The organism is Bacillus cereus group sp. BfR-BA-01523 (assembly GCF_022662615.1).
In the GTDB taxonomy this organism is placed as follows: Bacteria; Bacillota; Bacilli; order Bacillales; family Bacillaceae_G; genus Bacillus_A; species Bacillus_A mycoides.
In genome coordinates this window covers 115,343-173,013 of record NZ_JAKUDX010000009.1, presented here as the reverse complement: position 1 = coordinate 173,013, position 57,671 = coordinate 115,343, and the positions used below count along the sequence as shown (strand labels likewise).

The following is a 57,671-nucleotide window of genomic DNA, read 5'->3' as shown; positions in this document are numbered from 1 at the left end:
TTTGTATCCGATAAATTCTTATCGCTGGTAGTATGACCAGAATAAGGTAAAATATGTATATTTACATACCGGACTTCTTTCTACACTCAATAGGATAACAACTTGTACTCAAAAACTCAACTGTATTCACCTGCTCAATAGTCCATGTAAACGCTTTTTTCCATATTTTTTATAAAAAATTCACTTTTTACGCCTCTACAGCAAGCTGATCTCTCACTGCTTGACGAATCTCATCAATATCAAACGGTTTAGCAAAGTGCATTAAAGCTCCTAAATCTTTCGCTTCTTGAATCATATCCAATTCTCCATAAGCAGTCATTAAAATCACTTTAATACTCTCATCAATTTCTTTTACATGTTTTAAAATCTCTATACCATCCATACCTGGGATTTTCATATCTAACACTACTAAATCTGGATTATCTTTTTTCACGATATCTAAAGCTTGAAATCCATTCGCTGCTTGGAACGTCTGATAACCTTCTTTTTGGAACACTTCATGCAATAAAACACGAATGCCATATTGATCATCAACGATTAAAATTTTCCCTTCCATAACTCCCAACCTTTCTGTGTAAGTACAAGATTTAAAGCTTCTTATATCTTATCGGTTTATTTTCGCTACTCTTTGCCAAATCCCTTCCTATTCTTTCTTATTTTATCGTTTACTATTTCGTTATGCTACCCTACGATTTCCCCTTTCTAAAAAAAATGAGCTATAATGGGAACCGGCTAGCACGAAAGAAAGGAGCAACAACATGTTAAAAATTTTCTCGACTCAATTAAGTGGATATTTCTCCAGAATTTCTCAAAAAGAGGAAATGAATATAGAAGATAGCGCTCGTCTACTTGCCCAGGCGTTAGTGGGAGACGGCTTCATTTACTTGCACGGTACAAACGAAATGGAGGGTATTGTTTCAGAAGCATTATTTGGCGCCGAACCAATGAAACAAGCAAAACGTTTAATAGAAAACGGTGAACCGGCGGCAGTGACTTCTGCGGACCGCGTACTTCTTATTAGTCGTTTTTCGACAGATGAAGAAATTATAAAAACCGCGAAAAAACTTCATGAAGAAGGCCAATCTATCGTTGGAATCTCGGCTATTCAAGAAGGTGTTGAATCACTGGAACAATATACAGATGTACATATTGATACAAAGCTGTTAAAAGGTCTTATTCCAGATGATGAAGGTAACCGCTATGGGTTCCCAAGTTTAATTATAGCTTTATTTGCTTATCACGGATTGAAATTTACAATTGATGAAATGTTAAACGAATATTAAAAAAAGCGCCCTATTTCAGGCGCTTTTTTTTATTACTTGCTCTCTTTATTCGTAATAGAAGCACTTACGAAGTCATGGAACAATGGTTGTGGACGGTTTGGACGAGATACAAGTTCTGGATGGAACTGTGCTGCCACGAACCAAGGGTGATCTTGTAATTCAATAATTTCCACTAGACGACCGTCTGGGCTTGTACCAGAGAATACAAATCCTGCTTTTTCCATATCTGGACGGAATTGATTGTTGAACTCATAACGATGACGATGACGCTCATATACAACCGGCTCATTGTAAGCATTGTAAGCATTTGTTTCTTCAGCAAGCTTACATGGGTATAGACCAAGGCGAAGTGTACCACCTAAATCTTCTACATCTTTTTGTTCTGGTAATAAATCGATAATTGCATAAGGTGTGTCAGGATTAATTTCAGAAGAGTTAGCTCCTTCTAATCCTAATACGTTACGTGCAAATTCGATTGATGCAAGTTGCATACCTAGGCAAATTCCTAAGAATGGAACTTTGTTTTCACGAGCATATTGAATTGCAACGATTTTACCTTCTACACCACGATCGCCGAAGCCACCTGGTACAAGGATACCATCTGTATCGCCAACTAATTCTTTTACGTTCTCTGCTGTTACGTGCTCAGCATTTACCCATTTCACTTCTACATCTGTGTCGAATGAATAACCTGCATGACGAAGCGCTTCTACAACAGAAATGTATGCATCTTGAAGCTCTACGTATTTACCAACAAGAGCGATTTTTGTTTTCTTAGAAAGGTTACGTACTTTATTAACTAGCGCAGTCCAATCTGTCATATCTGCAGCTGGATTGTCTAACTTCAAGTGATCACAAACGATTTGGTCCATGTTTTGTTCTTGAAGAGATAATGGAACCGCATATAAAGTATCTGCATCGCGTGCTTCGATAACTGCTTTTGTATCGATGTCACAGAATAATGCAAGCTTATCTTTCATGTCCTGAGAAACAGGTAGTTCTGTACGAACAACGATAATATTTGGTTGAATACCTAAGCTGCGAAGCTCTTTAACGCTATGTTGCGTTGGTTTTGTTTTCATTTCACCCGCTGCTTTTAAGTACGGGATTAACGTACAGTGAATGTACATTACATTGTCACGACCGATGTCGCTCTTAATTTGACGAATTGCTTCTAAGAATGGTAGAGACTCGATATCACCAACAGTTCCACCGATTTCTGTAATAACAACGTCGGCATTTGTTTCGCGACCAGAACGATATACACGTTCTTTAATTTCGTTAGTAATGTGAGGAATAACTTGAACTGTTCCTCCTAAATATTCACCACGACGCTCTTTTTGAAGAACTGAAGAGTAAATTTTACCTGTTGTTACGTTGCTGTATTTATTTAAGTTGATGTCGATAAAACGCTCATAGTGACCTAGGTCTAAGTCCGTTTCTGCACCATCATCTGTTACGAATACCTCACCGTGTTGGTAGGGGCTCATAGTCCCTGGGTCTACGTTAATGTATGGATCAAACTTTTGAATAGTTACGTTTAAACCACGATTCTTTAAAAGTCTTCCAAGAGATGCTGCTGTAATACCTTTACCTAAAGACGATACTACACCGCCTGTTACAAAAATATACTTAGTCATGAAAAAGCTCCCTCCTATTTTGCTGTTATATAATCACCGTTGCAAAGCGCAACGTATGTAGATAACACTGTATCCATCTTATTGTTAGACTCTTTTTATTTTCTAAACAAAAAACAAAAAAGAAAATTGCTCCCCTCATCACATAAAGTAATAAGTAGGGAGCAATTTTCTTTTATATTTACACTTTAAAAGTATTATCGTCTTTTTTTAAAGAGCCCAAAAATGATTCTACATGGACGATAATGAAAAGTCAAGAACTACCGCTCTTCCTCTTCTTCTTCTTCAGTTTCATCATACTCAAGTTCTTCTTCTGCGAAGTCTTCATTATCTTCTTCTAAATCATCAAGATCATCATCTTCATCGTCTGCGTCTTCGTCTTCAAGAACTTTGTCCAAATCTACTACATCTTCTTCTACTTCTTCTGCTTCTTCTTCTACATCATCTTCTTCAATGTAGTCGTCAAAACCGTCTTCTTCAACTTTGCGTTTCTTCTTCGGTTTTGGCTGAGGCAGAATTTCTTCATCAATTTGCTCATATGGGTACCAGCTACGTAGCCCCCAACGATTTTCTCCTAAATTAATGAAACGTCCATCGATGTTTAAATCTGTATAAAATTGTGCGAGTTTCGTATTAACTTGCCCTTGAGATAGTCCCAGCACTTGAGCGATTTCTTGAACCAACTCGTTGAATGTCGTTGCTTGTCTTTTATTCCCTAAAACACTATGTACAACTTCAATCATTGAACATTCTTTTAGCTCTTCTGGTGAATATTGCTTAAAACCCACTTATGCGGCACTTCCTTTCTTCAAATATAAGCTTATATATAACGGTCTGCTTAAAAAAATCCATACTATTCATTATAAACAAAAGTCGCACAAATATGCTACAAAAAAAACGGGAAACTTTTATCGCGCTATTTACGGGCAATAAAATTATAATTTGTCCATTCTTTATTTCGGAGACATATGTGCTCCTTGCAGTACATACCTAATTTGCATTTCTGTATATTCTTCGAGAGTATACAGTTTTTGCAGGGCCCAACGTCTAAATCCCCACATTTGTCCTTGTATGAAAATATTATGTGCAAGAAGCTGTATTTCCTTTTTATTTAGTGTAAATGTCCCATTTTCCGTACACTGCTCTAAAATATCCTCAAACATCCCGACCATTTGAAACTCTTTTTCTAATACATATGGGAGTGATTCCTTCGGTAAAAAACGTACCTCTTGATACATAATTAATACTTCTTCTTGCAATTCATCCATCACTTTAAAATAATTCATTATCGCTATCTTTAAGCTTTCTATACTTCCCTTCTCTGTACACACTACTTCCTCTAACCGCTCTTTTACATGTTCATAAATACTATCACAAACTAAATATAATACATCATCTTTTGTGCGAATATACTCATAAAGTGTTCCGATACTAAATCCAGCCGCTTTCGCAATTTCTCTCGTTGTTGTACGCGGGAATCCTTTTTGCTTAAACAGCTGCACCGCACCTTTAATCATTTGTTCACGTCTTAACGCAACTAATTTTTCATCTTTCACTGACGCATGTACATTATGTTTAACCATCCCTTCACCTCTCTCTATTATTTTTGGAAGTAAAAAGCGTAGGAAAATACCTACGCTTTCGTTCCTACTTCGTTAACATACGAGAAATTACAAGCCTTTGAATCTCTTGTGTTCCCTCATATATTTGTGTAATCTTTGCATCGCGCATATAACGCTCTACTGGATAATCTTTCGTATAACCATAACCACCAAATACTTGTACCGCTTCAGTCGTTACCTTCATCGCTGTATCACCTGCAAATACTTTTGACATCGCTGACTCTTTCCCATACGGAAGCCCTTCAGATTCAAGCCAAGCCGCTTGATATGTTAAAAGACGCGCTGCCTCTACATCCGTTGCCATATCCGCAAGTTTAAAGCCAATTCCTTGTTGCGCCGCAATTGGCTTCCCAAACTGATGACGTTCTCTTGCATATTCTACAGAAGCATCTAAAGCGGATTGTGCAATACCGACTGCTTGTGCCGCAATACCATTACGGCCGCCATCTAATGTCTGCATCGCAACTTTAAATCCTTGGCCCTCTTCCCCTAGTAAATTCTCTACAGGAATACGGCAGTCTTCAAATATAATTTCAGTTGTTGGCGAAGAACGAATCCCTAGCTTACTTTCCTTCTTCCCAACCGAAAATCCTAGCGTATCACTCTCCACAATAAATGCACTCGTGCCGCGCTGCTTCGAATCAGGATCTGTTAATGCAAAAACAACATAAATATCAGCAATACCGCCATTTGTAATGAAAATTTTCGAACCATTTAAAATGTAATGGTCTCCATCTCGTTTTGCAGTCGTCCTCATTCCACCAGCATCTGATCCAGAGCTTGGTTCTGTTAAGCCATATGCACCAATTTTCTTCCCTTCAGCCATTGGGCGCAAAAACTTTTGTTTTTGCTCTTCCGTTCCAAATTTAAAAATTGGCCATCCAGCAAGTGAAGTATGTGCAGACAACGTTACACCTGTAGAAGCACAAACGCGGGATAATTCTTCAACGGCAATTACATACGCCAAGTAATCGCTTCCAATTCCGCCGTATTCTTCAGGCCACGGAATACCGGTTAAACCAAGCTCTGCCATTTGATCAAATAAAGCGCGATCAAATCGCTCTTCCTCATCACGCTCTGCTGCTGTCGGTGCTACTTCATTCCTCGCAAAATCCCGAACCATTTTTCTTATCATTTCATGTTCTTCTGATAATTTAAAATGCATTCCCGTCTCCCCCTCTGCCTTTTTATAAAGCTCGACTAATTACAAGCTTTTGTATTTCGCTCGTTCCTTCATATATTTGCGTGATCTTCGCATCACGGAAAAATCTTTCTACTGGATAATCTTTCGTATAACCGTAACCGCCAAATACTTGCACCGCTTCAATCGCAACTTCAACGGCCGTCTTAGAAGCAAATAATTTTGCAATAGAAGCTTCTTTACCGCATGGTAACCCTTGTGCTCTTAGCGATGCCGCTCTGTATACAAGTAATCGCGCTGCTTCTACGCTAGTCGCCATATCTGCAAGTTTGAATCCGATTCCTTGCTGTGCCGCAATTGGCTTTCCGAATTGCTCACGCTCTTTCGCATAATCAATCGCACATGCAAGCGCCGCTTCCGCGATTCCTAATGCTTGCGCTCCGATTCCAATTCGCCCAACATCTAAATTCGCCATTGCCACCTTAAATCCTTGTCCTTCTTCACCAAGTAAATTCTCGGCCGGCACTTTCATATCTTCAAACGTAAGTTGCACTGTACGAGAACCAAGAAGACCCATCTTATGCTCATCTTTTCCAATGATTAAGCCTGGTGTATCTTTCTCTACTATAAATGCTGAAATCCCGCTTTTCCCCGCATCTGGATTTGTAGACGCGAAGACGATATATGTATTTGCTTCACCACCATTTGTAATAAAGACTTTCGATCCATTAATGATGTAGTGATCGTCTTTCTTTACAGCTCTTGATTTCAAACTACCTGCATCTGATCCTGCATTCGGTTCTGTTAGAGCAAATGCGCCTAAATATTCACCAGTCGCCAATTTAGAAACATATTTCTGCTTCTGTTCTTCTGTTCCGAAGTATAAAATCGGATTCATTCCAACTGACGTATGTACAGCTAAAATTACACCAACTGTTGCACTTACCTTTGAAATTTCCTCAATTGCTAGAATGTAAGAAATAAAATCCATTTCTGCCCCGCCATATTTTGCAGGCGCTGGAATACCCATTAGTCCAAGCTCACCCATCTTTTGCAAAATCTCTTTCGGGAACACCCCTTGTTCCATACTAGGAACAAAGGGAGCTATTTCCTTCTGTGCAAAATCTCGAACCATTTTCCTCATCATTTGTTGCTCTTCAGTAAAGTGAAAATTCATGTACTTCGCCTCCGTTTGCTATATATCTTTTTAACAATCTGGTAAGACCACTACTTCAATAAAGGGAGGCCTTTATTCGTAAACGTAGAAACCACGACCCGTTTTACGTCCTAACCATCCTGCATTCACATACTTACGTAATAATGGACATGGGCGATATTTACTATCTCCTAATCCTTCATGCAACACTTCCATAATGTATAAACACGTATCTAAACCGATAAAGTCAGCTAACGTAAGAGGTCCCATCGGATGATTCATACCAAGTTTCATTACTTCATCAATCGCTTCTTTCGTCGCTACTCCTTCGTATAACGTATAAATCGCTTCGTTAATCATCGGTAATAAAATACGGTTCGATACAAACCCTGGGAAATCATTTACTTCAACTGGCACTTTCCCGATTTTTTTCGTAATATCCTCAATCGTTTCGTACACTGCATCATCTGTAGCTAAACCACGAATAATTTCAACGAGTTTCATAACTGGAACTGGATTCATAAAGTGCATGCCGATTACTTTCTCAGGACGTTTCGTTACCGCTGCAATTTCCGTAATTGGTAACGATGACGTATTCGTCGCTAAAATTGCGTGTTCTGGAGCGATTTCATCTAAATTCGCAAAAATTTTCTTTTTAATATCCATTTTTTCAACAGCTGCTTCAATAATAAGATCAGCTTCTTTGACACTATTTAAATCGAGCGTCCATGTAAGACGATTTAAAGTCGCATCTTTCTCTTCTTCCTTCATACGGCCTTTTTCTACTTGGCGGGCTAAATTTTTTGAAATAACAGCTAGCCCTCTATCTAATTGCTCTTGCTTTAAATCTTGCACTTTCACATCATAGCCTGCCATTGCACACACTTGTGCGATACCTGAACCCATTTGCCCTGCACCAATTACAACAATCTTTTGTACACTCATTTTTTCTTCCCCCTTAATTGTTAATAAACTATATATCTTCTAATCTTAATTAGTGAACTTCAATCATCACTGCATCACCTTGACCGCCACCGCTACAAATAGAAGCAATTCCAATTCCGCCGCCGCGCTGCTTCAGTGCATGGATAAGTGTAACGATAATACGTGCTCCGCTCGCTCCAATTGGATGCCCCATTGCTACAGCACCGCCATTTACATTCAATTTTTCCGGATCAATCCCTGCGATTTCTGTACTTGCAATTGCTACAGCCGCAAATGCCTCATTGATTTCAAATAGATCTATGTCTTCAATTGTCTTACCTGTCTTTTTCAGCAATTCATTAATTGCATAACCTGGCGTTCTTGGGAAATCCTTTGATTCTACCGCAATCGCTGTATGCGCCAAAATTGTCGCTAATGGTTTTCTTCCTTCTTGCTTCGCTCTGTCCTCGCTCATTAATACAAGTGCAGCACCGCCATCATTTAGTCCCGGAGCATTACCTGCTGTCACCGCTGACGTCTTATCAAATACAGGCTTTAATTTCGCTAATTTTTCAATCGTTGTATCCGCGCGTGGCGCCTCATCCTTAGCCACGACGATAGGATCGCCTTTTCTTTGCTGAATTGTTACTGGTACAATCTCCTCTTCAAAACGCCCTTCTTTATGTGCCGAAACCGCACGTTGATGGCTACGATATGCCCATTCATCTTGTGCTTCGCGAGAGATTCCATCTTCCTTCGCAACTTCTCCGCCATAAACACCCATGTGTATACCTGAAAATGCGCATGTTAAACCGTCTGCAACGTTTAAATCGATAACTTCGTTGTTACCCATTCTGTATCCCCATCTTGCGCCTCGTAAAATGTAAGGGCTGTTACTCATCGATTCCATTCCACCAGCTACAATCAGTGATTGATCACCAGTACGAATAATTTGATCTGCTAACGTAACTGCGCGAAGCCCTGATGCACAAACTTTATTTATTGTTTCTGTCTGCACTTCCCAAGGAATGCCGGCCGCTCTTGCTGCTTGGCGTGATGGAATTTGTCCTTGCCCTCCTTGGATAACCGTTCCAAATATAACTTCTTCAACATCACTAGCGGAAACATTCGCCCTTTCAAGCGCTGCCTTAATTGCGATTCCTCCAAGCTCTGTTGCTTTCACGTCTTTTAAAGTTCCTCCAAATTTTCCAACCGGTGTTCTTGCAGCACTTAAAATAACTGTTTTACTCATGTTTCTTTCCCCCATTTCTTTTTTTAGCACCGAGCGCTCGCTCGGTATCCTTGCGCCTAGAAGAGGTGCAATTATTGCACCTCTTTCTAATTTTGAATGCATTCCTACAAACTACATTGCTTCTTTCTTCTGTCCGATAACTGAGCGTTCTAAAATCTCTGTTACGTCCAAAGTTTGAACTGTTTCTTCAACTTCTTTCGCTTTCGTGCCATCACTAATCATCGTTAAGCAATACGGGCATCCTGTACCGATAATTGACGGCTGTACAGCTAGCGCTTGTTCTGTACGAGCAACGTTAATACGAGAACCTGTCGTTTCTTCCATCCACATTAGGCCGCCACCCGCACCACAGCACATTCCCGTTTCACGGTTACGCGCCATTTCTACAAGGTTTACACCTGGAATTGCTTTTAGAATATCGCGCGGTGCTTCGTATACTTCGTTGTATCTTCCTAAGTAACAGGAATCATGGTACGTAACTGTCTCTTCAATAGAATGGACAGGTTTTAAACGACCTTCCTTCACCCACTGGGCTAGTAATTCTGTATGATGATAGACTTCTGCTTGTAAGCCAAAGTCCGGGTACTCATTTTTAAAAGTGTTATAAGCATGAGGGTCAATCGTAACGATTTTCTTCACTCCTGCTTTTTCAAATTCTTCAATATTTTTAGTCGCCATTTCCTGGAATACAAATTCATTTCCAAGGCGGCGCGGTGTATCACCAGAGTTCTTTTCCTTATTACCAAGAATTGCGAATGAAATGCCTGCTTCGTTCATTAGCTTCGCAAATGATATCGCAATCTTCTGACTGCGATTGTCATACGAACCCATTGATCCAACCCAGAATAAGTATTCAAACTCTTCGCCAGCTTTTGATTTCTCCTTTACAGTTGGAACTGTTACTTCATCGTCACCTTGGCGCCATGTTTCACGCTCTTTACGGTTCAGTCCCCACGGATTACCTTGACGCTCAATGTTTGTCATTGCACGCTGCGCTTCCGCGTCCATTTTTCCTTCTGTTAAAACGAGATAGCGGCGTAAATCAATAATTTTGTCAACATGCTCATTCATAACTGGGCACTGGTCCTCACAGTTACGACACGTTGTACATGCCCAAATCTCTTCTTCTGTAATAACGTCTCCGATTAAACTTGGGTCGTACGCTAGCGCTGTAGCCGCTGATTCTTGTTGTCCTTTTCCAGCTGCCATCATCGCTAACTGATTTCCTTGTGTATTATTAAAAGCAACAACTGGAACCCACGGTGCTTTTGATGTTACCGCTGCTCCTTTATCAGTTAAATGATCACGAAGTTTTAAAATTAAATCCATCGGTGATAACATTTTCCCTGTTCCTGTTGCCGGACACATATTTGTACAACGACCACATTCGACGCAGGAATATAAGTCGATAAGTTGATTTTGTCTAAAGTCTTCAATTTTACCAACACCGAATGTTTCTTGCGTTTCATCTTCAAAATCGATTTTTTCAAGTTTTCCTGGATTTGAAAGACGACCAAAAAATACGTTAACTGGTCCAGCAATTAAATGCGCATGTTTTGATTGTGGAACATAAACTAAAAACGTTAACAAAATTAGTAAATGCACCCACCAAGAGAAATAGAACACTGAAATGGCTACGGTTTCATTTAATCCCGAGAAAACGTAAGCGATTGCAGAAGCGATAGGTTCACTCCATGAAAGCTCCTCGCCGTGCCATATAATTCCCATCCCATTACCAAGTAGCACAGAAATCATTAAGCCACCAATAAAGATAAGAACAAGACCTGATTTGAAATTACGTTTTAAACGAACAAGCTTTTCAACATAGCGTCTATGAAAAGCCCAAAAGACTGCAATTAAAATAACGAGTGTGACAATTTCCTGGAAGAATGTAAATGCAGGGTATAGTGGTCCAAGTGGAAGATGCGATCCTGGTGCAAGTCCTTTCCAAACGAAGTCAATTGCTCCAAATTGGACAAGAATAAATCCGTAAAAGAACATAACGTGAATGATGCCGCTCTTTTTATCTTTCAGCAGCTTTTTCTGACCGAAAACATTGACCTTAAGAAGATCCCAACGCTCTTTAAAACGACGGTCAAATTCGATCTTTTTTCCTAATTGTATGTAGGCCATCCTTGTTCGTATAAGATATACAAACAAATACCCCGCATAAGCAATAACAGCAATGGCAGCCAGCCAATTAATGATTAGTAAGCTATTCATTTTATGCTACCCCTCTCTTTGTAAGCTCTCTTTCTTTTTTAGAATCTTCGAAAATATATAATTTTCTGAATTATATCCCCTATTCCCATTATATAATGAGTGAGCATTCAGTCAACAGTTTTTTGTTATACAACAACACATTTTTTAATAAAGCTGTTTATTTCGGTGAAACTATAAAGTGAAACTTTAATCAGTAGGAAGCTGTTTATTCCCTACTGATTATTAGCCCTCACCAATCGGGCTTTTACGGGCGGCCCGAATCCCAACCAACTTCTTTGCTTTAACCCAATTTTGAGGTGGGAGTCTTACTGCCCGCAAATAGCGGGATACAATGAAATTTTGATTTGTAAAAAATTGATGGTGAAAAGACCGTGAAGGAGGGAATTTACTTATGTTTTTCTTATCTCTCTTGTTATTAGGCAGCGCTCTCTGGATTACAATCGACCTTTCATATGGGAGAATTGTTCATTTAAAGCGTGTACGTTCTCGTTCTTTCCCTTTACGTCAAAGTGATTTTCGCCTTTATACATATGGAAATGATCTATACGATGCTCTCTTTACTGATATAAAACAAGCTAAACACCATGTGCACGTTTTATTTTTTATTGTAAAAAACGATGATATAAGTCGTACGTTTTTAAAGTTACTTATCGATAAAGCACAAGAAGGAATTGAAGTAAGACTTTTACTCGACCGGTTTGGAAGTCATTATTTATCAAAAGAAGCGATTTACTCCCTACAAAAACATGGTGTCTCTTTTTCATTTTGTCATAAAGTGAAATTTCCTTTTCCTTTCTTTTCTGCAAATCAAAGAAACCATAGAAAAATTACAGTTATTGACGGGAAAATTGGTTATATTGGTGGATTTAACATTGGCGAAGAATATTTAGGGCATAATCAAAGGTTAGGGTTATGGCGAGATTATCATTTACGTCTTACAGGAGAAGGGATACAAGATTTACAAAAACAATTTTTACATGATTGGCTCGACGATACAGAGCAAAATTTATTAGATTCATCTCTTTATTTTCCTACGCAACAACCAGGGACCATTCTACATCGTTTCATTCCTACTGATGGTGCCTATTTACAAAATACATTTTTACATTTAATCGAAAGCGCGAAAAAAGAACTCTTTATCGGTACACCATATTTTATTCCTGGAAAAAAAATTATGAATGCATTATTAAAAGCGCGAAAACGTGGGGTTCAAATAACTATTCTCGTTCCACAAAAAGCTGATCATGCCCTCGTTCGAGAAGCAAAATTCCCATATTGCCGAAAGTTAATACAAGCTGGTTGTAATATTTACGCTTTTCAGCAAGGATTTTTCCACGCAAAAATTATTATAGTAGACGATCATACTTGTGATATCGGAACTGCTAATTTCGATATGAGAAGTATATATATTAACCATGAAATCAATTGCCTTTTATACGATAAACATTTCATACAAGAAGTAAAACGTAAATTCGAGGAAGATTTGGGACGCTCCTCATTACTTTCCTTTGAAGATGTCAGCCCCCTCTCCATTATCGATAGAGGAAAAGAATGGATAGGAACGATACTCGCGTTCTTTTTATAGAGAAATTTCAAGAGCCAAGGAGGTGCATCACATATGATAATTCGATTTGGATATGTCTCACATGCTACGGCATTATGGGAATGTTCGCCTGCCAAAACAATGACATTTACAAGCTGGAAAAAGCTAAAAAAACAAGAGCGTGAAGATAAATTATATAATGTTACACTGCAAAATCTAGAACACACAATACGCATCCTTCATTACAATATTGCACACGAAATTCCATTATATCGTTTATCATCTTCTATCGTCCCGCTTGCAACACATCCTGAAGTTGAATTTGATTACATTCAAATATTTGCTCCACTATGGCGTAAAATAGGAGCATTAATTCAAGAACACAATTTACGCGTAAGTTTTCACCCAAACCAATTCACACTATTTACAAGCGACAAACCACATATTACAACTAATGCAATTACAGATATGACCTATCATTATAATGTGTTAAATGCTATGGGAATTGCAGATTCTTCCTACATTAATATACATGTAGGTGGTGCGTATGGAAATAAGGAGAAGGCAATCGAACGTTTTCATGAAAACATACAAAAGCTCCCTTACCATATAAAAAGACAAATGACTCTTGAAAATGACGATAAAACGTATACAACTTCTGAAACTTTGGCTATTTGTCAAAAAGAAAAAATCCCTTTCGTGTTCGATTATCATCATCACATAGCGAACCTTTGTAATGAACCGCTAGAAGAATTGCTTCCTATGATATTTAAAACTTGGTCACATACAAATGTCCTTCCTAAAGTTCATATTTCTTCTCCTAGATCAGAAAAAGAATTTAGGGCCCACGCAGATTATATTGATTTAGAATTTATTAAACCCTTTTTACACATTACAAAAAAAATTAATCATAATTTTGATATTATGATTGAAAGTAAACAGAAAGATTTAGCAATGCTACAATTAATATGTGAACTATCCTCTATAAGAGGAATAAAAAGAATAAATAGCGCAACATTGCAATGGTAAATTGTAATGTTGCGCTATTTTTTTCAAAAAAAGTAATTTTTCTAGTAAAAAACACCCTATTTTATATGCTATGATTGGAATTAGCATTTTCCACCTGCGATTCAACTTTATTGAAACGGAGTCATAATATGATTAATCAAAAAAAATATGTACACTTTGTCATGATGTATATAATTATATTTTTTCTTTGGATATTCCTTATTCCTAAGAGCTTGAATATAAAAGAAATTGGCATTCTCTTCTTATTTTGTTTTGCTACACTCTTTTCTTGCTATTGCTTATATAAAGCAATTAAGAAGATGAAGCACGGTGACAAACTATTTTGGGTTCTAGTACTATGCACTTGTATATGTGGATTAGCTATGGAGATAACTTTATTTCTTCATTCACTTTCTATATATGATCAAGTCATATTCTCATATAAGGCATTGCCTTTTTTCATCGTACAATATATTTTACTCTTCTCTGGCTTTGCTATAAAGTTTATAAAACATTACTCTATTAGAGGCCTTGCTCAATTTTCATTCGACAGCATCTTTATTGTTATTATGAATATTTATTTTACCTTAACCTTTATTTTAGATATTTCAAGCTTTCGTATGTTAACGAAGGAAGCGTGGATTTTGATTGGGTATTTTATTGCACAATCATTAGTAATTTACGCCGTTATTAGCCTATATAGAAGAGAACAATATTCTTCTAGCAGAATTTCATTAATTATCGGCTTTACTATCATACTTGTGTACGGATATATACATCTGTTTCAATTAAACGCAGGGATGGAAACTTCTTCTGAAGTCTCTTACTTAATACATACTGCTTCAATTTTATTAATTGGTTTGTCTTCCATACTGTACATTTTGGATAAACCAATGCAACATGAAACGAAAACGAAATATTATCGATTCGATTATGTACGCTTTATATTACCTTATTTTAGTATAATCATTACTTTTTCCTTTGCTGTTATTCAGCCTTGGGATGATAAGTTCATGCTAATCGGTCTAGTATTATCACTAGTATTATTATTCCTACGACAACTTTACATGTGGAAAGATAATCAAGTATTAATCGATACGTATGAACAGTTGACTACACAACTAGAAGATGAAGTTGAAGAAGGCGTATCTGCCCTATCAAAAAGTGAACAACGTTATAAATCTTTATTCGAAGATCATCCTGATGCTGTTTTTTCTTTAAATATGAACGGGATTTTTCAACAATCTAATAAGGCTTGTGAAAGTTTATTTACAGCCTATTATTGTGAAGTAACAAGCTATTCTCTTCAACACTTCATTGATCCACAAGATCATGAATTATTGAAGAAATCTTTACAAATTACAAAAGAAGGTAGACCACAAACTCTAGAAATTCGTACAAAAGAAAAAGAAGGCTATTATTATCACCTTCACATTACATTCATCCCTATTTTTATAAATAAAGAAGTTGTTGGGATGTTTGGTATCGCACGTGATATTACAACTTTATATGAAAAACAAAAGCAAGTAGAGCATATGGCTTTCCATGATGCACTTACAGGACTACCGAATCGACGGAAATTCGAAAAAGATTTAAAAACGATTTTAAATCTAGCTCAAAACAACACTAATGACGTTGCGGTTATGTTCCTCGACCTAGATCGATTTAAAAAAATTAACGATCGACTCGGCCATGATGTCGGGGATTTATTATTAATTGAAGTAGCAAAAAGATTACGTGGATGTTTACGTTCAAAAGATATCGTTGCCCGCCAAGGCGGAGATGAATTTACGATTCTATTACCAGATATGTACTCTGAAAAAAGTGCTTCTTTTATAGCTGAACAAATTTTAACTATCTTAAATAAGCCTTACTTTATTAAAGATGAAGAACTTTCTGTTACACCGAGTATCGGAATTGCGATGTACCCTGACTACGGAACCGATGTAACCGAATTAATGAAAAATGCAGATATGGCTATGTATCGAGCAAAAGCTAATGGGAAAAATAGATTCATTTTCTTCTCAAAAGAAATGAGTATTGCGCAAAATGAAATACACTTCCTAGAAGGTGAACTTTCAAAAGCTCTACAACAAAATGAATTTTTCCTTGAATATCAACCACAAGTAAATACAAAAACAAAACAAATTATCGGTTTTGAGGCATTAATTCGCTGGAAACATCCAAAACTCGGAATTGTATCGCCTGCCCAATTCATTCCTCTAGCAGAGGAAACAGGATTTATTATTGAACTTGGTAATTGGATTTTACGTACCGCCTGCTTAGAAGCAAAAAAGTGGCATAACCAAGGATTTTCTCACTTAAAGGTTGGTGTAAATTTATCTGTTGTTCAATTCAATCACGCAGATTTAATATCAACTATTTCAAAAGTCTTGGAAGAAACCGAACTAAAGCCGGAAGCGCTAGATATTGAGATTACAGAAAGTATCGCGATTAATCAAAATCATTCTGTAATTGCTAAACTAGAAGAACTTCAAAATCTTGGTATTCAAATTTCAATTGATGATTTTGGAACTGGTTATAGTTCTTTAGCTTATTTAACGAAATATCCAATCAATACATTAAAAATTGCTCGAGAATTTATTTGTGGAATTACAAATAGCCCTTTAGAAGAAGCCATTATCGCTTCCATTATTACGCTATCAAAAGAATTAAATTTAGAGGTTATTGCGGAAGGTGTAGAAACAGAAGAACAATGGAAGTTTTTACACGAGCAAAACTGTGACCACATTCAAGGATTCCTCTTTAGCAAACCTGTTTCTAGTAAAGATGTTTGGATGTTACTCCATAAAAAAACAACCGTCTAAGTAAGACGGTTGCTTTTTAATACTCAAAAGGCATATCTGAAGCTAATTGTACCTCTTGATCATTATGAGAAATTACTTGGCTTTTCTCTAAAGCTGTATCTGCTAATGAAATACCCCATGCCATCGCTAACGTTAATAGACTACCAATAAGTAGTTTTTTCATATTCCATCACCCACATTTTTCTTTTAATATATCATGAAAATTTATCCATATCGTATGCAATTATGCATATCTATTTTTTAGGTCGTTTTTATTTCTTCATTTTTTTTATAAGCGTTTCTTTATACGCATGCATTTCTAATATATCGAAAAAGAAGCAAGCTTTTTCATAAGCATCTTCAATCTCTGCCCCATCATACTCTAGCTTTTCTAAGCATTCACCTTTTTGATAGTATAACTGTCCAATCAATGCCATACTATTAATTCGACATGATATTTCAATGGCTTTATTTATTTGATAAAGTGCTTCTTCATATTGATTATCTAAGTATAATGTTTTTGCATGATTATGTCTTACCTTCACATCAAACTCTTTATTTTCAGGCAATGCCTCTAATTGCTTTAATATACCTTCAAATAACTCCATACCCTTCTTAAAATAACCATTTTCAGCATAAATATTTGCAATTGCATTTTCTATATAAAGTTTTTGATACACGTCTATTCCAGTTAACTGTTGATTTAGTAGCTTTTTTAGCTCCAGAATACAATATTCATAATCAATCTTCTTTAGCACATACGCGGATACATGATATTGCCATTGAAGAAACTGCTGAAACTCAGGATGATATTCTTCCTTTTTCAGTTCATTCCATACTTTATTATATATTTCTTTATATTTCTTTTGCTTACAAAGCATAATGATTTGATCTTTTAACTGCTTTTTCCTCTCGATATCAGAATAAATGAGTACCTCATAAAAATGAATAATGGGAACTTGTAACTTTGCTGCAATACCTTGCAATATATCCATACTTGGGTATACCGCGCCCGACTCAATTCTGCTCACCTCCGATTGATGACATACATTATCGGAGAGTTGTTTCTGTGTTAATCCTCTCATTCCCCTAATTTTCTTTATTTCGCTTCCTAGTTTTTCTGCGTGCATACTTGCTCACCGTCCCATTATAACAATCTAATTTTTTCAAGTTGTCATACCACTACAATAATGTGAATTCGACAATTTTTGATATGAAATAATGCATAATATATATAAAATTCCGCAAATTCTTCATATAATTCATCTCACATACAATAATAGATTAGAAGTTTTATAGATAAATTATAGAAAACTTGCTCGTGCTTTTCGTTACATTCGGTCTTCTTTATCCTTTATCAGCAGAAGCTGTTCACACCCAAGAATTAGACAAAAATGAAGTAAAAGTTGAAATTGCTCAGCCTAGTTTAACAATAAAAAAATTAACACAACCTCAAAATAATACGAAAAAAATATGGTGAAAAAGTATTTAAAAGATGAGATAAACGAGGCTAAAGCTCAACAAGAGTGAGTGACAACTGAAATGAATGTAGATTCCCAACCTACAAATAAAGAAACAAAAGAAAGTCAAACCGAAGTTCGCCTTGCACAAACTTACGAAAATTATAAAGTATATGGCCAAGATCTTATTGTAAAAGTAGATAAAAATGGAGTAATTACAACTGTTAGTGGTAAAGTTGTCCAAAATTTAGACCAACAACTTAATCTTACTATAACAAATTTTTTGTCGAAAAATGAAGTAAAATCTAAATTACGCGATATACTTCAAATTCTGAGCGATGCGACTGCGACGAAACTTTCTATTGAAATACTTGTTTATAAGAAAAAAGAAGTTTACCACTCGTAGGTAAACTTCTTTTCATATCCATCCCTTTTCTTCCGCAATTGTAATTGCCTCAATTCTATTTTTCGCTTCCAGTTTTGCTAATACTTCCGAAATATAATTACGCACTGTACCAGGCGAAAGATAGAGCATCTTAGCAATTTCATTTGTAGTCTTTCCTTCTTTCGCAAGTACCAGCACTTCTTTTTCACGATCTGATAGCGGATTTTGTTCCTGCCATAAGCCAAACATTAGCTCCTGCGAAATTTCTCGCTTCCCTTTCATGACATTTCGAATTGCTGAAGCTAAATCTTCACTCGGGCTATCCTTTAATAAATACCCGTGAACACCAGTTTTCATTGCCCTTTCAAAATAACCAGGACGCGCAAATGTTGTTAAAATCATTACTTTACAAGATGATTGTTCTTTCTTTAAAATTTCAGCAACATCTAAACCACTTTGGATCGGCATTTCAATATCCATAATACTTATATCTGGCTTTAACGATTCGATTAATTTTAACGCTTCTTCACCATTCGCAGCTTGCCCAACTACTTCAATATCATCTTCCAGATCAAGCAGGGCTCCTAATGCACCACGAAGCATCCGCTGATCTTCTGCAATAATAATTCGAATCATGCCCTCACCTCATCTTTTCCTGTTCTAATTACAATTGGAACTTTCACCGTTAACAGTGTCCCTGGATTGATCGTATCCAGTTCAACTATTCCATCAATAAGGGAAATCCGCTCCTTCATACCTCGAATACCGTTTCCATCATGACTTTGATTTTCCAAACCTATGCCATTATCTTCTACTTTCAAAATCAACTCACCTTGTGATTCTAATATAGAAACTGCACATGACTTTGCCTTACTATGCTTCACGACATTCGTAACAGCTTCACGTAAACACATACCTAAAATATTTTGTTCAATTGGTGATAATGAGCTAGAATTAGCCTCCTGCTTTACTTCTAATTCAATATTGGCAGCTTGCAAAATCGCTTTTATTTGCTCAATTTCTTCTTCCACTGTAATCATACGCATATCAGAAATTAACTCGCGCAGTTGTTTTAAAGCAGTACGAGATGTTTGTGTAATCTCCTTCGCCTCTATACTTGCGCGTTCTGGATTCTTCACAATCAATTTCTCCACAAGCTGACTCTTTAAAGTAATAAGAGATAACGTATGCCCTAACGTATCATGAAGATCTCTTGCGATTCGCTGACGTTCTTCACGTTTTACTAAGTCTTTAATTTGTTCGTTTGCTTCGTTTAGTTGATTTTTTAACATCTTTTTCTGATTAAAATTACGCATTCCAAATGGCGTAAGTAGCATTAAAATAAACATCGGAACGATATTCACTAAACTCGGGATTGTTAGTTGTTTAACATTTATAAATATAAAAGCTCCAAGCATTACAACTAATAAACATAACAACACACGAAATGCCTTCTTACTTGGCGCAAATCCCATCGCACTTGCCGTAAAAAAGCCAAAGAATATCATGAAAGGATTATAAAATACGGCAAATAAACAGGTTAGTATCATTTGAATACACGCCCACAACACGAACGTCCTCTGAACAAAATAAAGTTGACGGTATGTGATAATGAAAACTATCAACATACCGATCCCTATTACAAGCTTCCATCCCGATACTTGTGTTAAATTATAAATTGGAAATAATAAATACACTAACCACATATATGGGAAGAAACCCATATGTTTCGGAAAAAACTCAAACCTCTTCTTCTCTATCATTTATACCGCTTCCTGTCTTTTTCTTATATATATTGATACTACAACAAATATAAGGAAATAACCTCCTAGTACCGCGATATTTTCCCACCCAATCGATTTTCCAGCTACAATGTCCCATGCACCGCTTCCAAAGTGGTATGTTGGTGTCCATTCACCGATAGATCTTAATATTTTCGGGAACACTTCAATTGGCATCCATAACCCGCCAATTACAGCTAGACTCATATTTAAAATATTGGCTAAACCAGCTGCTGCATCCGCCTTCTTAATTGAACCTATTACTGTTCCAAGGGCTAAAAATGGTGTCACGCCTAGTAATAGCCATAATCCGGCACCAATCCATTGGCCTATCGTTAACTCAACATTATTAATTAATATTCCTGCCATAAAAATAACTAAGATTGAAAAAGCATTCACTACTGTTTGAGCAATAATTTTAGCTGCTAAATATGCCCCCTCTGGAAGCGGTGTAATTTTTAACAAATGTGTCCATCCTTGCCCTTTTTCCTGAGAAAGTCTCACACCGAAACTAAAAAGGGCAGTCCCTACAATACTGAAAGTCGCCATTGAAATTAAATAATGTGCTTTCCATGCATCTCCGTTTTGCGGGACTTGAACAACATTTGTAAAGATGTAATAAAACATAACTGGCATTAATAATGAGAAAAAGATGAATAATTTATTGCGGAACGTACGTAAAACCTCTATTTTACATTGCATCCATAATGCTCTCATGCGATTCCCTCCTTCTGATTTGCAACAAACTGTTCAAATGCTTCATCGAGGCTTCCACGTTCAACTGAAACGTCTGTTACAGGTAGATTCCTCTGATAAATTGCTTGTAAAGTGGCATCTGTATCTTCCGTCGTTAAAGTGAAGCGCCCTTCATTTGACTGTACTTCTGTTACATGCGGTAATTCCTTTAGTAAACTCTTAGGAATTTTCTCTTTCGAATAAAACGAGATTGTTTTTCGAGAAATCGTCGCTTTCATCTCATCTGGTGTGCCATCTGCGATAATCTTTCCGTTCGCAAATAATAAAATTCGATCTGCTAGCGCATCCGCTTCTTCTAAATAATGTGTTGTTAAAATAATCGTTTTCCCTTCACTTGCTAATTTTCTAATCGTTTCCCAAAACGTTTTTCGAGATGTTATGTCCATCCCTACAGTTGGTTCATCTAAAAATAACAACTCTGGATTCCCTGCAAGTGCCAGCGCAAAATTTAACCTTCTCTTTTGGCCACCCGATAATTTCTCACATCTTTGCTTTCTTTCTGGTTCTAAGTTTGACAACTGCAGTAATATTTCTTTCTCTACAGGATTCGTATAATAACTACGGAATAACTCAATTGCCTCTTCTACCGTGATACTATCAATTACACTTACTTCTTGTAGCATCGCACCAAGGCTATTACGAACATCTCTATGCTTCGGACTCTTTCCAAATATAGAGACATTCCCCTCTGTCGGATCTTTTAATCCGAGCATCATTGAAATTGTCGTTGTTTTCCCCGCACCATTTGGACCGAGTAATGCTACTATTTGCCCTTTATTTACATGAAATGAAACGTTATTTACTGCTTTTTTATGTTTAAATGTTTTAGAAACACCATTTACTTCAATAATCTTTTCCATCTCTCCACCCCCGCCGTTTCTTATATTTACATTGTATGTTCTGGAAAAGTTAGGAAACAGTATGATGCGTCATGACATCAATATGACAATTGTCATGTATTCTTTATGAGAGGAATCAACCCGCATACCGCACGCGAGTAGCAGTACAAAAATAAACATGATACAATCGGATAAGACATATATTCGAGGAAGGACAGTGGTTTTCATGATTATTCGTAATGAACAAGATTTAGAAGGTTTACGAAAAATCGGCCGCATCGTTGCACTTGCACGCGAAGAAATGAAAAAGCAAGCGAAGCCAGGTATGACAACGAAAGAGCTTGATTTAATTGGTAAAAAAGTATTAGATGAGCACGGTGCTATTTCAGCGCCTGAAAAAGAATATAAATTCCCAGGTGTAACTTGCATTAGTGTAAACGAAGAAGTTGCTCACGGCATTCCAAGCGATCGCGTATTAAAAGAAGGCGATTTAGTAAACGTAGACGTATCGGCCGCACTTGACGGATATTATGCAGATACAGGTATCTCATTTGTTCTTGGCGACGATGAAGAAAAAGAAAAACTTTGCCAAGCAGCAGTAGACTCATTTTGGGAAGCAATGAAAAAAGTAAAAGCTGGCTCAAAACAAAATCAAATTGGTCGTGCTGTTTCTAACTTTGCACATAAAAATGGATATAATGTAATCCAAAACTTAACTGGTCACGGCATTGGTCTTAGCTTACACGAAGCCCCAAATCACATCTTAAGCTACTATGATCCAATGGATAATGCACTTCTAAAAGACGGCCTTGTTATCGCTGTAGAACCATTCATCTCTATGAAAGCTGATCATATTATTGAGCGCGGTGATGATGGTTGGACATTCGTTACACCAGACAAAAGCCTTGTTGCACAATGTGAACATACAGTTGTCGTAACACGCGGTGAACCGATTATTCTAACAGAAATCTAAAATAAAAAACGATCGATTTGTAGATTTCTTCTACTAAAACGGTCGTTTTTTTCACTTTTGGAAAATATATGAAATGTTATTGAACTCTTTATCATTTAAGTATATAATCTTTAGCGGAGGTTATTCATCATTATCTTTAACAAAAGATGATATCACTATAGTTTGAAATACCTTCTTTTTTATTATGTAAAATAACTTCAAAAATGACCGGAAAAATGATTTAGTCGAATATTCTAAACACCTTATATTCGTCTAATATGTAAGGAACAATAATACCTAAGCTTCGGTCCACTAAGCGTACAACTCTCTTTTGACAAAACAGATAACTATGTTCAAAGTACATATTGTCTTCATCCTGACCAAAATCAACCCTATCTAGATTTTTATTTCCACATAACTTTAAGGCGAAAAACTGGCCTTCACAATGGGATACATTACTTTGGTTAGCATGTATCGTAAAACTTACCTTTATAACCATTCTTTTTTACCAACTTTACATGAAAATCATCTCACATATAAAGGGCTGATATCGTTCCTTTTATCAGTGTTTTTTCGACATTTTTTGTCGAATTATGCATATTTCATTCCATATAACTGTTTGAATATGCATTTTGTTTTACGTTATACATAATATTACTTTGAACATAATTTGTTTTTATCAGAGAACGTGTATAGAAACGGAGGGATAGTAAAAACAAATAGCTTATAACAAATAACTTTTTTATATTCCATTTGTTCATATGGAATAAGTCCCCAATGGACAAATGAATGTTCAAGGGAGGAAAAATGAAAAAACTTTTAAATATATGTTTAATTGTATTTGTACTATTTTCACAGTTTATTAGTTTCCCATACAATCAAGCAAAAGCTGAAACGTTAAAGGAAACTTCTTTATTTGACACTGTTGAAATGAAAGATGCAACTGGTCATATTATTGACGAAGCATTAAATCCTAAAAACTTAATAAAGTTAGGATCCACCATTCAGTTAGAATATGCTTGGTCAATAAAAGATTCTCAAGTTTTACATGCAAACGATACAGCAGTGCTTCAAATACCACTTGCATTAAAAGTATCTAAAGATACGCAAGGAGATTTGGTGGTTGATCAAAAACATATTGGTCAATATTTTGTGACAGCTAAAGATAACAAACTGAAACTAATATTTAATGATCAAGTAGAAACTTCAAAAGATGCTAAAGGTAAAATTAAACTTGAAACTGTATTTAATCCAACTTTAAAATCCGATACAAAATCAGTTCAAATTGCTTTCCCTTTAGGTACGATGATTCATTCTATATCCGTTCCTGTTCAATTGGAAGATACTAAAGATAAAGAACAACCGGTTAAAGAAGCTGAAAAAGATGTAGCTAAACCTGCTACCGGGAAGCAAGAACAAGATCCAGCTAAGCCTGCTACTGAGAATCCGGAACAAAATGCAGCTAACAAACCTGCTGAGAATCCAGAACAAAACACAGCTAGCAAACCTGCTGGAAATCCAGAACAAAACGCAGCTAACAAACCTGCTAAGAATCTAGAACAAGACCCAACTAACAAAACTGCTGAGAATCCGGAACAAAATACAGCTAACAAGCCTGCTGAGAATCCGGAACAAGAGTCAGTTAACAACCCTACTGAGAATCCAGATCCATCTCCCAAACAAATAACGGAGAAAATTTTAACAAGTGTAAAATTGACGGACAAGGATGGGAAACCATTTAATAACGATGATAATCGTCCGAGCACAGATTCCCCTGCCAACATTGAGTTTGAATGGGAGCTGTTAAAATCAATGAATGTAAAAAGTGGAGATTACTATATTTTTGATCTTCCGAAACATTTTAAGATTTACAATACAATTAAAAGCCCCTTATATGATGATAAAAATAATGTGATTGGGGAATTTATCGTTACAAAAGATGGGAAAGTCACCATGACATTTAACGAATATGTTGAAACCCATCCAGATGTTGTTGGTAATCTTAAATTAAAAACAGAGTTCAATAAAGACGAAATCAAAGGGACAACAACACAGGAAATTCCTTTCCCAATTAAGGATAAAGATGTTTCTATTACAATTGATTTCAAACCAAATATAGAAACAGCTACGAACAAAAAAGGATTGCCTGATAGACCAATTAATACAAATGAAATTAATTGGACAGTAGAAATGAATAAAACGAAGGATACCCTTACAAACGCTGTTTTCAAAGATAATATTCCACAAGATACAAGCCTAAATAAAGACTCTATTAAAGTTTATCATTTAGATGTGGATATTAACGGGAACGTAAAACGTGGTGCGGAAGCTGACCCAAGTGAGTACAAAATCGTTTCATCCGATGGTTCAAAGTTAGAGATTGCTTTTAAGGATAAAATCAATCAAGCGTATCAAATTGAATATGCAACAAAAATAACCGATGAAAATGCAACGAATTTCAGAAATGATGTCACGATAACAAGCGATAATCAGTCCCAACAAAAAGCAAATGCCACTGTAACTGTATCTCGTGGTACACATTTAGATAAAACAAGTAAATATGATCCCAAGACACAAACAATCGAATGGACAATTACTTACAATGGCGATCAAAGAGATATCAAAAAAACAGATGCGCTTTTAAAAGATATTTTTGACAATACACATGAACTTGATGAAAATTCTATTGTCGTAAAAAATGCTGCTTATGATGATAAAGGAAAACTTGTGACTGGTGATACTGCTAATAATTACACTGTAAACAAAAAGAACAATGGGTTCGATTTACAATTTAATGAAGATATTAACAGTGCTTATGTAATCACCTATAAAACAAAGCCAACTGATAAAGTCATAAAAGATGGAAAAGTCAAAAATACAGTTACCGCAGATAATGGTTCAAGTAAAGAAAATGAGGCTAGCTTCAAGCAGCAAAACATTATTAAATCTAATAATAAAGCTGACACAAACTACAAAGACAAAACAACAACTTGGACAATTATAGTAAATAATAACAACTATCCATTAAACAACGCGACCATTACGGATACCTTTGATCATGGTGGATTGCAATTAAAAGATAAGCAACTAGAAATTAAAGACGGAGATTATACTCTTCAAGCTGGGACTGACTATGTTTTAGATGTGACGGATAAAGGTTTCAATATTACTCTTATAGGTACATATCAGTCTAATATGACAAAGACATTAGTCGTAAAATATACTACAGACTTTGATTATACAAAATTAGAAAGTGGCCAAACTTCATTTAAAAATACAGGTAACTTATCTTGGATAGATACCGATTCTAAGCCACAATCAAATAAAGATGCAGCGAATTTTGATCCTGATACTTTCACAAAGGCGAATGGGTATAAATACGGTTCTTATAACGCCCAAACAAAGGAAATTACTTGGATAATAGGCTTCAATTATAATAATGTTGAGATTAAAGATCCTTATGTTATAGACGTAATAAAAGATAAACAAAAGTTAGTACCAGGATCCATTGAAGTACGTGACATGATTTTAAATGGAAGCCCGGATAATGCAAGACCTGGTAATGCTGTACCAACTGAGCAATATGAACTTGAAGAACCTACAGATAAAAATAACAACACCCTAAAGGTTCATTTCAAACAATCAATTAATTCACCTTATTATATTATCTTTAAAACAAGCCTTGATGGTGAGCTTATCCAAGCTACCTACAACAACGAGGCCGATTTAAAAGATGGCTCTAAAATTGTTAACACTCTTAAAGGTGATACTCAAGTAAATAAAGGTGGCAGCTTCGTCACAAAAAAAGCTGTACAAGACGACAACTATATTAATTGGAGTATCGCAATTAATGAAAGCCAATCAACCATCGCAGACGCGGTTGTAACAGACGATCCAACAGATAATCAAGTGCTTGTGGAAGATTCATTCCACTTATACCCGACTACTGTTGATCCATATGGAAATTTAACAAAAGATACAGCAAATGAATTAAAAAAAGGAACAGACTATAAGTTAACGATCACAACAGACAATAAGACCGGAAAGCAACATTTCGAAATTGCCTTCTTGAAAAAAATTGATCGAGCTTATATTTTAGAATACCGCTCATTTATTAATGCAGACGATAAAGAAAAAGTAAGTAATAAAGCAAAAATCGCAGGTAATAGTTTAACAGTAAAAAATACTGAAACTACTGAAACGATTGAAGTTCGAATGTCTTCCGGTTCCGGTGGGGGCTCTGCTACTAAAGGCCGCGGAAACCTTGAAATTATAAAGGTAGATAACGACAATAAGAACGCACCATTGGCCGGAGCAGAATTTACTTTATACGATCGTACAGGGAAAACCGTTATCCGTAAAATAACAACAGACAAAGACGGTATCGCTAAGTTTAATAACTTAAAACGCGATAAATATTTATTAAAAGAAACGAAGGCCCCAGCAGGCTATGTAATTAGCTGGGATCTAAAGCAAGGCAGACTTGTTGAACTTGGTTCACAAGAAACGACAACATACAAACTTAGCAATAAGAAATTCGTTGGTAAAGCTGTGCTTACAAAGGTTGATGACCTGAATAATAACGAAACACTTAAAGGTGCAGTTTTCGCCTTACTAGATAGAAATAACAAAGTAATTCCTGGCTACGAAAAATTAACAACTAATGAAAATGGACAAATTACTGTAGATCCATTGAAACCTGGAACTTATCAATTAAAGGAAATCGAAGCTCCAGTTCATTATGATCTAAATAGCCAACCAATCTGGTTTACTGTCTCAGAAGATCAAACAACAGTAATTAATGTAACTGCTAAAAATAGTCTGAAGAAGGGTTCAGTCATCTTAACGAAATTTGATGAGAATAAGAAACTTCTTGAAGGTGCCATTTTTAGCTTACAAGACGAAAAAGGTAAAGTAATCCCTGGCTATGAACAATTAACAACAAATAAAGATGGATATATTGAAGTAAAAGACTTACGTCCTGGCAAATATCAATTTGTTGAGACACAAGCTCCTCTTCATTACGTTACAGACCCGACACCTATTAAGTTTGAAATTGAAAAAGGACAAACAAAGGCGGTATCTGTCAAAGCAGAAAATAACCTAATTAAAGGTGGCGTCACTTTAACGAAAGTTGACGACGTTGAAGAAAATGTAACTCTTGAAGGTGCGGTATTTAAAATAGTCAATGAAAAAGGCGATACAATTCAACAAAACTTAAAAACAGGATCAGATGGAAAGTTAATCGTTAAAAACTTAGAGCCTGGTAAATATAAATTTATCGAAACAGAAGCTCCTAAGTACTATGAATTAAATAAAGAACAGATTGATTTCACTATTGAAAAAAGTCAAACCTCCTTCGTTTCTGTTACTGCAAAGAACAGTTTAACGAAAGGTGACGCTGAATTAGTAAAAGTTGATAACGTTGATAAGAAAGAATCTCTAGAAGGTGCAGTCTTCAAGGTTATTGACGAACACGGAAAAGATGTTCATACTGACTTAACTACAGATGCTGAAGGGAAAATTAAGGTTTCTGATTTACGTCCTGGCAAATATCAATTTGTTGAAACACAGGCTCCTGAGCATTATAAACTAAGCACAGAACCTATCAACTTCACAATTGAGAAGGGCCAAAAAGAAATCATCACTGTTACAGCAGAAAATCGTTTAGTACCGGGTAATGTTGAACTATTAAAAGTGGATGATGTGGATGGGAATGCTCTTGAAGGAGCAGTCTTCAAGATCGTTGACGAAAATGGAAAAGATGTTCATACGAACCTTATTACTAACAAAGAAGGGAAAATAGCTGTTTCTGGACTACGTCCTAGTAAATATCAGTTCATCGAAACAAAAGCTCCTGAACACTATGATTTAAACAAGAAACCGATTGATTTCACTATCGAGAAAAGTCAAACTGCTACAAAATCTATTACAGCTACAAACAGCTTAACTAAAGGCGGTATTGAATTAACGAAAGTAGATTCTTTAAACGATAAAGAAAAACTTGAAGATGCCGTATTTAAAATCGTTAACGACAAAGATGAAGACGTTCATACAAACCTTACTACTGATAAAGAGGGAAAATTAGTAGTAAAAGATTTACGTCCTGGCAAATACAAAATTGTCGAAACAAAAGCTCCTATTTACTACGATGTAAATATAGAGCCTATTGAATTTACAATTGAAAAGAGTCAAAAAGAACTCCTTCCACTTACATTTAAAAATAGTTTAACGAAAGGAAAAGTTAAACTAATTAAAGAAGATGATGTGGACAGCAAAATAGCTCTTGCCGGTGCGGTATTCAAATTACAAGACGCAAACGGTACAGAAATTGCAAAAGATTTAAAAACAGATGATTATGGAGTACTAGTTATTCCTGATTTAGCACCAGGGGATTATCAATTTATTGAAACAGAAGCCCCTGCACATTATAAATTAGATCAAACACCTATTAAGTTCACGATTAAAAAAGGTAGCAAGGATGATCTGCCAGTCCCTGTAATTGTAAAAAATAGTTTACTTACAGGTGGCGTCACTTTAACAAAAGTAGATGACGTTGATGGCACTACACTTGAAGGTGCGGAATTTATAATCGTTGACGCTCATGACACTAAAAAGGTAATTCGCAAAGGCTTAACGACTGATGAGAACGGTATAGTTACCGCTTCTGATTTACGTCCGGGAGATTATCAATTTATTGAAGTAAAAGCTCCAAAAGATTATGACTTAAGCAAAGACCCTATTCCGTTCACTATCGGAAAAAGTCAAAAAGAAAATATTACCGTTACTGCTAAAAACAGCTTAACGAAAGGTGCTGTCACTTTAACAAAAATCGATGACATCGATCGTACGATGCTGAAAGGCGCAATCTTTAAAATCGTTGACATGGACGGTAAGGAAGTTCATACAAACCTTGTTACAGACGACAACGGCGAAATTTCTGTTTCTGATTTACGTCCGGGAGACTATCAATTCATTGAAACAAAGGCTCCTGAGCACTATGTATTAGACGAAACACCGATTCCATTTACAATTGAAAGAAGTCAAACGAAAAAGATTACTGTTACAGGTAAAAACACTTTAACAAAAGGTAGCGTTGAATTAACTAAAATTGACGATATTGATACTGATACAAAACTTGCTAACGCTGTATTTAATTTATTAGATGCAGATGGAGAGCTAGTTGAAGAAAGCTTAAAAACAAATAGTGAAGGAAAAATTGTTGTTGAAAATCTACGTCCTGGTACGTATCAATTCGTTGAGATAACAGCCCCTGAACATTACGATTTAAATAAAAAACCTATCGTATTTACAATTAAGAAAAGCCAAACTGAAATTCTTCATGTTACAGCTAAAAATGCTCTAACAAAAGGTGCAGTGGAACTTTCTAAAGTGGATAACATCGATGACACTACCCTTGAAGGTGCAGTATTTAACATTGTTGATATGAAGGGTACTGTAATTCATAAAGACCTTGTTACAAATGGTAAAGGGAAGATCGAAATTAACGACCTACGTCCTGGTGATTACCAATTCATCGAAACAGAAGCTCCTAAGCATTACGTTTTAGATGAAACACCAATCAATTTCACTATTGAAAAAGGACAGAAGAAAACTATTTCTTTAACTGCTAAAAATAGTTTAAAACAAGGTAGTATCGAATTAATTAAAGTTGATGATTTAAACGATCAAACAAAACTTGCCGATGCTGTGTTTAATTTACTAGATCAAAACGGGAAAGTACTTAAAACGGATTTAAAAACGAACAGTGAAGGAAAAATCATTGTTGAAAACTTACGTCCTGGTACGTATCAATTTGTCGAAACAACGGCTCCGAAACATTATGATTTAGACAAAAAGCCAATTGTAGTTACAGTTGAGAAAAGCCAGAAAGATATCGCTACTGTTACTATGAAAAATAGTTTAACAAAAGGCGGCGTGGACCTTACTAAAGTGGACGACGTCGATGGTACTACTCTTGAAGGCGCAGTATTTAACATTGTTGATATGAAGGGTACTGTAATTCGCGAGAAGCTTACTACAAATTCACAAGGTAAAATTAGCGTTTCTGACTTACGTCCTGGTGATTATCAATTCATCGAGACGAATGCTCCGAAACACTACGATTTAAATAAAGAACCAATTCCATTCACAATTGAAAAAGGACAAGCTGAACCGATTTCTGTTACTGCTAAAAATGGTTTAACAAAGGGTGCGGTAGAGCTTTCTAAAGTAGATGATATTGATGGTACTGTCCTTAAAGGTGCTGTATTTAAAATTGTTGATATGAACGGTAATGATGTTCGCACTGATCTTACGACAGATGCATATGGTAAAGTTGCTGTTCCTGATTTACGTCCGGGAGACTACCAGTTTATTGAAACGAAAGCTCCTGAACACTATAAATTAAATGATACACCAATTAAATTTGCAGTTAAGAAAAGCCAAAAAGAACAGCTGCAAGTTACTGCTACTAACAGCTTAACTGAAGGTGCTGTAGAGTTAATTAAAGTAGATGATGTAAACCCAGATACAAAACTTTCTGATGCGGTATTTAACATCATTGATGCGAAAGGTAAAGTTGTTCGCACGAATTTAACTACTGATGAACACGGGAAAGTTTCTGCTTCCAATTTACGACCGGGAGATTATCAATTCGTAGAAACGACAGCTCCTAAAGATTATGATTTAAATAAAACACCGATTCCTTTCACTATCGAGAAAAGCCAATCAACTCAAGTTTCTGTTACTGCTAAAAATGGCTTAACAAAGGGTGGCGTGGAATTAACGAAAGTTGACTCTTTAGATGCGAAAGAAACGCTGGAAGGTGCGGTATTTAAAATTACTGATATGAACGGTAACGACATTCGTACGAATTTAGTTACCGATAAAGATGGAAAAATCATCGCTAAAGACTTACAACCTGGAGACTATCAATTTATTGAAACGAAGGCTCCGAAACATTATGACTTAAATGAAGAACCAATTAAGTTCACAATTGAAAGAAGTCAAACAAAACATGTCTACGTTACAGCTACGAACAGCTTAACGAAAGGTAGTGTGGAGTTAATTAAAGTTGACGATGTTGAAGAAAACACAACACTTGAAGGTGCGGTATTTAAAATTATTAATAAGGATGGACACGACGTCCGTACTGATTTAACTACTGATAAAAACGGCCGTTTAGTTGTGGATGAATTACCACCAGGAGACTATGAGTTTATCGAAACAAAAGCTCCTAATCACTATGACTTAAACGAAACACCTATTAAGTTCACAGTTAAAAAAGGACAAGAAAAAATCGCTTCCGTTACTGCTACGAATAGCTTAACGAAAGGCGCTGTTGAACTTTCTAAAGTGGATGATGTTGATGGTACTGCTCTTAAAGACGCAGTATTTAAAATCGTTGATATGAACGGCAACAACGTGCGTTCTAATTTAACTACTGATAAAGATGGGAAAATTAGCGTTTCTGATTTACGTCCAGGAGACTATCAATTCGTTGAAACAAAGGCTCCTACTCATTACGACTTAAATCAAAACCCTATCAAGTTTACTGTTGAAAAGAGTCAAACGGCTAAAGCTTCTGTTACTGCTACAAATAGCTTAACGAAGGGCGCTGTTGAATTAACTAAAGTCGATGACGTTGACAACTCTACTCTTGAAGGTGCTATCTTTAAAATCGTTGATCAAAGCGGCAATGATGTTCGTACTGATTTAACTACTGATAAAGATGGGAAAATTAGCGTTTCTGATTTACGTCCAGGAGACTATCAATTCGTTGAAACGAAAGCTCCTACTGGCTATGATTTAAGTGCTAAGCCAATTCCTTTCACAATTACGAAGGGACAATCTGGGGTTACCTCTGTTAAAGCTTTAAATAGCTTAACAACAGGTTCAATTGAGTTAACTAAAGTTGATATTGATCACCGTGGAACACTTGAAGGTGCCATTTTCAATATCTTAGACCACGATGGAAAAATAATCCGAGAAGGCCTAAAAACAGACCAACACGGTAAATTAATCGTAAATGATTTGAAACCTGGTAATTATCAATTAGTGGAAACAAAGGCTCCTGAAGGCTATCAATTAGATGCTTCACCGATAAGCTTTACAATTGAAAAAGCTCAAGCTACACCACTACAAATTACAGTTTCAAATAAGAAAATCGAATCTTCACCAGGTGGAGATGATAAACCAATTACTCCTCCAAATAAAGAGGAGAAACCAGGAAAAGAAACTTCCGAAGAGCTAGAAAAAGGAAATCTTGAGACTCACGGAAAAGAAACTTCTGAGGAACTAGAAAAAGGAAATCCTGAAACACAGACAAACAAACAGCAAGATGATCGAAATATAGATAAAAAACTTCCAAATACAGGTCATAAAAAAGATCATACACAAGCAGCAGGTATCGTTCTTCTACTAGCTGGATTGTTAAGTATTTTAGCCACAAAACGTAAAAAACATTATAAATAATATGTTTTACAGCCAATCAATTTATTAGTTGATTGGCTGTTTTTTTTGTGCAAAAAAGACGATACACAAAGTATCGTCTTTTTAACGGGGTGAGGCTGTCCAAAAGTACGGAAAACTCTTGAACAGCCTCGTATTTTCATATGGATGCCTTACATATATCACTGATGACAATTATGAAATGCGGAAACATAGTTACCATCACATGATTGAAACAAAAAAAAAGAAAAGAAACCCTATAACGGGTCCCTTTTCCCTACATAATCTAAAGTTTGGGTACACTAGATTCATGCAATGTAGGAGCCTTCAGAACAGAAAGCGAACCTTCATTTAAAATGATAGCATACATATATCCGCTGAAAATATGCAAATGTGCATATAGCGTTTTTTATTTCTCAACATATATTTATTGAAAATTCAGATATATAAAGGTAAGATAAAGTGAAACTTTAATCAGTGAGGGTTTTGTCCATCCCTCATTGATTATTAGCCCACACCAATCGGGCTTTTACGGGCAGTTGATCTCCCATCTAACTTCTTTGCTTTACAGCTGAATTTTGAGATGGGGGTTTTACTGCCCAAAAATAGCGGGATATAGTCGTTATCCGTCTTCTTTTGTCAGTCAGAGAGAATAGAAGAATGGGAGAGGAAAAAATGAGAAAATCACTGAAACAAAAAATAGTAAGCTCCTTGCTTGCTGTATCACTCGCCGTTAGCTTAGCTCCAATCGGGCAAGCAAAAGCTGATTCCACGTCAGAAATTACACAGACTCCACCTATTACAAAACAAGTTGATGCAAACCGCGCCATCGAGCATATCCGTTTCTTATCCGAAACAATCGGTCCCCGTCCGGGTGGTACAAAATCAGAAGAATGGGCTTCTCGCTATGTTGGTATGAAGCTTAAATCAATGGGATATGAAGTAGAGTATCAGCCCTTTCAAGTGCCGGATCAATACGTTGGATTTATCGAATCACCATTAGGGACAAAGCGTAATTGGCAAGCTGGTGCTGCTCCAAATGCACTAATTTCTACAGAAGCTGTTACAGCTCCGCTTATCTTTGTTCAAGGTGGTACAAAATTAGACGATATTCCAAATGAGGTAAACGGAAAAATTGTTTTATTCGAAAGAGGTGCAACAGTAGCAGATTATAATAAACAGGTTGAAAATGCTGTTAGTAAAGGGGCAAAAGGTGTTCTTTTATACAGCTTAATTGGTGGACGCGGAAACTATGGACAAACTTTCAATCCTCGCTTAACTAAAAAACAGGCTATCCCTGTCTTCGGTCTTGCTTATGCTCAAGGAAATGCATTTAAAGAAGAAATCGCTAAAAAAGAGACAACAATTCTTTCCCTAAAAGCGAGACATGAATCTAATTTAACATCCTTAAATGTCATCGCTAAAAAGAAACCAAAAAATAGTACAGGTAATGAAAAAGCTGTTGTTGTAAGTTCACACTATGATAGTGTCGTTGGAGCACCTGGGGCAAATGATAATGCTTCTGGTACAGGATTAGTATTAGAATTAGCTCGTGCTTTTCAAAATGTAGAAACTGATAAAGAAATTCGTTTTATTGCTTTTGGTTCTGAAGAAACTGGCTTACTTGGCTCTGATTATTATGTTAATAGTCTGTCCCAAAAAGAACGTGATCGAATTTTAGGTGTCTTTAACGCAGACATGGTTGCAACAAATTATGATAAAGCAAAGAATTTATATGCAATGACTCCTGATGGATCAACGAACCTTGTAACAGATGCTGCCTTACAAGCAGGTAAACAATTAAATAATGATCTCGTTCTTCAAGGAAAATTCGGCTCTAGTGATCACGTACCATTTGCTGAAGTGGGTATTCCTTCTGCACTATTTATTTGGATGGGTGTCGATAGTTGGAATCCATTAATCTATCATATCGAAAAGGTATATCACACGCCTCAAGATAATGTATTTGAGAACATTTCACCAGAACGTATGAAAATGGCATTAGAAGTTATCGGAACTGGTGTTTATAACACCCTTCAAAAACCTGTTGCTCAAACTGAACAAAAAGCTGCTTAATCATTTAAAAGACCACTGATTTAATTAGTGGTCTTTTATTGAGAAAAAATATATATGCATAAAAGCATATTTTTTCCTATTCATTATCGTATACAATATTAACTGTAACAAAAATGATTACAACTAATAAGGAGGCTTTTCTACTATGAAAAATATGATTTTAGCCGGCGCATTAACTTTAACAGGAATTACTGGCGCTACCGCGTTTATTCCTGAAACAAAAGTCGCTGCTGCCGCTCAAGAACAAAGCTTTACAAAATTTTATTCTTTGCAAACTGGAGCTAGTTCTGAACAAGAACCTATTTTCCTTCAAAAGGGACAAGAGCTAACAATTCAACCTAACAGCAAAACTCCTAGTTACAGTGTTTATGACTCAAATCATAACCTTATTGGGCGTTATTCTGATGGTTACGGCCGAATTTTCACTGCAAAAACAGATGGAAATATGTACGTTCAACTTCATGCACCTTACGTTTACTATAGTCCTGTTAGCTTTTCTGTTACTTATACTATTCAATAGAAAAAGGGCCTCTTACAAGGCCCTTCTTTATGAAACAAATCCAATACTCGATCTCTCCACCTTTTCTTCCATCGTAACCCCTCTGTCACTTATATAAGACGATGCAAACTCTCCTTTTGTTGGATAATTTTTTTATTATTCCATATAAAAAAGCAATCACAACATCATGTGATTGCTTTTTATTTAAAACGAACAGTCGGCTCCGCTTTTCTTTATGTCCAGCTCCAGCGGCTAGAATACTCGGTGGCTTCGCGCCTTCCTCCGAGGCAAAGTACGCCTCTCTGTCAGGAGCTCCATCCACCTCCTATTCTAAACGAGCCGCTTCCGCTCTTCTTTATTACATTTTTTCTGGTGCAGATACTCCTACGATTGCTAATGCATTTTGAAGTGTCGTGCGTACTGCTTTCATTAATTCGTAACGAGCTTTACTTAATTCTAAGTTATCTTGGTTTAATACTTTTTCTGCATTGTAGAAGCTGTGTAATGCTGCAGCTAATTCAAATGCATAGCTTGTAATGCGGTGTGGCAGACGTTTTTGCGCTGCATCCGCAACTACAGCCGGGAATTCACCAAGTTTTTTCAGTAACTCTACTTCTTTCTCAGAAGTAACAAGTTTGTAATTCACATCTCCGCCTGTAGCTAATCCTAACTCTTCACCTTGACGAAGGATACTGCATACACGAGCATGTGCATATTGTGCATAGTATACTGGGTTTTCATTAGATTTTGATACAGCTAAGTCCATATCGAAGTCTAAATGAGAATCACCGCTACGCATTGCGAAGAAGTATCGCATTGCGTCCACGCCTACTTCTTCCATAAGCTCACGAAGTGTAACTGCTTTACCTGTACGCTTACTCATTTTCATTTTTTCACCATTTTGGTACAGTTGTACCATTTGGATGATTTCTACTTCAAGTGTTTCTTTATCGTAACCTAGTGCTTGAATAGCAGCCTTCATACGAGGAATGTAACCGTGGTGGTCAGCACCCCAAATGTTGATTAGCTTATCGAAACCACGCTCTAATTTATCACGGTGATAAGCGATATCTGGCGTTAAGTATGTGTAAGAACCATCATTTTTAATTAATACACGGTTTTTGTCGTCACCGTAAGTCATTGAACGGAACCAAGTTGCTCCGCCTTCTTCAAAGATTTCGTCACGCTCTTTTAATACAGCAAGAGCCTGATCAATTTTTCCGTTTTTGTATAATGATGTTTCTGAGAACCACACATCGAAGTTAACACGGAAGCTTGCTAAATCTTTTTGAAGTTTTGCTAACTCATATTTTAAACCGTATGAACGATAGAATTCATAGCTTTCTTCTGCATCAGCTTTTGCATAACGATCGCCAAACTCTTCAGCTAAACGTTTACCGATTCCAATGATGTCCGCACCATGGTAACCGTCTTCTGGCATTTCTTTCTCTAAACCTAAAGCTTGCATGTAACGAGCTTCAACAGAAAGAGCTAAGTTATGAATTTGGTTACCAGCATCATTAATGTAGTACTCACGAGATACATCATATCCTGCTTTTGCTAATACGTTACATAAAGTGTCACCTACTGCCGCACCACGTGCATGTCCTAAGTGAAGATCACCTGTTGGATTCGCAGATACGAACTCAATTTGTACTTTTTCACCTTTACCAGTATTCGTTTCACCGTATGCTTCACCAGCGTTGACGATTGTTGGGATTAAGTCTGTTAAGTAGCTATTATCCATGTAGAAGTTAATGAAACCAGGACCAGCGATTTCAATTTTTTCAATAGAAGCTTTTGCTTTATCGAAGTTTGCAACTAAGTCTTCTGCAATCATACGAGGTGCTTTTTTCGCAACGCGTGCAAGTTGCATTGCCATATTTGTAGAGAAGTCACCATTTGTTTTATCTTTTGGAGATTCTAATACAACGTTTGGAATTTGTTCTTCTGTCGCTAGTTCTGCCTTTAATACAGCAGCTTGAATTTCTTCTTTAATCAATCCTTTTACTTGTTCTAAAGAATTCATTATTTTGCCTCCTTCAAATTAAGTGTAATTGTATATCTGCCAGCTTCTTGTTCACTTAGAAGCAATGCGTACGTTAAGAAGAGTTGTCCTTTTTTCTTTTCATCCGACCATTTAAAAAGAACGTTATCAGTTTTCGTTTGCAATGCAAACGTACCAAGTTCACTCGTATACGTACCAGTTGTCCATTCACCTTTCACATGCGTCTGACGCATAGAAATAGCACCTGAACGCATAATGAGAACTTGTTCATCTTGAATTTTAATAATTGTTTTCACTTCGCCTTGTTCGTTCGGCTCTTGGAATGTTATATATGTACCTTGACCTTTTACATAGTATTGACCATTTGCTTCAAAAGCAACGGTTTCCTTCCTCGCCCCTTCACGGATTTCTGTTACGAAATGAACGTGTACCGGCAAGCCTGCAAGTTGTTTCTTCACGTCTTGCACACCCTTCAAATGTTATAGATATTAAATACTACTTATAATAAATCACTTTTCCTATCATATCAAAAAAAGACTCTGTCTGTCTGCTGAAAAATCAGGAAAACTCCTTTTCAAAAAATAATTCACCTTCACTTTATTTCATATGTTAAAATATTTTTTAAATCTAAATATTCTTTCATTTTAAGGGGTGAATTTGGTGCTACCAACAAAATTAAAAAAAGGTGATGAAATAAGGGTTATTTCACCATCTTGTAGTTTAAGTATTGTCTCAAATGAAAACAGAGACCTTGCTATAAAAAGATTAACCGACATAGGCTTTCAAGTTACATTCTCAAAATATGCTGATGAGATAGATCGATTCGCCTCCTCTTCTATTTCTTCACGAGTTCAAGACCTCCACGAAGCATTTAGAGATCCTAATGTAAAAGCCATTTTGACGACACTTGGCGGATACAACTCTAATGGTTTATTGAAACATCTCGATTATGATTTAATTCGAGAAAATCCGAAAATTTTCTGCGGTTATTCTGATATTACCGCTTTAAGTAACGCGATTTATGCTAAAACAGGCTTAGTTACATATTCAGGTCCTCACTTCTCTTCATTTGGAATGGAGAAAGGGCTCGATTATACGACCGATTACTTTTTAAAGTGCTTAACTTCTCATGAACCTATTGAAATACTACCAGCTGAAACTTGGAGCGATGACTCTTGGTATATGGATCAAGAAAATCGAGAATTTATTAAAAATGAAGGATATGTTTCAATTCAAGAAGGGGAAGCGATGGGAGATATTATTGGTGGCAATATGAGTACATTTAATTTACTGCAAGGTACACCATATATGCCAAGCTTACAGGGCAAAATTTTATTTATTGAAGAGGATAGTTTAACAGGAAAATCTACCCTAAAAACTTTTGATCGATATTTACATTCTCTTATGCAGCAACCTGACTTTGAACATGTAAAAGGCATTCTTATAGGACGAATGCAAAAAGGAGCAGAATGTATGATAGAGGACATTCAAGAAATGATTGCTTCAAAGCCTGAACTTGCTCATATCCCTATTATTGCGAATGCCAGTTTCGGACATACAACTCCAATCTTTACTTTCCCAATTGGCGGAAGGGCAAAAATCATTTCTAATAAAGAAAGTTCAGCTATCACCATTTTAACGCACTAAAAAAGGAGCGAACGATTCGCTCCTTTTATGGTTTTTCTATTTTTTGCAACGCTTTTTGCGGGATTGATTCTTTCGAGATTTCAGCCCATCCTTTTCCCTGCATACCTTTTGCATAAATTTTTATAAAAGCACCCGTATGCAATTCACGGTTCACCATTCTTTTAATAACTTGTAACTTTCCATCTTCTGTATACCCTTTAAATGTATACAAATATTCATCGTCTTTTTTCTCACTTTTATCTATAACAGCATAATAATCTTGTATTTCTTTATTTGAAAAGAAGTTGTCTACAAAAGCATGCACACCTTCTGTTTTCGTGTTTAAATAATATGCTGTTCCACCTAAAATAATGGCGAACACAGCTAAAACTTTAATTACCAATTTCATAAATGCGCCTCCTGTTTGCACTGCTTTCTCACTAGCCGTATGTCTATACCTGTATTATACGAAAAAAGGCATACTATACTCTATCGAAATGCCTTACACTTTCCTTACATTATTGTAAGAGTTTTTCACCTTACAGCAATTTCCCAACAAAAAATTTTTCCGTTTAACAAACTTTTATATTATTATTGAATGATACAAATTTTTATTACAAAAATCAAAGGAGACAATTTTCAAATGGCTATCTTGCAAGGTTTAGCACTATTACTTGTTGTACTTTGTCTATTTACACTTTTCAGTTACCGTGCGCCTTACGGAATGAAAGCAATGGGCGCTTTAGCTAATGCAGCAATCGCAAGTTTTCTTATTGAAGCATTTCACCGTTATATTGGTGGAGAAATGTTTCATAATGACTTTTTACAATCAGTAGGAGTAGCTTCTGGTAGCATGAGCGGTGTCGCAGCGGCAATTTTAGTCGCATTAGCAATCGGTGTCTCACCCGTATACGCTGTTTTAATCGGTATAGCTACTAGTGGATTCGGTATTTTACCAGGATTTTTCGCTGGATACGTTTGTGCTTTCGTCGTGAAATTTCTCGAAAAGAAATTACCAGCTGGTGTAGAATTTTTAGCAATTCTATGTATTGCCGCACCAATTTCACGTGGAATGGCCATGCTTATGGATCCACTCGTTAACGCAACACTCGGTAAAATCGGTTCTATGATTTCAGTTGCGACTACAGAAAGTCCTATCATTATGGGTATTATGCTTGGTGGATTAATAACAGTTATTTCTACATCTCCATTAAGTTCTATGGCACTAACTGCAATGCTTGGATTAACTGGTTTACCAATGGCAATTGGTAGTCTTGCGGTAGCAGCTTCTGCCCCAATGAACTTCATTTTCTTTAAACGACTAAAAATCTGTTCAAAGAAAGATACAATCGCCGTGGCAATCGAGCCGTTAACACAGGCCGATGTTGTCTCAGCAAATCCAATTCCTATCTATATGACAAACTTTGTTGGCGGTGCGCTTGCCGGTATTATTACGTCGCTATTCCAGCTCGTTAATAATGCACCAGGGACAGCATCACCAATTCCAGGACTTCTCGTACTGTTCGGATTTAATGATGTAATAAAAGTAACGATTGCTGCCGTATTATGTGGAATCGTTACCACTATTGTTGGATACGTCGGTTCCATTGTGTTCCGCAAATATCCAATCCGTTCTGCTGATGAAATTCGCGGAATTACTTCGGAAGAGAAAGTTGCGTAAAGAAAGGGAGCTATTCTCATCGTTTGAGAATAGCTCTTTTTTATGTCGCTTGACGGTAAGTGAAATTATACTGAACACAACTCCGCATATATCGACTTAACTACTAAATAAGACAATAATAACCTACCTATTAATAAAAGAAGCCGACTCAAAACACTTTTTGAGTCGGCTTCACTTTTACTTTATCCAGCTACAGCGGCTAGAATGATCGGTGGCTTCGCTTCTTCCTTCGAGACAAAAAACGCCTCTACGTCTGAAGCTCCATCCCCCTCACATTCTGAGCGAGCTGCCTACGCTTTTATTTAACCCAACCGAGCAGCATTTCCCGCACGAATTTGCTTGCTGCGATTGGTGTTTGATCACTATGATCGTAGACTGGAGCTACTTCTACTAAGTCTGCTCCGACTACTTTTATATTTGAATTTGCAATTGCTACGATGGACTCTAATAGTTCTTTAGATGTGATACCTCCAGCTTCTAATGTTCCTGTTCCAGGAGCGTGAGCTGGGTCTAATACGTCGATGTCAATTGTGACATAGACTGGGCGTCCTGCAAGTTTCGGTAATACTTCCTTTAACGGTTCTAATACGTCAAATTTATATAAGTTCATACCTACTTCTTTTGCCCATTCGAATTCTTCCTTCATTCCAGAACGAATACCGAAAGAATATACGTTTTCCGGACCAATTAAATCGCACACTTTACGAATTGGTGTAGAGTGGGATAAAGGCTCTCCTTCATATGACTCACGTAAATCAGTATGAGCATCCATATGGATGATTGCTAAATCCGGATATTTTTTTGCCATTGCCTTAAAAATTGGCCAAGACACTAAGTGCTCTCCGCCGAGACCTAGTGGAAACTTACCGGCATCTAATAGTTTTGTTACATATTCTTCAATCATGTCTATGCTGCGCTGTGGATTCCCAAATGGTAATGGGATATCACCCGCATCAAAATATTTTATCTCTTCTAGTTCACGATCTAAATACGGACTATATTCTTCAAGACCGATTGATACTTCACGAATACGTGCAGGGCCAAAGCGAGATCCTGGACGGAAACTTACTGTCCAATCCATAGGCATCCCGTAAATAACTGCCTCTGACTCTTCAAAACTTGGATGACTTTTAATAAATACTTTACCTGAATAAGCTTCATCAAAACGCATATTCTTTTCCTCCTTATGTGGAACTTAAGGTATCCCAACCTTTCACTATTTCTCAAATTTGGAGCGCATTGCTCCTCTTTCTCGATTTACCTGGGCCTTCTTGTTATCACAAGAAGACTACTTCATTTGTAGCAGTGTAAGTAACTAGCATGTTCAAGCCTTCTAGACAAACACCTTAAATGAGTTACTTACACTTTATTTATTTCAATTTAACGCTCTTACTTAATTAAATCGCCAACAAATTTCGGTAATGCGAATGCTGCATTGTGTAATTCTTTTGTGTAATATTTCGTTTCGATTTCATGGAAACGCTCTTCACTTACTTCTAATGGATCATGTTTTTTAGATCCGATTGTGAACGTCCAAAGTCCACTTGGATATGTCGGAATGTTTGCTGTGTATAGACGAGTAATTGGGAAAATCTCTTTTACGTCTTTAAACACAGTTGTAATTAGTTCTGGTGTAAACCAAGGGTTGTCCGTTTGAGCAACGAAAATACCATCTTCTTTTAACGCTTTAGAAATTCCAGCGTAGAAGCCTTTTGTAAATAGGTTTACTGCTGGGCCTACTGGCTCAGTAGAATCTACCATAATTACGTCATATTCATTTTCGCTTTCTGCGATGTGTAGGAAACCGTCTCCTACTTTTACTTCTACACGCTCATCATCTAATGCGCCTGCAATTGATGGTAAGTATTGTTTAGAGTACTCAATTACTTTTCCATCAATTTCAACAAGAGTTGCTTTCTTTACGCTTGGGTGTTTTAATACTTCACGAATAACACCACCATCGCCACCGCCTACTACTAATACGTTCTCAGGGTTTGGATGTGTAAATAAAGGTACGTGCGCTACCATTTCATGATAAACGAACTCGTCCTTTTCTGTTGTCATAACCATGCCATCTAAAATAAGCATGTTTCCGAACTCTTCCGTTTCAACCATATCAAGTTTTTGGAATTCTGTTTGCTCCGTATGTAATGTGCGGTTAATACGCGCCGTAATTCCAAAATGCTTTGTTTGTTTTTCAGTGAACCATAGTTCCATCGTACAATCACGCCTTTCAATGCAAATTTATAATAGGGACATCATTAATGTCCCCTAACAAAAATAAAACAAAACATCCAAAAAGTATAGTTAAAAGTACAAAAATACCGAAAATATATTTTAGTCAGAGGGTTCTAACATATATGTGAAAAGGGATTGCTCTGTAATAGGAAAGAAAACCCTTTCTTAAGAAAGGGTTTTTGTCTCTATTTCTACCGGTTTACGAATCGGAATTAAGATCATTACGCAACCAACTAACACAACAATTCCACCGACTAAAAACGGACTTTGTGGTGAAACTGTATGACCGATGACCCCTGATAAAATTGGAGCAATCGCGCCTCCTAACCAACGAACGAAGTTATAAACACCTGATGTAACAGATCTTTCATAAGGTGAAATATCCATTACATAACTTGTAAATAACGCGTTATTTAAGCCTGATGCTAATCCTGATAGAACGATTAACACGATTTGTAACCACATGATTTTAACGAAGAATAGTGCAATTAAGAAAATCGCAAATACGAGTAAACTACCTTTTAACAATGTTTTTGGTTCATATTTACCTTCTAGCTTATGCGCTAAAATTGCTGATCCGTAAGCTAATGCTAATCCCCATCCGCAAAATACAAATCCTAATTGAATAGCAGATAAATGCATAATAAGTGGTGAATATGCTAACACGACGAAAAATCCGTAGTAATATAACATCCCAGAAATGGCACCTTGCATAAACGGTTTATACTTCACCAGGTTAATTAATTCTCCTACGCCTGCTGCTTTACGCTTCACTTTTCGCTCCGGTTCTTTTACAAAAAAGAAAACTAAAATAAATGCTAAAGAAATTAAAATACTCGTCGCAAAAAATGGGTAACGCCAAGAATGTCCACCTAATATACCACCTAACAATGGGCCACCTGCCATCCCTAAACCGATAGCTGCTTCATATAATCCTACTGCTTCATGAACTTCTTTACTTAATGCAATTAATAATGTCATCGCCGTTGCAAAGAACATCGCATTTCCTAATCCCCACCCCGCGCGGAAAAGAGATAATTGAGCAATCGTTTGCGATATACCACATATAAATGCAAATACAGTTACAATCGCAAGACCGATCGTCATCATTCGTTTATCACCAAATCTTGATGCAAATATTCCAGCTGGTAACATCATAATTGCCATCGTTAAAATATATGCTGTAAATAACATCTCGACTTGCCAATGCGAAGCACCAATTTGTTCAGCAATACTTGGTAAAATTGGGTCGACTACTCCTATACCTGAAAAGGCAAGGAAGGTAGCCACCACTGTAATCAATCTCCCTAATTTTTGTTTGCTCTCCATTTTGATTACTCTCCTTTTGTATTCTCTAAAAATGTAACTGCACGGCTTAAACTATCCTCTAGCTCTGCCTTAACACGCTGCATTTGCTCCATTTTTTCGTCTAACGTTTGCACTTGTTTTTCAAGCATCTCTTTAATTTCTTGAATCACTTCACGGTCACGCGGATTCTCACTATTTCTTCTTTGTTCCATTCTTTCTTTTAACGATAAGAAATGTTGCATTTCTTGAAGCGTAATTCCTAGTACTTCTTTCGCTTCCACAATCCTTTTAATTCTCGCAATGTCCTCGTCTGTATACAGGCGAATGTTCCCTTCACTGCGTTCTGGGGGATGAATTAAACCAATTTCCTCATAATAACGAAGTGTACGCTTTGTTAAACCAACTTGCTTTGTTACTTCATCAATTTTATACATGTGTATTCCTCCCTTCACCGATTATTACATTTTACGTTAACGTTAACTTTTGTGCAACTGTTATACTTTTGTAAATGTTTGTCATATGAATTGTATTTTTCTCAAAGCAGTTTCATAATGAAAGAAAAGAGATGATAAGGAGATTTTCACATGAATAAACCACTTATTTTCGCTCACCGCGGGGTAAAAGGAACACACCCAGAAAATACGATGATTGCCTTCCAAGAGGCTGAACGCATTAGTGCTCACGGAATTGAACTTGATGTTCATCTATCAAAAGATGGTGAACTAGTTGTTATTCATGATGAAACGGTGGACCGCACAACAAATGGCGTGGGACTTGTTTCTGAGAAAACTGTAGAGGAATTACAAGCTTTAGATGCTGGTAGCCATAAAGATCCTTCTTTCCATGAGGCGAAAATCCCAACATTACGAGAAGTATTTATTTGGCTCTCTACAACAAATTTACAACTTAACATTGAATTAAAAACAGATGTTCTTCATTATCCAAATATTGAAGAAAAAGTTGTTGCTCTTGTTCGTGAATATCATCTATCCAATCAAATTGTATTTTCATCATTTAACCACGATTCCGTTTCATTATTAGCAGAAATTGCTCCAGAAATTCCAAGAGCGATTTTGTACGATACACCACTTGCAGATCCTATTGCTGAAGCAAAAAGGCGCGAGGCGACTGGATTACATCCAAACTTTCAATTATTAACGAAAGAGTTTGTCCAATTAGCACAGGGGCAAGGATACGTTTTTCGTCCTTACACTATTAATGAATATAAAGATTTACAAACTATGATTGACTATGGTGTAGATGTCATCATTACCGATTGGCCAGCACGTGCCTTTGAGCTCCTTTCTTAATTGAAGGGGCTTTTTTGTTTTCAAAATTTCATTGTTTAAAATAAACGAAAACCCTCAATACTAATACAATAATGCTTGTATTAATGAGGGGCTGAAAAAGATGGATCAAACTATGAATCCAAAACTTAAAAAATATAAACGTCTTTTCTTCACCGTAATGTTTTCTTGTGTTCTTTTTTTCGTTTTTTCCTTTTTTATTATCATTATAGCTGCAAAAATTATGGGGCCTCCCCCTGTTGCAGTGCCGCAAACGAGTGTCTTTTACGCTAATGATGACACTGTTATAGGACAAAGTAATGAAACACAAAAGCGCTATAATGTATCTCTTGATGAAATTTCTCCTTATGTAAAAGAGGCAACACTATCTATTGAAGATCAACGATTCTACAAACATCATGGATTTGATATAAAGCGCATTGTTGGTGCCATTGTTGCCGATTTAAAAGCAATGGCAAAAGTACAAGGTGCTAGTACTATTACACAACAGTATGCTCGTAACCTATACTTAGATCATGATAAAACGTGGAAGCGTAAACTATTAGAGGCAATGTATACCGTTCGCCTTGAAGTGAACTATAATAAAAATCATATTTTAGAAGGATATTTAAATACAATTTATTACGGGCATGGTGCTTACGGAATCGAAGCTGCTTCTCGCCTGTATTTCGATAAAACTGCAAAAGAATTAACATTAGCAGAAGCGAGTATGCTCGCAGGCATTCCGAAAGGACCTAGCTTTTACTCTCCCTTTTTAAAAGAGGAGCGTGCTAAAGGGCGTCAATCTCTCATACTAGATGAAATGGTAGAACAAGGTTATATTACAAAACAGCAAGCTGCCTCGGCAAAAAAGGAACCGCTAACTTTCGCCTCATTAGATACGAAAAAAGTGGCAGAGGTCGCGCCTTATTTCCAAGATGCTGTACAAGCTTCTCTTCTTCGTGATATCGGATTAGATGAGCAAGCCTTACAGCGAGGCGGCTTACGTATTTATACAACGCTAGACCCTAAATTACAATCTGTAGCAGAGCAAGCTGTAAAAAATCATATACCTGAAACAACAAACATCCAAACTGCCCTCGTCTCTATGAATCCAAAAACGGGTGAAGTGGCTGCCCTTGTTGGTGGAACTGATTATAATACGAGTCAATTTAACAGAGCTACACAAGCCACTCGTCAGCCCGGCTCTACATTTAAGCCATTCCTATATTACGCAGCCTTAGAACGAGGATTCACCCCTGCTACGCGCTTAAAAAGCGAATACACTGTATTCACTTTAGGTGACGGTGTTTCCAAATATAAACCAAAAAATTATAAAAACTATTATGCAGACGACTTTGTGACAATGGCACAAGCACTCGCTGTTTCTGATAACGTATATGCTGTGAAGACAAATCTATTTTTAGGCGAAGACATTCTTACAAAAACAGCGAAGCAATTCGGTATTACTAGCGCATTAAAAGATGTTCCGTCTCTTGCTCTCGGCACATCTCCTGTAAAACCAATTGAAATGGTCAATGCTTATAGCATGTTTGCAAACGGCGGGAAAGAAGTAAAACCAATCTTTATAAGGCGCATCGTTGATCATGAAGGAAATATGCTATACGATGCTCATTTAGAAAGTAAACAAGTTCTAGATAAAAGCAAAGCCTTTGTGATGGAAGAAATGATGGCAGGTATGTTTAATAAAAAACTAAGCAGTTATGCCGCTGTGACCGGCCAATCGATGTTATCAAAACTATCAAGAACATATGCTGGAAAGTCTGGTTCTACAGAAACTGATAGTTGGATGATTGGATTTACCCCGCAGCTCGTAACAGGGGTTTGGATTGGATACGATCAACCTAAATCCATTTCAAACGTAGCAGAACAAGGATACGCAAAAAAAATATGGACCGATACAATGGAAAAAGGATTAGATGGACAGCCTAAACAAGAGTTCAAACAACCAGCAGATGTTGTTGCAGTCGATGTTAATCCTGAAAACGGTAAGATTGCTACAAAAAATTGTCCCATTTCTGTGAAAATGTATTTCGCAAAAGGTACAGAGCCAACAGAGTATTGTATGGATCACGTTGATGATAAGGAAGAGTTCGAAAAGGTTAATGAAGAGAAGAAAAAGACGGGTTGGTGGAAAAAATATCTCCCGTGGTAAAAAAATAGCTGACGGAAATCCGTCAGCTATTTTTATTCGCCTAATAATGCGTGGCGCAATTCTTCACTAGATTCGTTCCAAATTGCTTCATTATGCTCTTTTAAGAATGTACCAAGTACTTTTTTAGATGATTCATCCATATGATCAATCATGATGTGACGCTTTAGGGATTTATCCATTTTATTTACATGCTCTGGAAGTGATTTATATCCGCGGCGAATTTCACGATCAACTGTCATTTCACAGGCTGTTGCACCTGCGTAATAAGCACCGTTTGGTGTTCTTTCAATTGTTACCCAAACAAGCCAAAACGGTTTTCCGTTTGGAACTTCATCTTTATTTGTTAAAAACTTAATTCCTTTTTCTACTGTACTACGCGCATGCATCGCACCGATATCAACGAACGCAGTTTTCTCTAATACATCAACAAATACAGGAGAAATATTTTCTAAACTTAATGCCCCAACGCCAAAACCACCATGTCCATCTGTTGAATCATTTTTCACGATATTAAAACCGATTTTTTTCTTTTTCTCTGTCATATGTAAACTCCTCCTCGCTTAATGATTAAAAAAGCCTGAAAATAGGCGCAATGATATTTTGTAAAAATACTAATACATATGGAATAACAACATTGAAAATAGGTTGAATTGTGTAATTGCTAAGCGGTGTAATAACAAGAATTAATAACGCAATTGATCCATACTTTTCATACTGTGTCATTTTCGCACGAATATTTGCTGGTGCTAAATCTTCCACAACGCGATAACCATCAAGTGGCGGGATTGGTAATAAATTAAATACAAGTAAAACAATATTAAGCATAATAAAAATTTGGAAAAATTGATCCAGCGTATCTGCTACTGCAAGTGGCATCGCATCTAACACACCAAACGTTATTAAGCTATACCAAATAATTAAACCAATTGCACTTAAGATAAGATTACTTATCGGTCCCGCAATAGAAACTAATATTCCCGCAAGACGCGGTCTTTTAAAGTTATACGGATTAACAGGTACTGGTCTTGCCCAACCGAATCCAAGAATTAGTACAGCAATCATACCGATAGGATCTAAATGAGCCATCGGTGATAACGTTAAACGTCCTTGCTTTTTCGCTGTATCGTCTCCAAATTTATATGCAACATACGCATGTGCAAATTCATGCACAGATAGCGCAATAATAATTGCCATTGCTACCAATGGAATTTGTTGCAATGGGTATCTAAATAACTGATCCATAACTCATCTCCTCTTCCATATGTCAAAAAAAGAAATTATTTGTTTTTCCGATTGTTCTTCCTCATAATCCGCTATAATAAGAGTGTAACTTACATAAAAGGAGCGATTATACATGCCATACGTAACAGTGAAAATGCTAGAAGGACGCACAGAAGAACAAAAGAAAGCTCTTGCTGAGAAAGTAACAGCAGCAGTAAGCGAAACAACTGGTGCTCCTGAAGAAAACATCGTTGTTTTCATCGAAGAAATGTCTAAAAACCATTATGCAGTTGGCGGAAAACGCTTAAGCGACAAATAATTTCAAGTTTTTTCATAAGAAGCAGCTCTTAGCTGCTTCTTATTTCTTTCCTTCTAACAACTCGATAATTCTCTCTTTATATTTTCCTTTTCTTCCATCTTCATAGATTAAATCATGCGGATAGAATAGCTTTTGATCCGTTCGCTTCTTACCTGTAATCGCCTCAACAATATCCGATTCACGCGAAAGCTCTCTAAGTTCCCCGTTCGGCATAAGAAGTAAGATTGGCAGACGCTCTTCTTCTTCTCCTGCGCGGTAAAAGTCATACGGTAAATCCGATGTTGAATCCACAACTAAGTAATACTCTGGATCGAGTCCAATCTTTTTAAATAAGCTACTTAGCTCCATCCAATTATCTAAACCGTGCTTATCTGTAAACTCTACATATTTAAATAGATTTCGATTCATAAAACGGCGGCATAAGTCACTTAAAATCGGATCTTCTTCGTCTTGCCATACTTGGAAGTAATAATACATTACGTTCTCGTCTAACTTTAAATAATCCTCTACTGTCACTTCTTCTTCAAATAAAGAATAGAAATGAACAGGATGATTTTTAAACGCATAATACTTCTCATGCAGTGATTTAGCTCGGTGTAAAATCTTCGTTAAAATTACTTCTGCACTACGTGTTACCGGATGAAAATATACTTGCCAATACATTTGATAACGGCTCATAATATAATGCTCTACAGCATGCATACCACTATTTTTAATGACAACTTGATTACCGTACGGGCGCATGACACGCAGTATACGTTCCATATCAAAGTTCCCATACTTTACACCAGTAAAATATGCATCTCTTAATAAATAATCCATACGATCGGCATCAATTTGGCTCGAAATCATACTAATCGCTAATTTATTAGTAGATGTTTTCGCAATTACATCTGCTACCTTTTGCGGGAAATCCTTATCCACACGGCTTAACACACGATTAATTTCCGTATCACCAACGATAATCTTTTGCGTAAATTTCTCATGATCTAACGAAAATACTTTTTCAAACGAGTGAGAAAATGGGCCGTGACCGACATCATGAAGTAATGACGCACATAAACATAACAATCTATCTTCAGCATTCCAGTTCGGTCTGCCATCAAACACATCATCAATCATACGACGAATAATTTCATATACACCTAACGAATGAGTAAAGCGACTATGCTCTGCACCGTGAAATGTAAAAAATGTCGTACCAAGCTGCTTAATACGGCGCAAGCGTTGAAATTCTTTCGTTCCGATTAAATCCCAAATAACGCGATCACGCACGTGTACATATTTATGTACTGGGTCTTTAAACACTTTTGTTTCGCTGAGTTTGTCGTTTAAATATACCACTTTCCGACATCCCCCTTTCTTTACTGCATTCTTACTATATATTATAAACGATATAGGAAACAGAAAGAAATGAAAGACTATATTAATTCCTGTTATATAAAGAAAAATCACCTTTACCAAAGCAAAGGTGATTTTTCTTTATATATTATTTTCCTAAAATGAACTCAGTAACTTCGTCTAGGATCATTTCTTTACCTAGTGGGAAGTATCCTTTGTTTACATCTTCATTACTGATTGTAAATACATGGTTGTTTTTAACAGCGTTCATATTTTTCCAAATTGATTCTTCTTGGAATTCTTTTAGACGCTGAGAACCGTCACCAGTTGTAAATACGAATAAGTAATCTGGGTTGTAATCAATTAAAGCTTCTTTTTGTATTTGTACTAACGGTTTATCAGTTGGTGTACCTTTAACTGCTGGTAATTTTAAATCACCAAAGATTACGCTACCGTAACCGTAGTCACCGTATACACGGAATGCATTTGGATATGCAGCCATTTTCATGAATGTTGCATCGCCAGTTTTAGCAACGATTTTGTCATGTAATTTGCTTGCTTTTTCATCATACTTTTTGAACCATTCTTTTGTTTCTTTCTCTTTACCGAAGATTTGACCTACTTCTTCGAATTTTGGACGCCATTGGTCTAATGGAGTTTTTAACATAACTGTTGGTGCAATTTTAGATAATTGATCATAAATCTTTTCTTGACGATTGTTTACAATAATTAAATCTGGTTTTGCAGCAGCCACTGCTTCGATGTTAATTTTATCGCCCCACGCAGAACCAACCGGTTTTACATCTTTCAATTTCTTCTCAATATGTGAATCAATTTTTTCTTGTGTTGTATTTGCAGTAATAATCGGTTTCATACCGAAAATTAATAATTCTTCTGTTGAACCACTAAGGTCAGCAATTTTCTTTGGATTTGCAGGAATTTTAATTTCCCCTTTTGCGTGTTGTACAGTGCGCTCTTCAGTTTTCGCATCTGCTTTCTTTTCTTCTTCTTTGTTAGAACAAGCTGCAAATAGTACAGAAGTAACAACTAGTACCATTGCTAATAGTGCCATTTTAAAATTCTTCATATTCCGACTCCTTCTAGCTGTATTTCTCTTATAATTTGCATGTAACTATAAGAAACAAAACAACATTTAATTAATATATTTTCATTAACTGTTGTTTATAACCCGTTCTAACGGGCGTTCAACTTCCCATCCGTGGGTAAGAAGCTCAACGTCCATTAGAACTCCCCCTCTCACCTCTTTAAGAGGGGGAAATTCTATTAATTATGCTTTTTTACGCAATTGATTATTAATCATCGCTAAATCGTATGTTAAACAAATTGGTTTACAGTTTACTGGACATGGAACGATTTGCGCTTCAATCTCAAATACGTTACGAAGTGTTTCACTCGTCATAACTTCATCTGGCGTTCCTTGTTTCATTAACTTACCTGCTTTTAATGCAATCATATGATCAGAGAAACGAGAAGCATGATTTAAATCGTGAATAACCATAACAATCGTTCTGCCTTCTTCTTTGTTTAACTTCTTCAGTAAGTTTAATATCTCAAGTTGATGAGCCATATCTAAGTATGTTGTTGGTTCATCTAACACAAGTAAATCTGTTCCTTGTGCAAGAGCCATCGCAATCCATACACGTTGACGTTGACCACCTGATAAAGCTTCTGCTGGACGATTTGCGAATTCTGTCATCCCCGTCACTTCAAGTGCCCAATGAATGTAGCGATAATCCTCTTCTTTCAATGTTCCAAATCCTTTTTGATGAGGAAAACGTCCATATGAAACAAGTTCAAACACAGTAAGGCCTGTTGGCACTTCTGCAGTTTGTGGTAAAATCGCCATTTTCTTTGCGATTTCTTTCGTTGGCTGTTTCTCAATTGCTTTTCCATCAAGATAAACAGTACCTCGTTTTGCTTTCAAAATACGAGAAGCCGTTTTTAACAATGTGGATTTCCCACAACCATTTGGTCCAATAATCGTTGTAATTTGTCCTTCCGGAATTTCAACTGTTAATCCATCTATAATTAACCCTTCATTATACCCAACAGATACCGCATCAACTGCTAAAGTTGCCATACAAAAAGCCTCCCTTTATTTTGTCCTCATAAGTAAATATATGAAATATGGTGCACCAATTACAGAAATAACAAGACCGACCGGTATTTCTGAAGTTGGTAACACACTTCTTGAAATTACATCTGCAAATAAAAGCAAGAACGTTCCTATTAATGCAGCCGTTGGTAACATAATTTGATGTTTACCACCAACGAGGCTTCTCGCTAAATGCGGAGCCATTAAACCGATAAAACCAATACCGCCCGCCACCGCGACAGATGCACCAGCTAAACAAACTGCAATAAATAATAATTTACGTCTTTCCTTTTCTACGTTTACACCAAGACCAACTGCTGTAGAGTCGCCTAAATTCATTACATTTAATATGTGCGCTTTACTAATGGCAAGTGGTAAGAAAATAACCATCCATGGGAGTACACTTAGTACGAACTTCCAATCTGTTCCCCATAAACTTCCTGCCAACCAAATCGTTGCAAAACGGAAGTCGTTAGATGTCATCTTCATAGAAAAAATTAAACTAACAGCACCAAATCCGGCTGCAACAGCGATACCAACAAGAATTAATCGAGTGGATGAAATGCCGTCTTTCCATGCTAGTAAATAAATAATAACCGCTGCTAATATCGCACCAACTAGCGCGAAGAATGGAAGGATAAATACAGATAAAAATGTACCTGTTCCAACTTTTCCAAAGAAAAAGTAGACGAATACAACAACTGTTAATCCCGCTCCAGCGTTAATACCTATAATACCTGGATCAGCAAGTGGATTTCGTGATAACCCTTGCATAATTGCACCTGACATAGCTAATGCAGAACCAACTAATATAGCAATAACCATACGCGGCATACGAAATTCAAATAAAATAACAGATTGATCTTCTGCACCTAATCCAATCAATGACTTTAATACATCTATTGGAGGAATTTTAAATGTTCCTGTATTTAAACTTATTAAAAATACAGCAACAATTAATCCTACTAAAATCGTTAAAATAGAAACGTTCTTTTTTGTTAAGACACTCGTCCTCACATCTTTCCTCTCCCTTCATTACGTGCTAAGTAGAGGAAGAATGGCACCCCAATTAGCGCTGTAATTGCTCCAATTGGCGTTTCAAATGGTGGATTAATAACGCGAGATAACATATCTGCACATTCGATTAGCAATCCACCTAAGACCGCAGAACATGGAATAACCCATCTATAATCTGAGCCTACAAGGAAACGAGTCATATGCGGAATTACAAGGCCAACAAATCCAACTGATCCTGCCATAGAAACCGCAGAACCTGTTAATACAAGAACAAGTACTGTTCCGATAAATTTAATTAATGTCGTATTTTGACCAAGTCCAATCGCAATTTCTTCACCAAAGCTTAAAATTGTGATATATCTCGACATCATAATTGCTATAACGAGACAAACAAGACCAATCGGTACTAACATATTAATACTTTGCCATTTCACTCCGGCAACACCGCCTGCATTCCACATACTTACCTCTTGGGCAAGGTTGAAATACAATGCAATTCCAGATGAAATTGCCCCTAATAAAGCACTAATTGCTGCACCTGCTAAAGCTAATTTTACAGGCGTTAATCCACCTGGTGAAGAAGACCCAATACCATATACAATGCTCGCTCCAAACGCAGCTCCAATAAAAGATGCGATAACAAACATTAAATAAGGTGAATTAGGGAAGAATGCATACATAATTGCAATTCCGAATACAGCACCATCTGTAATCCCCATTAACGATGGAGATGCAAGTGGATTTCGTGTCATACCTTGCATAATTGCACCTGATACCGCTAAAAAAGCACCTGCAACTACGCCCCCTATTGCTCTAGGCATGCGAAGTTCTTGAATTACGTTATGGTGCGTTATGGAACCATCAAACTGAAATACAGCTTGCCAAACGGTCTTTAAACTAATATCTGCTGCACCAAACGAAATAGAAACTGCCATACTTAAAGCTAACAAAATTGTGCCTGCTATTAAAATAATAGAAGCAACGAGCGGTCTGCTCTTAATCTCTTTAACATTCACATCTTGCTGTTCTATACTCCTTGCGCTCGCTTCCATCCCTCAACCATCCTAACCAACAACATATATTTAATAAAATGAAATTTATTCTCAAATAATAATAAAAAAATTAGGTGAATTGACCTTTTTCATGATAATGATTATCAGAATCAGACACTTTCTATTCTACCTACCACGTCAAAAGACTGTCAACCATTATTTTGAAATACGAATTCATACAAAACGCTATCTTATGGACATAAAAAAAGAAGAGTAATCTGTTCACTCTTCTTTTTCTTACTTATTTAATTTTGCTTCAATTTTTACAATTAATTCGTCTTCTGTTGGAGCCGCAACTGGACGATTATTTACAAACGCGAATGATTTTTTACGACCAGGGCCACAGTAAGACTGACATGCAACCTCAATCGTTGCACATGAATCTACTTTTTTTAACTTCGGAATCAACGTTTTAACGTTCGTTGCCTGACAATCATCACACACACGAAATTCGTTTCCCATTATATATAACACTTCCTCTATTTTAAACTTTTCACAAGTACATTTAAAAATAAACACTAAATGGTATTTTACCGCTCTTTGAAGCTTGTTGCAAGTCTCCGGGCGTAGCTCTATTCCTATATAAAGCTACCTATTTTTTATATTTTCTCCTTCAAAAGCTTTCATCATTCATAGCCATATTTCTTCTCTTCATTGAAATCTACCATATTTTTAAAAGCTTTGTATAAAAGCTCATTTTTTTGCCCATTATAAAAATAGGAAGTTCATAAAAAGAAAAGGGAGTTGAATCTATGAAAGTAAGACAAGATGCTTGGACAGACGAGGACGATTTATTACTTGCTGAAACGGTGCTTCGCCATGTTCGAGAAGGAAGTACTCAATTAAATGCTTTTGAAGAAGTAGGAGATCAGTTAAATCGCACATCTGCTGCTTGTGGTTTCCGCTGGAATGCTGTTGTTCGCTATAGCTATGAACAAGCTCTTCAACTAGCAAAAAAACATCGTAAAGATAAAATGCGTGCTGCGGGCGGTGAACAGACAAAAAAACGTTTGCTTTACACACCACCAGCTTCAGCGGCGGCGATAACTGATTATGAAGAACACGTACCGTATGAAACAGCTGTTCAATATACAGAAGCTACTCCATATCAAAAGCCGACTGTCCCTGCTCCAAAAAGCTCAATAACAATGCAAGATGTTATTTACTTTTTACAAACAGTTGGATCTTCAAATATAAAAGTAACAGCTCTTGAAAACGAGAATACGAGATTGAAACAAGAAATTAAAACGCAAATCCTGCGAAATGAAGAACTAGAAAAGAAACTAGAAAAATTAGAACAACAATCTCATACTGTACAAGAGGATTACGAAACACTTATGAATATTATGAACCGTGCTCGTAAATTAGCAGTAATGGATGATGAGGAACGCTCACAAACATCTTTCCGCATGGATCGAAACGGTAACTTAGAAAAAATTGCAGAATAAAAAGGATGCATGCAATGCATCCTTTTTATTCTTTCACCTCTAAACTTTCCTTTATATATGAGAAAACCCCTTTCTACATTTTTTGCTATAATAGAGATTGTCATTTTAAAAATAAGGGGTTAGTTATATGAGCAATTCCCGTTCGATTTTATCTCAGCCAGAGTGGCGTATTGTAGATCAGTCTAGTTTAGGACCAACTTTCCATGCACTTCAGTCATTCGCAATGGATGACGCGTTATGCACAAGTATTGGAAATGGTCTATCCGCTGCAACAATGCGCTCTTGGGTTCATCACAATACAATTGTTCTTGGCATTCAAGATTCACGCCTACCACATTTAGAAGAAGGTATTTCTTTTTTAAAAGAAAACGACTTCAATGTTATCGTTCGTAATTCTGGTGGACTTGCTGTCGTACTTGATGAAGGTGTTTTAAACGTATCACTTTTATTCCAAGAAACAGAAAAGGGTATCGATATCGACCTTGGATACGATACGATGTGGCATTTAATTAAGGAAATGTTAAAAGATTACGATGTTACTATCGAAGCAAAAGAAATTGTTGGTTCTTATTGTCCTGGTAGCTACGATTTGAGCATTCGCGATCAAAAATTTGCTGGTATTTCTCAGCGTCGTATTCGCGGAGGCGTTGCTGTACAAATTTACTTATGTGCGACAGGAAGCGGATCTGAGCGTGCCGCACTCGTTCGTGATTTTTACAACGTAGCAATTCAAGGCGAAGAAACAAGATTTACGTATCCTGAAATTGTACCGAGTACGATGGCTTCACTATCTGAATTACTTGGCGAAACAATTACAGTGCAAGATTTAATGATGCGCCTTTTAAAAACGTTGCAACAATTCGCGCCAAAGTTAACACCATCTCAGCTAACAGTAGATGAAGTTCCTTTATATGAGACGAATTTACAACGTATTATTGACCGTAATAATAAGGCACTTGGTTTAGAAAAATAGAAACCAAAAAGACCACCCTCATTTCAAAAGAAATAGGATGGTCTTTTTTCATATTAATTCGTTAT

At 36.6% G+C, this 57,671-nt stretch carries 46 protein-coding genes; 16 read left to right on the top strand and 30 right to left on the bottom strand.

All coding sequences use genetic code 11. The features are described from left to right. Positions 1-187: 187 nt before the first annotated feature. Positions 188-556, bottom strand: a complete 369-nt coding sequence (gene spo0F, locus MR066_RS20965) for a sporulation initiation phosphotransferase Spo0F (protein WP_000398592.1) — start codon at positions 554-556, stop codon at positions 188-190. Between the two features lie 202 nt (positions 557-758). Here spo0F and MR066_RS20960 point away from each other — a divergent pair, with 202 nt between their 5' ends. Next, a complete protein-coding gene (locus MR066_RS20960) occupies positions 759-1,283 on the top strand; it encodes a DUF2529 domain-containing protein (protein ID WP_002143880.1) in 525 nt (174 codons plus the stop codon). Positions 1,284-1,315: 32 nt separating this feature from the next. On the opposite strand, the gene pyrG is transcribed toward MR066_RS20960, so the two are convergent. From pyrG to MR066_RS20920, 8 genes are all read right to left on the bottom strand, one after another. After that, a complete protein-coding gene (pyrG, locus tag MR066_RS20955) occupies positions 1,316-2,923 on the bottom strand; it encodes a CTP synthase (protein ID WP_002016314.1) in 1,608 nt (535 codons plus the stop codon). A 257-nt stretch (positions 2,924-3,180) separates the two neighbouring features. Continuing rightward, complete coding sequence (gene rpoE, locus MR066_RS20950; RefSeq protein WP_002130074.1) at positions 3,181-3,708, bottom strand: DNA-directed RNA polymerase subunit delta; 528 nt, start codon at positions 3,706-3,708, stop codon at positions 3,181-3,183. A 165-nt stretch (positions 3,709-3,873) separates the two neighbouring features. Continuing rightward, positions 3,874-4,503 carry a TetR/AcrR family transcriptional regulator gene (locus MR066_RS20945; protein WP_002034889.1) on the bottom strand — a complete coding sequence of 210 codons (630 nt, stop codon included), beginning with the start codon at positions 4,501-4,503 and terminating at the stop codon, positions 3,874-3,876. A 64-nt stretch (positions 4,504-4,567) separates the two neighbouring features. After that, positions 4,568-5,707 (bottom strand): acyl-CoA dehydrogenase AcdA, encoded by a 1,140-nt coding sequence (gene acdA, locus MR066_RS20940; RefSeq protein WP_002016320.1) that lies wholly within the window; start codon positions 5,705-5,707, stop codon positions 4,568-4,570. 22 nt (positions 5,708-5,729) lie between these two features. Next, entirely contained in the window at positions 5,730-6,860 is a 1,131-nt protein-coding gene (locus tag MR066_RS20935; protein WP_242248409.1) for an acyl-CoA dehydrogenase, read from the bottom strand. Between the two features lie 72 nt (positions 6,861-6,932). Continuing rightward, positions 6,933-7,784 carry a 3-hydroxybutyryl-CoA dehydrogenase gene (locus MR066_RS20930; protein WP_002016322.1) on the bottom strand — a complete coding sequence of 284 codons (852 nt, stop codon included), beginning with the start codon at positions 7,782-7,784 and terminating at the stop codon, positions 6,933-6,935. A gap of 49 nt (positions 7,785-7,833) precedes the next feature. Further along, a complete protein-coding gene (locus MR066_RS20925) occupies positions 7,834-9,117 on the bottom strand; it encodes an acetyl-CoA C-acetyltransferase (protein WP_080019283.1) in 1,284 nt (427 codons plus the stop codon). Between the two features lie 9 nt (positions 9,118-9,126). Then, positions 9,127-11,238: a (Fe-S)-binding protein gene (locus MR066_RS20920; RefSeq protein ID WP_219300812.1), complete on the bottom strand. Its 2,112-nt coding sequence runs from the start codon at positions 11,236-11,238 to the stop codon at positions 9,127-9,129. A gap of 391 nt (positions 11,239-11,629) precedes the next feature. Here MR066_RS20920 and cls point away from each other — a divergent pair, with 391 nt between their 5' ends. The 3 genes from cls to MR066_RS20905 all read left to right on the top strand — a co-directional run bounded on the left by cls (position 11,630) and on the right by MR066_RS20905 (position 16,617). After that, positions 11,630-12,823, top strand: a complete 1,194-nt coding sequence (gene cls, locus MR066_RS20915) for a cardiolipin synthase (RefSeq protein ID WP_242248408.1) — start codon at positions 11,630-11,632, stop codon at positions 12,821-12,823. Between the two features lie 33 nt (positions 12,824-12,856). Further along, a complete protein-coding gene (uvsE, locus tag MR066_RS20910; RefSeq protein ID WP_242248407.1) occupies positions 12,857-13,810 on the top strand; it encodes a UV DNA damage repair endonuclease UvsE in 954 nt (317 codons plus the stop codon). A gap of 128 nt (positions 13,811-13,938) precedes the next feature. Next, a complete protein-coding gene (locus tag MR066_RS20905) occupies positions 13,939-16,617 on the top strand; it encodes a DUF4084 domain-containing protein (protein WP_242248406.1) in 2,679 nt (892 codons plus the stop codon). A gap of 16 nt (positions 16,618-16,633) precedes the next feature. Here MR066_RS20905 and MR066_RS20900 read toward each other — a convergent pair whose 3' ends face one another. Next, positions 16,634-16,780 (bottom strand): quorum-sensing peptide PapR, encoded by a 147-nt coding sequence (locus MR066_RS20900; protein WP_002068556.1) that lies wholly within the window; start codon positions 16,778-16,780, stop codon positions 16,634-16,636. 88 nt (positions 16,781-16,868) lie between these two features. Then, positions 16,869-17,726, bottom strand: coding sequence for a helix-turn-helix domain-containing protein (locus tag MR066_RS20895; RefSeq protein ID WP_044438295.1), 858 nt, complete (start codon positions 17,724-17,726; stop codon positions 16,869-16,871). A gap of 412 nt (positions 17,727-18,138) precedes the next feature. On the opposite strand from MR066_RS20895, the gene MR066_RS20890 reads away from it, so the two are divergent. Further along, entirely contained in the window at positions 18,139-18,462 is a 324-nt protein-coding gene (locus MR066_RS20890) for a bacillolysin (RefSeq protein ID WP_002166402.1), read from the top strand. 12 nt (positions 18,463-18,474) lie between these two features. On the opposite strand, the gene MR066_RS20885 is transcribed toward MR066_RS20890, so the two are convergent. The 4 genes from MR066_RS20885 to MR066_RS20870 are packed head-to-tail and all read right to left on the bottom strand — an operon-like array spanning position 18,475 to position 21,838. Beyond that, positions 18,475-19,077, bottom strand: coding sequence for a response regulator transcription factor (locus MR066_RS20885; protein ID WP_219300806.1), 603 nt, complete (start codon positions 19,075-19,077; stop codon positions 18,475-18,477). After that, positions 19,074-20,204 (bottom strand): sensor histidine kinase, encoded by a 1,131-nt coding sequence (locus MR066_RS20880; protein WP_242248405.1) that lies wholly within the window; start codon positions 20,202-20,204, stop codon positions 19,074-19,076. The genes MR066_RS20885 and MR066_RS20880 overlap by 4 nt, the downstream gene beginning before the upstream one ends. Next, positions 20,205-20,939 (bottom strand): ABC transporter permease, encoded by a 735-nt coding sequence (locus tag MR066_RS20875; RefSeq protein ID WP_016093649.1) that lies wholly within the window; start codon positions 20,937-20,939, stop codon positions 20,205-20,207. Further along, positions 20,936-21,838 (bottom strand): ABC transporter ATP-binding protein, encoded by a 903-nt coding sequence (locus tag MR066_RS20870; RefSeq protein WP_016102315.1) that lies wholly within the window; start codon positions 21,836-21,838, stop codon positions 20,936-20,938. Before MR066_RS20870 ends, MR066_RS20875 begins: the two co-directional genes overlap by 4 nt. 157 nt (positions 21,839-21,995) lie before the next feature. Here MR066_RS20870 and map point away from each other — a divergent pair, with 157 nt between their 5' ends. The 4 genes from map to MR066_RS20850 all read left to right on the top strand — a co-directional run bounded on the left by map (position 21,996) and on the right by MR066_RS20850 (position 35,817). Further along, positions 21,996-22,790: a type I methionyl aminopeptidase gene (gene map, locus MR066_RS20865; RefSeq protein ID WP_061673820.1), complete on the top strand. Its 795-nt coding sequence runs from the start codon at positions 21,996-21,998 to the stop codon at positions 22,788-22,790. Between the two features lie 786 nt (positions 22,791-23,576). Beyond that, a complete protein-coding gene (locus MR066_RS20860) occupies positions 23,577-33,245 on the top strand; it encodes a SpaA isopeptide-forming pilin-related protein (protein WP_242248404.1) in 9,669 nt (3,222 codons plus the stop codon). A 651-nt stretch (positions 33,246-33,896) separates the two neighbouring features. After that, positions 33,897-35,297: a M28 family metallopeptidase gene (locus MR066_RS20855; RefSeq protein WP_002089791.1), complete on the top strand. Its 1,401-nt coding sequence runs from the start codon at positions 33,897-33,899 to the stop codon at positions 35,295-35,297. Positions 35,298-35,442: 145 nt separating this feature from the next. Then, a complete protein-coding gene (locus MR066_RS20850) occupies positions 35,443-35,817 on the top strand; it encodes a hypothetical protein (protein ID WP_242248403.1) in 375 nt (124 codons plus the stop codon). A 337-nt stretch (positions 35,818-36,154) separates the two neighbouring features. Here the strand turns inward: MR066_RS20850 and argS are convergent, their stop codons facing one another. Further along, a complete protein-coding gene (gene argS, locus MR066_RS20845; protein WP_002143903.1) occupies positions 36,155-37,825 on the bottom strand; it encodes an arginine--tRNA ligase in 1,671 nt (556 codons plus the stop codon). Further along, a complete protein-coding gene (locus MR066_RS20840) occupies positions 37,825-38,262 on the bottom strand; it encodes a YwiB family protein (protein ID WP_002089794.1) in 438 nt (145 codons plus the stop codon). Before MR066_RS20840 ends, argS begins: the two co-directional genes overlap by 1 nt. Positions 38,263-38,464: 202 nt before the next feature. On the opposite strand from MR066_RS20840, the gene MR066_RS20835 reads away from it, so the two are divergent. Further along, positions 38,465-39,451: a S66 family peptidase gene (locus tag MR066_RS20835; RefSeq protein ID WP_242248401.1), complete on the top strand. Its 987-nt coding sequence runs from the start codon at positions 38,465-38,467 to the stop codon at positions 39,449-39,451. Between the two features lie 25 nt (positions 39,452-39,476). On the opposite strand, the gene MR066_RS20830 is transcribed toward MR066_RS20835, so the two are convergent. Continuing rightward, a complete protein-coding gene (locus MR066_RS20830) occupies positions 39,477-39,839 on the bottom strand; it encodes a YxeA family protein (protein ID WP_002130097.1) in 363 nt (120 codons plus the stop codon). A gap of 234 nt (positions 39,840-40,073) precedes the next feature. Between MR066_RS20830 and MR066_RS20825 the strand changes: the two genes are divergently transcribed. Continuing rightward, a complete protein-coding gene (locus tag MR066_RS20825) occupies positions 40,074-41,111 on the top strand; it encodes a PTS sugar transporter subunit IIC (protein ID WP_002016349.1) in 1,038 nt (345 codons plus the stop codon). A 298-nt stretch (positions 41,112-41,409) separates the two neighbouring features. Here the strand turns inward: MR066_RS20825 and speB are convergent, their stop codons facing one another. The 4 genes from speB to MR066_RS20805 form a co-directional block, all read right to left on the bottom strand. Further along, on the bottom strand, positions 41,410-42,282 hold the full coding sequence (gene speB / locus MR066_RS20820) for an agmatinase (RefSeq protein ID WP_002034863.1): 873 nt from the start codon (positions 42,280-42,282) through the stop codon (positions 41,410-41,412). Between the two features lie 218 nt (positions 42,283-42,500). Further along, positions 42,501-43,328 carry a polyamine aminopropyltransferase gene (speE, locus tag MR066_RS20815; protein ID WP_000424693.1) on the bottom strand — a complete coding sequence of 276 codons (828 nt, stop codon included), beginning with the start codon at positions 43,326-43,328 and terminating at the stop codon, positions 42,501-42,503. A gap of 186 nt (positions 43,329-43,514) precedes the next feature. Beyond that, the gene (locus MR066_RS20810) at positions 43,515-44,678 is read right to left on the bottom strand and encodes an MFS transporter (RefSeq protein WP_242248400.1); all 1,164 of its coding nucleotides are present in this window, start codon (positions 44,676-44,678) and stop codon (positions 43,515-43,517) included. 5 nt (positions 44,679-44,683) lie between these two features. After that, entirely contained in the window at positions 44,684-45,091 is a 408-nt protein-coding gene (locus MR066_RS20805; RefSeq protein ID WP_002016353.1) for a MerR family transcriptional regulator, read from the bottom strand. A 150-nt stretch (positions 45,092-45,241) separates the two neighbouring features. On the opposite strand from MR066_RS20805, the gene MR066_RS20800 reads away from it, so the two are divergent. Both MR066_RS20800 and MR066_RS20795 read left to right on the top strand, forming a co-directional pair. Beyond that, positions 45,242-45,967 carry a glycerophosphodiester phosphodiesterase gene (locus MR066_RS20800; RefSeq protein WP_002034922.1) on the top strand — a complete coding sequence of 242 codons (726 nt, stop codon included), beginning with the start codon at positions 45,242-45,244 and terminating at the stop codon, positions 45,965-45,967. A gap of 100 nt (positions 45,968-46,067) precedes the next feature. Continuing rightward, a complete protein-coding gene (locus tag MR066_RS20795) occupies positions 46,068-48,119 on the top strand; it encodes a transglycosylase domain-containing protein (RefSeq protein WP_242248398.1) in 2,052 nt (683 codons plus the stop codon). A 32-nt stretch (positions 48,120-48,151) separates the two neighbouring features. Here MR066_RS20795 and MR066_RS20790 read toward each other — a convergent pair whose 3' ends face one another. Next, the gene (locus MR066_RS20790; RefSeq protein WP_002016357.1) at positions 48,152-48,661 is read right to left on the bottom strand and encodes a YwhD family protein; all 510 of its coding nucleotides are present in this window, start codon (positions 48,659-48,661) and stop codon (positions 48,152-48,154) included. Positions 48,662-48,686: 25 nt separating this feature from the next. Further along, complete coding sequence (locus MR066_RS20785; protein WP_002016358.1) at positions 48,687-49,361, bottom strand: site-2 protease family protein; 675 nt, start codon at positions 49,359-49,361, stop codon at positions 48,687-48,689. Between the two features lie 112 nt (positions 49,362-49,473). On the opposite strand from MR066_RS20785, the gene MR066_RS20780 reads away from it, so the two are divergent. Next, positions 49,474-49,659: a 2-hydroxymuconate tautomerase gene (locus MR066_RS20780; RefSeq protein ID WP_001147171.1), complete on the top strand. Its 186-nt coding sequence runs from the start codon at positions 49,474-49,476 to the stop codon at positions 49,657-49,659. Between the two features lie 39 nt (positions 49,660-49,698). On the opposite strand, the gene MR066_RS20775 is transcribed toward MR066_RS20780, so the two are convergent. The 6 genes from MR066_RS20775 to MR066_RS20750 all read right to left on the bottom strand — a co-directional run bounded on the left by MR066_RS20775 (position 49,699) and on the right by MR066_RS20750 (position 55,647). After that, positions 49,699-51,003 carry an HD domain-containing protein gene (locus MR066_RS20775; protein ID WP_002143908.1) on the bottom strand — a complete coding sequence of 435 codons (1,305 nt, stop codon included), beginning with the start codon at positions 51,001-51,003 and terminating at the stop codon, positions 49,699-49,701. Between the two features lie 145 nt (positions 51,004-51,148). After that, the gene (locus MR066_RS20770; protein WP_002138981.1) at positions 51,149-52,087 is read right to left on the bottom strand and encodes an ABC transporter substrate-binding protein; all 939 of its coding nucleotides are present in this window, start codon (positions 52,085-52,087) and stop codon (positions 51,149-51,151) included. Positions 52,088-52,288: 201 nt separating this feature from the next. Further along, positions 52,289-53,101, bottom strand: a complete 813-nt coding sequence (locus MR066_RS20765; RefSeq protein WP_002034935.1) for an ABC transporter ATP-binding protein — start codon at positions 53,099-53,101, stop codon at positions 52,289-52,291. Positions 53,102-53,116: 15 nt separating this feature from the next. Further along, positions 53,117-54,133 (bottom strand): FecCD family ABC transporter permease, encoded by a 1,017-nt coding sequence (locus MR066_RS20760; RefSeq protein WP_242248396.1) that lies wholly within the window; start codon positions 54,131-54,133, stop codon positions 53,117-53,119. Then, positions 54,130-55,185 carry a FecCD family ABC transporter permease gene (locus tag MR066_RS20755; protein WP_002113119.1) on the bottom strand — a complete coding sequence of 352 codons (1,056 nt, stop codon included), beginning with the start codon at positions 55,183-55,185 and terminating at the stop codon, positions 54,130-54,132. The genes MR066_RS20760 and MR066_RS20755 overlap by 4 nt, the downstream gene beginning before the upstream one ends. Positions 55,186-55,422: 237 nt before the next feature. Then, positions 55,423-55,647: a YuzB family protein gene (locus tag MR066_RS20750; RefSeq protein ID WP_000526075.1), complete on the bottom strand. Its 225-nt coding sequence runs from the start codon at positions 55,645-55,647 to the stop codon at positions 55,423-55,425. Positions 55,648-55,937: 290 nt separating this feature from the next. Here MR066_RS20750 and MR066_RS20745 point away from each other — a divergent pair, with 290 nt between their 5' ends. Both MR066_RS20745 and lipL read left to right on the top strand, forming a co-directional pair. Further along, positions 55,938-56,633: an RsfA family transcriptional regulator gene (locus MR066_RS20745; RefSeq protein WP_002016365.1), complete on the top strand. Its 696-nt coding sequence runs from the start codon at positions 55,938-55,940 to the stop codon at positions 56,631-56,633. Between the two features lie 127 nt (positions 56,634-56,760). Next, a complete protein-coding gene (gene lipL / locus MR066_RS20740) occupies positions 56,761-57,606 on the top strand; it encodes an octanoyl-[GcvH]:protein N-octanoyltransferase (protein ID WP_242248393.1) in 846 nt (281 codons plus the stop codon). Positions 57,607-57,671 lie beyond the last annotated feature (65 nt).

Bases quoted from the DNA above. Each gene is read 5' to 3' on its own strand.
- spo0F (WP_000398592.1), bottom strand. From the start codon at position 556: ATGGAAGGGAAAATTTTAATCGTTGATGATCAATATGGCATTCGTGTT.
- MR066_RS20960 (WP_002143880.1), top strand. From the start codon at position 759: ATGTTAAAAATTTTCTCGACTCAATTAAGTGGATATTTCTCCAGAATT.
- pyrG (WP_002016314.1), bottom strand. From the start codon at position 2,923: ATGACTAAGTATATTTTTGTAACAGGCGGTGTAGTATCGTCTTTAGGT.
- MR066_RS20945 (WP_002034889.1), bottom strand. From the start codon at position 4,503: ATGGTTAAACATAATGTACATGCGTCAGTGAAAGATGAAAAATTAGTT.
- acdA (WP_002016320.1), bottom strand. From the start codon at position 5,707: ATGCATTTTAAATTATCAGAAGAACATGAAATGATAAGAAAAATGGTT.
- MR066_RS20935 (WP_242248409.1), bottom strand. From the start codon at position 6,860: ATGAATTTTCACTTTACTGAAGAGCAACAAATGATGAGGAAAATGGTT.
- MR066_RS20930 (WP_002016322.1), bottom strand. From the start codon at position 7,784: ATGAGTGTACAAAAGATTGTTGTAATTGGTGCAGGGCAAATGGGTTCA.
- MR066_RS20925 (WP_080019283.1), bottom strand. From the start codon at position 9,117: ATGCATTCAAAATTAGAAAGAGGTGCAATAATTGCACCTCTTCTAGGC.
- MR066_RS20920 (WP_219300812.1), bottom strand. From the start codon at position 11,238: ATGAATAGCTTACTAATCATTAATTGGCTGGCTGCCATTGCTGTTATT.
- cls (WP_242248408.1), top strand. From the start codon at position 11,630: ATGTTTTTCTTATCTCTCTTGTTATTAGGCAGCGCTCTCTGGATTACA.
- uvsE (WP_242248407.1), top strand. From the start codon at position 12,857: ATGATAATTCGATTTGGATATGTCTCACATGCTACGGCATTATGGGAA.
- MR066_RS20905 (WP_242248406.1), top strand. From the start codon at position 13,939: ATGATTAATCAAAAAAAATATGTACACTTTGTCATGATGTATATAATT.
- MR066_RS20900 (WP_002068556.1), bottom strand. From the start codon at position 16,780: ATGAAAAAACTACTTATTGGTAGTCTATTAACGTTAGCGATGGCATGG.
- MR066_RS20895 (WP_044438295.1), bottom strand. From the start codon at position 17,726: ATGCACGCAGAAAAACTAGGAAGCGAAATAAAGAAAATTAGGGGAATG.
- MR066_RS20890 (WP_002166402.1), top strand. From the start codon at position 18,139: ATGAATGTAGATTCCCAACCTACAAATAAAGAAACAAAAGAAAGTCAA.
- MR066_RS20885 (WP_219300806.1), bottom strand. From the start codon at position 19,077: ATGATTCGAATTATTATTGCAGAAGATCAGCGGATGCTTCGTGGTGCA.
- MR066_RS20880 (WP_242248405.1), bottom strand. From the start codon at position 20,204: ATGATAGAGAAGAAGAGGTTTGAGTTTTTTCCGAAACATATGGGTTTC.
- MR066_RS20875 (WP_016093649.1), bottom strand. From the start codon at position 20,939: ATGAGAGCATTATGGATGCAATGTAAAATAGAGGTTTTACGTACGTTC.
- MR066_RS20870 (WP_016102315.1), bottom strand. From the start codon at position 21,838: ATGGAAAAGATTATTGAAGTAAATGGTGTTTCTAAAACATTTAAACAT.
- map (WP_061673820.1), top strand. From the start codon at position 21,996: ATGATACAATCGGATAAGACATATATTCGAGGAAGGACAGTGGTTTTC.
- MR066_RS20860 (WP_242248404.1), top strand. From the start codon at position 23,577: ATGAAAAAACTTTTAAATATATGTTTAATTGTATTTGTACTATTTTCA.
- MR066_RS20855 (WP_002089791.1), top strand. From the start codon at position 33,897: ATGAGAAAATCACTGAAACAAAAAATAGTAAGCTCCTTGCTTGCTGTA.
- MR066_RS20850 (WP_242248403.1), top strand. From the start codon at position 35,443: ATGAAAAATATGATTTTAGCCGGCGCATTAACTTTAACAGGAATTACT.
- argS (WP_002143903.1), bottom strand. From the start codon at position 37,825: ATGAATTCTTTAGAACAAGTAAAAGGATTGATTAAAGAAGAAATTCAA.
- MR066_RS20830 (WP_002130097.1), bottom strand. From the start codon at position 39,839: ATGAAATTGGTAATTAAAGTTTTAGCTGTGTTCGCCATTATTTTAGGT.
- MR066_RS20825 (WP_002016349.1), top strand. From the start codon at position 40,074: ATGGCTATCTTGCAAGGTTTAGCACTATTACTTGTTGTACTTTGTCTA.
- speB (WP_002034863.1), bottom strand. From the start codon at position 42,282: ATGCGTTTTGATGAAGCTTATTCAGGTAAAGTATTTATTAAAAGTCAT.
- speE (WP_000424693.1), bottom strand. From the start codon at position 43,328: ATGGAACTATGGTTCACTGAAAAACAAACAAAGCATTTTGGAATTACG.
- MR066_RS20810 (WP_242248400.1), bottom strand. From the start codon at position 44,678: ATGGAGAGCAAACAAAAATTAGGGAGATTGATTACAGTGGTGGCTACC.
- MR066_RS20805 (WP_002016353.1), bottom strand. From the start codon at position 45,091: ATGTATAAAATTGATGAAGTAACAAAGCAAGTTGGTTTAACAAAGCGT.
- MR066_RS20800 (WP_002034922.1), top strand. From the start codon at position 45,242: ATGAATAAACCACTTATTTTCGCTCACCGCGGGGTAAAAGGAACACAC.
- MR066_RS20795 (WP_242248398.1), top strand. From the start codon at position 46,068: ATGGATCAAACTATGAATCCAAAACTTAAAAAATATAAACGTCTTTTC.
- MR066_RS20790 (WP_002016357.1), bottom strand. From the start codon at position 48,661: ATGACAGAGAAAAAGAAAAAAATCGGTTTTAATATCGTGAAAAATGAT.
- MR066_RS20785 (WP_002016358.1), bottom strand. From the start codon at position 49,361: ATGGATCAGTTATTTAGATACCCATTGCAACAAATTCCATTGGTAGCA.
- MR066_RS20780 (WP_001147171.1), top strand. From the start codon at position 49,474: ATGCCATACGTAACAGTGAAAATGCTAGAAGGACGCACAGAAGAACAA.
- MR066_RS20770 (WP_002138981.1), bottom strand. From the start codon at position 52,087: ATGAAGAATTTTAAAATGGCACTATTAGCAATGGTACTAGTTGTTACT.
- MR066_RS20765 (WP_002034935.1), bottom strand. From the start codon at position 53,101: ATGGCAACTTTAGCAGTTGATGCGGTATCTGTTGGGTATAATGAAGGG.
- MR066_RS20755 (WP_002113119.1), bottom strand. From the start codon at position 55,185: ATGGAAGCGAGCGCAAGGAGTATAGAACAGCAAGATGTGAATGTTAAA.
- MR066_RS20750 (WP_000526075.1), bottom strand. From the start codon at position 55,647: ATGGGAAACGAATTTCGTGTGTGTGATGATTGTCAGGCAACGAACGTT.
- MR066_RS20745 (WP_002016365.1), top strand. From the start codon at position 55,938: ATGAAAGTAAGACAAGATGCTTGGACAGACGAGGACGATTTATTACTT.
- lipL (WP_242248393.1), top strand. From the start codon at position 56,761: ATGAGCAATTCCCGTTCGATTTTATCTCAGCCAGAGTGGCGTATTGTA.